The sequence below is a fragment of the Paenibacillus thalictri genome (genome assembly GCF_004307995.1).
Taxonomy (GTDB): Bacteria; Bacillota; Bacilli; order Paenibacillales; family NBRC-103111; genus Paenibacillus_AF; species Paenibacillus_AF thalictri.
Genome location: NZ_SIRE01000023.1, coordinates 115343 through 169375, shown reverse-complemented (window position 1 = coordinate 169375; position 54033 = coordinate 115343). Strand labels below are relative to the sequence as shown.

Here is a 54033-nt window from a genome sequence, read left to right as displayed (position 1 = left end):
CCTTTTAAGAATCTTCATTTATTTTTCATTTTTCAAAGATCAAATTGGAAATTTTGAAGGTGGCCGCCAGTACCCTAGGGTACTGGAAATTGGCTCAACAACAATCTTTAAGAAATACTATACGAGGGAGGAAGCAAAATGAAACGATTCAAAGTGGCGCCTTTGGCGCTTCTGCTCAGCAGCAGCTTGCTGTTTGCGGCTTGTTCGGCAGGAGGGCAGGATGGAAAACCGGCCGCGGGCGGGGGATCGGCTGCCGGAGGGAAACAGGCGACCGTGAAGTTCTGGTATCCGAGCAACGACGATCAGACGACCAATGCGGCCAAAAAGGTGATCGACGGGTTTCAGAAAGAAAATCCCAACATTAAAATCGAGCTTACGACGATCCCTTGGAAAGATTACTTCCAGAAGCTGTCCGTTGCGTATTCCGGAGGCATTGCGCCGGATGTTCACGGCTTGGGTTTCGGCCAGCTCATCTCAACTGTGGATCAAGACAAGTATATGGATTTGAACCGATTTATTAAGGCCGACAGTTGGCAGGGTAAAGACGATATGTTTCCGAGCGTCATGAAAGCCGGCGAATGGAATGGAGGACAATACGGCATTCTGATGCCGGAAGTCAGGCCGCTTGAATGGCGCAAAGATTTCTTTAAGGAAGCGGGGCTTGATCCGGATAAAGCGCCGGCCACGCTGGACGAAATATTCGATTACGCCGAGAAGCTGAAGGTCGTCAAAGACGGCAAGACAGTTCGCGCGGGTATCGATATCCAGACCGGCAATGGCGAACAGTCGTATTTTTCGCTGCTGCTTATGCTTGGTAAAGACATCTACGATGACAAAGGCAGCCCGACCTTTGATTCTCCGGAATCAATCGAGCTGGTGGAGAAAATGGTCAAGCTGTATAAAAGCGGGGCGATCATTGCGGCCAATCAGCAGCAATTGAACGGGACGCCGTTCCAGAACAGCCTGGCGGCGATGTCGTTCTCCAGCTCGCCGTCGGTATCGATTCTGCAGAAAGCCGTTGGAGCCGATAAGGTCGGCTGGTCTTTGCCGCCGAAGGGGCCGACAGGCAAGCAAACGTCGCTGATGTTAGGCACCTTCCTGTCGATGTCCAAAAGCTCAAAAGCGCCTGACGAATCGTGGAAATTCATCAAATATTGGTTTGATCAGAAGAACATTTACGACTTCTGCGTTGAAACCGGCTTTGTGCCGCCGCTGAAATCGGTGAAGGACAAATACGTCAAGGCTGCTCCTGAGAACGCCGTCGTCTTTAAAGCGATGGATGACGCCAGAGGATACGGGGCTTCGAAGTATTGGGACGTCAATATCAAATATTTGCGGATTGCGCTCGAGGAAGGCTACAACGGACTGAAACCGGTCGCACAGGCGCTGAAGGAAAATGCGCAGAAGGCCAGAGACGAGATCAAAAACGGCAAATAAGCCTGGCGGCAGGAGGAACGTATGAATATCCGCTGGAACCGAATGCTTCCGTACGTGTTCATTTTCCCGAACTTGTTTATTTATGTAGTGTTTATTCTCGTGCCGGTGGCGTGGGTGCTTTACCTCAGCTTCACCAATTTTACGATTCTCAACCCGGGGCAGTGGGTAGGGGTCAAAAACTACATGACTTTACTGAAGGACTCGATTTTTCACAAGGCGCTGCTCAACACGCTGGCATACTGGATTTGCACTGTCATTCCGACGATGCTGGCAGGTCTTATACTTGCTAACTTTCTCAACATGAAAGTCCGCGGCATTGCGCTTTTCCGCGCGTCGATTTATTTGCCGGGAGTCATCTCATCGGTCGCTGTCGCCATGACGTGGTTATGGCTGCTCGATCCGATGGCCGGACCGGTCAACACGGTGCTGAATGCGCTTGGTTTTCGCGGCGGGAATTGGCTGGTCGATACGCAGACGGCGCTAGGTTCGATCATGGTGATCGGCGTGTGGACGGGAATCGGGTATGCGATGATTATTTATTTGGCGGGACTTCAGGGCATCCCCGACCATTTATACGAGGCGGCTGAGATGGACGGCGCCTCCGGCGTACGGCAATTTGTGCAAATTACTTTCCCGCTGCTGCGTCCGATTACGTTTTTCCTGTTTATTACGATGACGATCCGCTCGTTCCAGGTATTCGATTTTGTGTATATTTTGACAAACGGCGGACCTGCTAACTCGACAACGACCATCGTCAACGAAATCGTCAAAGCAAGCTTTCAAGAATACCGCATGGGGTATGCCTCGTCGATTGCTATCGTGCTGCTGCTTATTACCTTGCTTGTGACGATCGTCAACTATACCGTCGGATCCAAAGAAAGCGATTTTGACTAAGAAGGGGTGAATCGATTGTTGACAGCAAAAGCGGGCCGTTACGTCCCCGTCTACGCCGTATTGGCCATCTTCTCCTTGGCGATGGTTCTCCCCTTTGTGGTGATGATCTTCACATCGTTTAAGGGGGATGAGGAATTCAGCCTGGGCACCAATCATTTATTGCCGATGAACTGGCACCCGGAAAATTTCATGCGGGCGATGATGATGACCGACTGGGCGACTTATTTTAAAAATTCCGTTGTTGTGACCTGCTTGGCCGTTATCGGCAGCTTGTTTTTTAACTCCTTGGCCGGGTATACGTTTGCGCGGCTGGCCTTTAAAGGCCGGGATGTTCTCTTTATCATTCTGCTTATCGGCTTGATGGTGCCTCCGCAGGTAACGATCATTCCGCAGTTTCTGATCATGAAGTCGATCCCGCTGTTCGGCGGCAACGACCTGTTTGGCCAAGGGGGAACCGGCTGGCTTGATTCTTATTACGCCTTGGTCATTCCGGAGCTGTCCGGTTCCTTCGGCATTTTCCTGGCTCGGCAGTTTTACCTGCAGTTTCCACGGGCGCTCGACGATGCGGCGCATATGGATGGAGCGGGATATTTTCGCACCTTCCTGCAAATTTATTTGCCGCAAAGCGGGCCGCTGATGGCGACGCTGGGTATTTTCAAAACGGTGTCGGTTTGGAACGACTTTTTCCACCCGCTCATCTATACGACCAGCGAAACGATGCGCACGGTGCAGCTTGGCCTGCAGGTGTTTAACGGCGAATACCGGATTCAGTACAACCTGCTGATGGCCGCCACGCTGATCGTATCGCTGCCGCTGATTGCGATGTTTTTTATCTTCCAGAAGCAGTTTATTAAAAGCTTGGTATCTAGCAGCGTCAAAGGATAACGCTTACATTTGTGGAATTGGTTATAGAGCAAACTTTACATCCAACGAATTCGCAGAGTAGAACCGAAAGGAGAACGGTGCGATGAAAGCGATTATGGTTATGTTCGACACGTTGAACCGGCGCATGCTGCCGCCCTACGGCTGCGATTGGACGCATGCCCCGAATTTCGCCAGATTGGCGGAGAGGACGGTCGTGTTCGACAACAGCTATGTCGGCAGCATGCCTTGCATGCCTGCGCGCAGAGAGCTGATGACGGGAAGGCACAACTTCCTGCACCGCAGCTGGGGGCCGCTGGAGCCGTTCGACGATGCGATGCCGGAGCTGCTGCGGCAGCAAGGCGTGTATACGCATCTGGTGACCGACCACCAGCATTATTGGGAAGACGGCGGGGCCACCTATCATACCCGGTACAATACGTTTGAGCTGATTCGCGGGCAGGAAGGCGACCCGTGGATCGGTCAGGTAAGGGACCCGAAGGCGCCGGAAACAGTCGGAGGGCACAGTTGGGGCAGCATTGTCCGCCAGGATTGGATCAACCGGCAGCAGTTGGAGCGGGAAGAGGACTTCCCGCAGGCTCAGACGTTTGCCCGCGGGCTGGAGTTTATCCGGCGCAATCGCGAGGAGGACCGCTGGTTCCTGCAGCTGGAGACGTTTGATCCGCATGAGCCGTTCCATACCCCGCAGAAATATAAAGATTTGTATCCGCATGAATACTCGGGCAAACATTTTGATTGGCCGCCTTACAAGCGGGTTTCACAAACGCCGGAGGAAGTCTCCCATGTTCGCTATGAATATGCCGCATTGCTGAGCATGTGCGACGCTTATTTGGGCAAGGTGCTCGATTTGATGGATGAGCTCGATTTGTGGAAGGATACGATGCTGATCGTCAATACGGATCACGGGTTCCTGCTCGGCGAGCACGATTGGTGGGCGAAGTGCGTGCAGCCGTTTTATAACGAGGTGGCGCATACGCCGCTGTTTATATGGGACCCGCGCTGCGGCAAAAAAGGCGAGCGGCGCGGCAGTCTGGTGCAGACGATCGATATGGCGCCAACGCTGCTGGAGTTTTTCGGCGCGGACATTCCGCAGGATATGAGGGGGCGTGCGCTCAAGGATACGATTGTTTCCGACGAGCCGGTGCGGGAGGCGGCGGTTTTCGGCATCCACGGCGGGCATATCAACTGCACCGACGGTCGTTATGTGTATATGAGAGGGCCTGTTAGCGAAGACAACAAGCCGCTGTACAACTATACGCTGATGCCGACACATATGAGAGGCCGGTTCAGCCCCGACGAACTGAGGCAGGCGGAGCTGGCGGAGCCTTTCGATTTCACGAAAGGACTGAGAACGCTGAAAATCGCCGGAACGGGCGCGCACGGACCAAGCCAGCTGGGTACGATGCTGTTTGACCTTGCCAGCGATTCGTTGCAGCTGGCGCCGATCCAAGATGCGGATGTCGAGCAGCGGATGCTGGGGCATATCGCCTCATTATTGCGCGATAATGACGCTCCGCCTGAGCAATACGTGCGAATGGGGATCGAGCGGTTATGACCGGAGGCGCTGGCGGAGAAAGGCCCAATATTGTGTTTATATTGGCGGATGACCAAGGTGCGTGGGCGATGGGCTGCGCTGGCAATCCCGAGATTCGCACGCCACATCTCGATCGGCTTGCGGCGGAAGGCATTCGCTTCGACAACTTTTTCTGTACGTCGCCGGTCTGCTCGCCGGCCCGCGCTTCACTGCTGACAGGCCGCATACCGTCGCAGCACGGCGTGCACGACTGGATTCGCGAAGGCAATACGGGGCCGGAAGCGGTGGAATATTTGCAAGGCCAGACGGCGTATACGGATATTATGGCCGAGCATGGCTACATATGCGGCTTAAGTGGCAAGTGGCATCTGGGCGACAGCTTGAAGCCGCAGAAGGGGTTCAGCCACTGGTATGCGCATCAGACGGGGGGCGGCAATTATTACGGCGCGCCGATGATTCGTGATGGTGTGCCGGTAACGGAGCCGGGATACGTAACCGAGGCAATTACAGATGATGCGCTGGAGTTTCTGGATGCTCATGCCGGTGGCGCTGCGCCGTTTTATTTAAGCGTTCACTACACGGCACCGCATAGTCCGTGGATCGATAACCATCCGCAGCATATTGTCGATTCGTACAATGACTGCGCGTTTGCCTCGTGCCCGCAGGAGCCGCCGCATCCGTGGAGCCTGCCCAGCACGGTGCCTGCAGATGTCAGGACGCGCACCCGCGATAACCTGCAAGGATATTTCGCGGCAGTGACCGCTATGGACGAGCAGATCGGGCGCATTGCGAACCGGCTTGAGCAGCTTGGCCTGCGGGAGCGGACGCTGATCGTCTTCACCAGCGACAACGGCTTCAACTGCGGACATCACGGCATCTGGGGCAAAGGCAACGGCACGTTTCCGCAGAACATGTACGATACGTCGGTCAAGGTGCCGTTTATATGGAGCCACCCGGGCCGATCGGCCGCAGGGATGGTGTGCGGCGAACTGCTCAGCGGCTACGACGTGATGCCGACGTTGCTGGAATACGCCGGCCTCCCGCAGCCGGATGCGGTATCTCTTCCGGGCCGCTCTTTCGCCGGATTGACGGCGGAAGAGGAGGCTGCTGCGCTGCGGACACAAGAGGACGCCTCCTCCGAAACGGGCCGGCCGGTCGTTGTGTACGATGAATACGGACCGGTGCGGATGGTGCGGACCAAGAGCTGGAAATACGTGCATCGTTATCCTTACGGCCCGCATGAGCTATACGACTTAAGCGGCGATCCGGGCGAGACGGACAACAAAGCCGGCCGGAAATCGTTTCAGGATATCGAAACGCAGCTTCGAGCCGAGCTGGAGGAATGGTTCGCCCGTTACGTCAATCCTCAGCTGGACGGCGTTCGCGAAGCGGTGACGGGGAAAGGGCAGCTTTATTTGGCGGGTACCGCTGCCAAAGGCCGGAGGGCATTTCACGAGCTGGAATAGCGAGCTAGTTGAGCTAGCTTGAGCAGCATCAGGTGTACACAATAAAGACCTGGCGGAGCAGGAACTGCACGCCAATGGTTAGACACGAGCTAACCATTGGAGGTGCAGTTCAATACCGCCGGGTCTTTTTTGGCATAGTAAGCCCCGTGAAGATTAGGTTAGGTCCGCGATTCGTTCCATCCCTTAAAGTGGTTGTCTTAACGGGAGTTCCTTCGAGACAGGGGGCTCATCCAACCTGTATTTAGTTGTTCAGCAAGTATAGCAGCAGCGACTTTTGTGCGTGCATCCTGTTTTCGGCTTGTTGATATATAATCGATCTGTCAGATTCGATGAGTTCTTCTTCAATCTCGTATCCGGGATGAATAGGCATATCATGCATGATATAAGGTGAGTGTCCTTTGAGGTTTTCCCTGTTCAACTGGAAAGGTGACATGATGTTAATTCTTCGATTCTTTTCATCTTGATAATGGCTCTCGTGGAAAAACTCCATATCGACCCAAGTATCGGTATAAACAAAATCAGATCTGGAAACAGCTTCGGACAAACTGGTTACATTTTCCACGCAACCGCTTTGGTATGCAGTCCGCATCAGCTCTTCATCCCATGAAGGCGTGTTAATTATAGGAGTTACTAGCAAAAGCTTGACCCCTAAAGTAATGCAGCCTGCTATCAATGAATTCGCTACATTGTTATGTATACCGACATAAGTGATGGTGACTCCCGAAAATGTTCCCGATATTTCATAAACGGTCATTAAGTCTGCTAATGCTTGACACGGGTGATAGGTATCGCAGCATCCATTGATTACGGGGACTTTCGAGTATTTAGCTAATTCAAGCAGATCCGAATGTTTCTTTAATCTCGCCATGATGACATCGCAGTTCCTTGATGCATATTGAACCTCATACTGAATCGGAGAGATACTGAAATTGCTTGAGTCCCAATCCATCGTAACAGAATATCCCCCCAGTTGATTGATTCCCGACTGAAAAGATAAGTTTGTTCTTGTTGATGTCTTTTGGAATAACATGAGAAGACCTTTTCCTTCACAAGCATGATCATGCTTTCTGGGGTTCTTTTTTATCTCAATCCCCTGAACGATGATGGACTGTAGGGTATCTTGGTCCAATTCCTTTAAAGACAAGAAATGATTCACAGCGTCACCTCGTCTATAATGTATTATTATTCAATGTAGGGAATATTAATACATTCTATTGCAGTGGGGGGCAGGTGTCAACGGTCTGTTTCCCACCTAGAACGGACTTCAGATGGTGTTTGAGGCGCAATAAAAGAGCCGCCTAGTGAAGGCGGCTCCGCTTGGTCATGGAATCAACGAATGGTGTCAACAACATGGTCATTAGCCAACTCTTGCCGTTGGATCGCCCTCAAGTAGACCCTATAAATCTTTGGGCTCAATCAATGGATTATTTGAGATTCGACGCACTAGTAGATCGATCCTGATTTAACGTTACCATTCAGATAGTTGATGGACGGTTACGCCTGATTCGCTTTAACGGAGCTCGCTCGGGGACTTTTAATTCATTGCGCATAGCCCACTGCCCCCTCTAAACGGACATGACCTGATCATTCATTGCGCACATGCCAATATGAGGTCAGCCTCCCCACCTCTCTTACGGACATGAGCGCCGCAATTTAAACAAAATCAGAGGTTTCCCAAGCGTAATGGACACCAGTGTCCTTATTTTGCTTATCAACTGTGATTGCCCTGACTTTTTGAGCGAATAAGCGCGTCTCTGTCCGTTAAAAAAGCAAAAATCGACTTTTTTGCCAAATAAGCGCGCTCCTGTCCGTCAGCATTGGGCCGTGACGGTTCGTAGGTTAATGGTCTTCAGAACTGCCGTTCGGAGGCCATCTCATCTGTCCAGATGAAATCGCAAAGTCAGAGTACTGACGGTAAGCCTTGTCCGTTAGCCATATTAACTGAAATTCCGGATCGTGCTACTAGCTGTTTTGGCGATGGCACTCTTCCATCACGGCAATTTGCTGCCGCACATGCTGAGGCGTGATTTCCAGCGCCTGGCCTTCTTTGATCGTGTTATACAGCATGGAGTAAAATCTTTGCGCCATCGCATGGAACAAGTGCTTGCCGGCTTCGTCCGGAATATCCCAGCTGTCCTCGTACCATGTGAGCTCCTCGCGGCAATAGGCCGGCTCTTCGTTCGAATTGACCAGCGGCGTCGTGATAAGCTTCAGCTCGCCGGCTTCCTCCGATTTGAAATATTTCCAGTCCAGGTGAGTCGTGCTTCCTTTAATCCCGCCGTTTGTCCCTTGGATGTTGTAAGTAAAGCTTGGATACGCGCAGCAGGACGAAATTTCCACGTCAACAACCGGACGCCCTTTGCCATGCAGCAGCAGCTTGACGAAATCCTCCGCATCGCCGGCCGTATTGGCGCGGTCCATAATGCAGGTCACCTGCGGCATCATGTCGGTGCCGAAAAACTGCAGCGCCTGATCGACCGGATGCGGGCCGGTGTTCAGCAGGTTGCCGCCGTTGTTCGCCTTCAGCGTCTGCCAGTCCCATCTGCGGGCAAAATTGTTGTATGCGATGCTGACCTGCACCACCCGGCCGATCGTTCCCGCTTCAATGATCTCGCGGATTTTTTGGAAGGCGGGAGCATAACGAGACTGCTGATAAACAGCAAGCAGCTTGCCGGTGCGTTCAGCCATTTGAATCAGCACATCGACCTCTTCAGCCGTTTTGGCCAGCGGCTTCTCGCACAATACGTTAAATCCGTTCTCCAGCAGCTCCTTCGTTACCGGAAAATGCAAATGGCTCGGCGAAGCGTTGATCACCAGATCGATATCCGTTCTGCCATAAAACTCTCTATGATCGCTGTATACGTCGCAACCCAGCTCCTTCTGCGCCCGGACGCGTCTCTCCTCCAGCTGATCGGCGATCGCAACGATTTCGTAGCGATCCTTCATTTGTCCTAAGGAAAATGCATGAATGTCGCGGCCGCTGCGGCCTTGACCGATAATGGCAACTCGAATTTTACTCATAGGCTGATACCCTCCGTTAGCGTTCTCATGTATTGAACGTATTGCGGGAAGGCGATTTCAGCCGGATCCAATTCTGGATGCCACTTCTTCTCCCATTCCAGCGTGAAGTGACCTTGATATCCTTTGCGCAGGAGAAGCTCTACAATGCTGTTCAGCGGAATATCGCCTTCGCCGTTCAGGCAATAATGGAACTCGCCCGGAGCGTCTCCAGCCCGTGAATCCTTCACGTGCGTGTACTCAATCCACTGGCCCAGCGCGTTCCATGTTTGCTCCGGCTGTTCGCCAATCACCCGGTATGGGTGATGCACGTCCCACAGCACGCCCACAGCGGCAGGATCAACCTGCTCCATAACCGCTCTCACATCGGCGCCTGCCATCCAATCATCATGGGTTTCCAGCAAAATTTTCGCACCATGCTCCTTAGCGATTTTTCCGAGGATACTAGCTTGCTTGACCGCAGTCTGCACCGCCTGCTGACGGTTCGTATCCCCGACTTTACCGCCAAATACGCGGATGTAGCGTGTTCCGAAAGCCTCGCATAGCTTCGAATACTGTGTCACTTCCTCCAAATTTTGCGCGAACTTCTCCTCGGAAATCAGGTGCACCGAGCTGGAGAAGCAGGAAACGTACAGACCGGCGTCGGAAATTTTGCTCTTCGTCTCCGATACGCGGTCGGAAAACTCAGGAAGCTTGTAAATGTTCATTTCCCCGGTCAATCCGCGAAAATCAATGGCGTCAAAGCCATATTGAAGCGAATTGTCGATAATCGTTTGCAGAGGCCAGTCCGGACAGCCTAATGTCGTGAAAGCAAGCTTTACATTTGCGCTCATCACAGCACACTCCTATCATATTTTTTATTTGTTATTTACCGCCGTTTTTCTTCACGTAAGCATCGTTCATTTCTTGAATGATTTTGTTCAAGTTAGCATCCGCCTTCAGCTGCTCAACGAATTTATCCCAGCTTGCAGGAGCCTCCTTGCCCATAATGATCTTCACTTTCATATCGATAATTTTCTTCTGGAATTCCGGCCAAAATTTAATCCACGTTTCGGAGTCGACACCGATCGACGGATCCAACACTGCAACCTTCGTTCTTTCATCCACAATCTTGGTATGCTTGTCGTAATATTCCCGCGGAATGCCCGGCTTGTAAGCCTTCATGTATTTATCGTATTTCAGGAAGATTTGCCCCAGCGCCTGCTGCGACACGTTGTCCTTCACAGCCTGCTCCGTAGGGATTTTAAAGCCGTTTTCTTCTTTGAAATGGACATCCTTAATGCCATAGTTGGCCAGGTCGGAGCCTTCGTCAGATGCGCCGTAATCCATAAACTCCAATATTTTCTTGACCTTCGCTTCGGACACCTTCTTCGGAATCATAAACATCCCGAACGAACCTGCGTCCGCCGTCGTTGTATTATTGAGCGATACTACAGGCTCCAAATAAGCGTCCGGCTTCTGCTTTCTCAGCTCTGCCGTCACTTCCCATGCCTGGTCCAGCGGTACCGAGTTTGCTCCGCCCTTGCCCGCCTTGATCATATCGAGCACTTGCGTCTGTTTCAGAATGCTGAAATCCTCCGGAATGATTTTATCGACGTACAGCTTGTTCAGATACAGCAGCGCTTCTTTCTCGGTCGGCAGGAAAACGATTGGAACGAGCTTGCCGTTCTCCAGCTTCCAGTCTCCCACCGTCTTGTTGAAGGCGACCTCAAACATGCCGTAGTTGCCAAGATCGCTCGTATTGATGTAGTTCAACAGACCGTACGTGTCCGCTTTACCGTTGCCGTCTGGGTCTTTCTGCGCGAACGCCTTTAACACTTCATACAGCTCGTCGGTAGTGGTCGGCATCTTCAGACCCAGCTTATCCAGCCAGTCTCTGCGAATGTTGAGCCCGGCTTGACCGTACACCGGCCGTACGCGCGGAATACCATACACCTTACCGTCACCGAAGGCCAGGTTTTTCCACGTCAGCTCCGGAAACTTGGACAGATTCGGATAGTTTTTGTACATGCTGGTCAAATCCCAGAATGCGCCCTGCATCGCCATGTTTTTTACAAGCGGCGACTTGAGTGGATTGTCCGACAAGATCATATCCGGCAAATCGCCCGATGCTAACGTAACATTCAGCTTGTCGGTATAATTGTTCGGCGACACCCATGTGATTTTCAGCTTCGTATTCGTCCGCTTTTCGATTTCCTTCAATATGACGTTATCTTCTCCAGGCGGCTCCTGTGAGTAAAAGATCGACATGATGCTAATTTCCGTCGGAGCTTCTTTTTTAGCTGCCGTAGTGCCGCCGCCGGGCGAGCTCCCTTTATCTCCGCATGCCGCTGAAGTCAACAGCAGCGCCGCCGCCGCTGTCATCGGAATCGCTTTCATCACTGCTTTTTTGGACAATACCATGTATAAACCCTCCTTATCGAATGGAACCACCGGACTGCCTATTCTTTTACAGAGCCAACCATGACGCCTTTGGCAAAATGCTTTTGCAGGAACGGATACACTAAGACGATCGGTACGGTCGCAATGACGACTGCCGCCATCTTTAACGTTTCCTTCGGCATCTCCCGCTCCGAGGATATTTGCTGAGCCAAATCGCCGCCCGCGCTGGTCGAAGAGTCAATGAGCATATTCTGAAGCAGCACCTGCAGCGGCCATTTTTCGAAATTGTTAATGTACAAGATCGCATGAAAGAACACATTCCAATAGCTTACCGCATAGAACAGGCCGAAGGCAGCCAGCGATGGAAGCGACAGCGGCAAAATAATTTTCACCCAAATCCCCATGTCGTTGCAGCCGTCAATACTAGCCGCTTCCTCCAATCCCGCAGGGATGCTGTCGTAAAAGCTTTTCATCAGAAACACGTACCAGCCGCTGGTTAAAGCCGGAATAATCAACGCCCAGATGCTGTTGATCAGGCCTAAGCTCTTGACGACAAGATACGGAGGAATGATCCCCGGATTAAACAGAATGGATACGAGCACGAGCACAAGCAGCACCTTGCGGCCCTTCAACCTTCTTCTGGAAAGCGAATACGCAAAGCTCGAGGTGACGGCCAGGCTGAGCAGCGTGCCGACAATGGCGAGAAAGGCGCTGTTGCCGCCCGCTCGTATAAAAGCGCCGGTGGACAGCAGGTATTGATAGTTAACCAAAGTCCATTCGGACGGAATCAGAAATGCTCCCGCTTTCCTGATGTATTCGGATGGCGAGGAGAACGAAACGAATACGACATACAGGAAAGGCAGTAAAGTGGCGATACCGGCCAGCAGAAGCAGCGCTGTGATGATTGCATCAAGTGAAGTTCCCTTTAAGTTTCGGGTCATAAGCCGCCTCCTTAATATAAGCCGTTTTCGCCGAATTTTTTAGCCAGATGGTTGGTCCCCATAACCAAAATGAGGCCGACAACCGATTTGAACAAGCCTACCGCGGTCGTAAAGCTGAACTGGCCGTTTTGGACGCCCATCCGGAACACGTAGGTTTCAAATACGTCCGATACGCTGGACACCGCGCTGTTGGTCATCAAATATACTTGTTCGAAACCTACGTCCATAACCTGTCCGAGCCGCAAAATAAGCAGTGTGATGATCACATTTTTAATCGCAGGCAGCGTGATGTGCCACATTTGCTGAAGCCGGTTGGCTCCGTCCATTTTTGCCGCTTCATATAAAGCAGGATCGGCTCCGGCGATGGCCGCGAGGAAAATGACCGTTCCCCAGCCGGCCTCCTTCCAAATCGACTGAATGGTCAGCATAACCCAGAAATAGTTCGGATTGGTGAGGAAATCGATTTTGCCAAATCCCATCTGCACGAGCAAGCTGTTGACAATCCCTCCGGTTTGGGAGAAGAGCAGGAACGTCATTCCCGCAATAATGACCCAGGAGAAGAAGTGCGGCAGGTAGACGATGCTTTGGATTGCCGATTTGAATTTCAAATTGCGCGCTTCATTGAGAAGAAGAGATAGCGCAATCGGTACCGGGAAAAAAAACACCAGATTAAGCAGACTGATCATCATCGTGTTTCTGAATAGCAGGAAGAAATCATTGCCGGTGAAAAAACGTTCAAACTGATCAAATCCAACCCACTTGCTGTGGAAAAAGCCTTGAAACGGGGAGTATTCCTGAAATGCAATCAGAATGCCGCCCATGGGGATGTACTTGAATATCAGGAAATATAAAGCGCCGGGCAAGGCCAGCAAATACAAGTATCTGTCTCTCATCAGCTCCTTCATCGATAGTTGAAACACGCTTTTTTTCACCGCTGCCGGTTTCATTTCTGACATAGATACTTGCTGTACCGATTTCATATTGGATCCCCTCCTTTGTGTCGAATTCCGCCTGTACTAAATCGGGTGCGATGAATGTCCCCACTATACGCCGCGCCATTGTTGCCTTCAATCGTACAATTTCCTGTGAGCGTTGACTGGCATTGTTCTTTTTCACCGGAGCGCCTGCGGATATAGTACAATGGCAAAAAAATAAGGCCGGAAGCCTAATGCATCCCGGACCCGGCCGATTCCCGATATTCTCCAGGCGTCATGCCCTCGGTTTTTTTGAACACTTTATTGAAATATGAAGCCTGATAGCCTACTTTGGCGGCAATATCATTGACCTTCCAATCGGTGCCGCGCAGCAGCTCTTTGGACTTCTCCAGCCGGATTTCCGTTACGTAATCGATAAAGTTTTGGCCGGTCACTTGAACGAAAACAGCGCTAAGCCGCTTCGGCAGCATGCCGATCCGGTCGGATATGATTTCCAAGGAAATATCGTTCATGTATTCCTGCTCAATGATTTCCTTAACATTGCGGATTATTTTCTTCATCTCGATACCCTGCTTTTCGGTGAGCGTCTTAATGAAGGGGCGAATCACTTTACCTATAAACCATTTGTTGATTCCATCCGTTTCTAACAGCCCAAACAGCTGATCGTACAGGTTAATGCCGGGATTGACCGAAGAAGGATTTACTCCCAGCTGCATCATTTCCCGAATGACGCTGCCCAGCAGTTGGGCGATATACTGCTTCATCAGAAAAGCTTTATCGGTGTTCATCTTCAAGGCCTGCAGAAACAGTGTCCACTGCTGGATCGCCTGTTCTTCTGTTCCCATCTGAATCGCTTGGATTAATTCTTTCTCCTGCCGGAACGGGTAATCAAGTATTTCTTTAAACTCGGGGATAAAATCCTCCACGTTTAAAATTTGTCCCTGCTCTCCAATGCTGCGGAAATGCAGGCACTGCTTCACCTCATCGAACGCTTTGGGCAGCTGCCTGATTTGATCGACCTGCTTGCTGATGCCGATGGAAACATGCACACCCATTAATTTGGCGATCATCTTGATGATTTCGCCGGAAAAAGCGTAAATTTCGCTGCGTATTTGCTCCTTGTCCTTATCCCGCTCGAACGATACGAATAAGGAAACGGTTAAGTTGTGCAGGTTAATCACCTTCATATTGCCGTTATCCGCCGCAAGCTCTTCAATGATGTTTGCAGCCGCAAACGTAACCAACTGCTCGTCCCCTTCGACAAACCGTCTCTTCGTCTCGGCAAACGGAGAAAGCTGGATCAGCAGCAGCGCAAACGTCTTATCCTCCGTATCCCAGCCATGCTCGTTCATCTGATCCCGCAGCTCCGCTTCGGAGAAAAAGTACAAATGCCCCTGGATGAGCTGAAGGAGAAATGCCTGCTTCATGCTGCTTCTGTTCTCGTCAAGCAAGGATTGGATCAGCCGGCTTTCGCGGGTAACGTTAAGCCACTTGTTTTCGATATATTGAATTTCGTCGGAGCGGTCTTCCTCCGCCGGTTTGCTGCCGCTGGCATCGCTGAACATTTGCACGAGCCGGTGGATCGGACGGTACATTCTTCTTGACGCGAACCAGGATAAAAAGGCAGCGATCACAAGCCCCATGGCACTGACCCCGAGCATCAGCTTGGACGTAAGGGAAATCGGCGCCATCAGCTGCGATAACGGTGTGGCGATCATATATCGCCAGCCTGTCCGCGAAAACGTCGCGTAAGCAACCGAATACTCCTGCCCCTCCCATTTCACGACGAAGGAATCTGAAGCGCTTTCCATTTTCACCATTTTATCGCGGATCATTTCCTTCAGTGCCTGCTTGTGGGCGGATTCGTCTTTGCTGGAGGCGATCCATTCGCCATTTGCCTTGCTAATAAACGAAATCCCGTTTTCATATGGGTTCAGCTGCGTCATTTGTTTGGCGATCATGCTTTTATTCAAATAAACAAGCAAGGCGCCAAAAGGCCGCGTGCTGATAATAGGCACTTTATGAATAAGCACTAAGGGGAATAACGCTTTCTCCTTCGTGTAATACTGCTCGGTATTCCCCCAAGAAATCATGTCCGGGCCATTCAGCAGCGTATCGTAAGCAGCGCTGTTCGGCTCTTCCTCCAAGGAAATAAGCCCTCGGTCGTTGGATACAAGCAGCTGCTGGTTTTTCAAATACAGGTCGATGCGAGCGATCATCGGACTGGAGCTTTGCAGCACGCCCAGCACCTGATAAACCTCCAGCATCGCCATATATTCATCAACAAAATTGGCATCTCTCAGTTTTTCGTCCAGGCTCGGGTTGAACGTTCCTTTGTCTATGGTCATCTCAAGCTGCGAGAATTGCTCCTCCAGCCTGCTGAATACTTGCTCGAGCTGATACTGATTTTTATGATACACTTCTTTTTCCATCTGCTGCATGCCGATAAAATAGGTGCTGATCGCAATAACCGCTGTCGGCAGGCTCGTTATGATCAATACGAAAATAAGACTCTTACGGTAATAGTTGCCTTTGGGTTTGCTTTTTGACCATGCAGCATTCAGGATGGAGCGGATATCCATAAGCTTGTCTCCCCGTAAAGTGAGTCATTTATAATATACATAATTATATTAGAACTAGGGTTTCCTGCAATTGTATTATTTCATACGCATGTCCTCACGCTTGAAAACCTTAATCGGATAGCGGCTTGCTAATAGTAAAGTTAATTCCGGAGCGATTTATTAGAACGGACTTCAGATGGCGTTTTAGGCGCAATAAAAGAGCCGCCTGATGAAGGCGGCTCCGCTTGTTTTGTCCTTATAAAATCTCTTTAAGGCTCTTGATGATTGTCCTATGCGATCTAGCTTCAATACTTCGGCGAGAGCTGAAGTAACGGATGAATGGCTGCCCGCGCGCCATCCCGCCACCTATGCGCTATCCCGCCGCAGTCCGCAGCTATCCGCCGCTCAGCGATCAACCTTCGTGATCAGCGAGCCGTACAAATGCGCGCTGGCCATGCGTGTCGACAAGCACATCGGCTTCGAAGAAGGCGCTGAGCGTCGCCGAATTCATGATGGCCGCCGTTTCGCCTTGGGCGAACACCTCGCCGCGCCGCAGCAGCAGCGCCCGATTAAACACAGGCAATATTTCCTCGGTGTGGTGCGTTACGTAAATCAGCGTTGGCATGTCCTCTTGCGCAGCGATGTCTTCGATGGCCGACAGCAGCTTTTCCCGCGAGAACAGGTCGAGCCCGTTGCAGGGTTCATCCAAGATAAGTAGGCGGGGCTTGGCCATCAGCGCCCGGGCGATCAGTATTTTTTGCTTTTCCCCTTGCGAGCACGTCCGGTATTCGCGGTCCCACAGATGCCCGCATCCGAGCAGCCCCATCAAATCGCGGGCAAACTCGTAATCTTCGTCGGTTGGCTTTTCGTACAAGCCGATCGTGGCGAATTTGCCGCTGATCACGATATATTGCGTCTTGTCGCTGGCGTACAACTTCTCTTGAAGCGAGGAACTGACCCAACCGATGGATTGCCGCAGCTCGCGCAAATCAATTTCTCCGAACTTGTTTGCGAGCACCGATATTTTACCCTCTGTCGGCCAGAGGTAACCGTTGATCATGTTCAGCAGCGTGGTTTTGCCGGAACCGTTCAGGCCCAACAGCGCCCAATGCTCGCCGCGGCGCACCGTCCAGTTGACGTTGTTGAGCAGCAGCTTTTGCTCGCGTCTCCAACTGACATTTTGCAAATCGATGATGATATCGACATTGTGTTCCAACTAGTTCCTCTCCGTTTCTGTACAAGGAATGGCGCAGTGCCGGCGTAGGTTGCGGCGATCTGCTTTATACGCCCGATTGCCGCATCAGCTTGGCGTCTTTGGGAAGTAAAAATGCAAATAATCCGAGCAGCGGCAGATAGGCGCATATATGAATGACGTAAGCCACGGTGGTCTGGTCGATCAGCCAGCCGAGCAGCACTGAACCGAGCCCTGCCATACCAAAGGAAAGCCCGAAGAACAGTCCGGCGATCGTTCCTACCTTGCCGGGCAGCATCTCTTGAGCATAAACGATGATGACGGAAAAACCGGACATCAGGATGATGCCGATCGCCAAACATAACAGCATCGAACCGACCGGGCCCGCGTAAGGCAGCCAAATCGAAAACGGCGCCGTACCGAGGATCGAAAACCAGATGATTTTTTTGCGTCCGAAACGGTCGGCCAGCGGCCCGCCCAGCAGTGTTCCGAGCATGCCGGCGAATTGCAGCGCAAACAGCGACAGCTGGGCTTTCTCCAGCGGCAGCTGGTAGCGCTCCATGAAATAAAACGCATAATAACCGGTCATGCTGGCTAAATAAACAAATTTGGAAAACAGCAGCACGAGCAGCACGCCGATTACAAAAGCGACGAACCGTTTACTTAGCGTATCATCGCTGCTCGCCGCCCGCCGCTGCGGCCTGGATTCCAGCCGGACCTGCCGGCCATACCATCTGCCGATGTAAGACTGAATGACGATGCCGGCAATGGCCAGCAGCGTAAACCAGAGAAACCCGAGCTGCCCCTGCGGTGTGATGACAAATGCCACCAGCAGCGGCGCCAGCGCCTGGCCGGTATTGCCGCCCACTTGGAAGATCGACTGTGCGAGCCCTCTGCCTTTCCCTGCGGAGAGATGAGCTACACGCGACGATTCCGGGTGCAGCACCGAGGAGCCGACGCCGATCAAGGCTGCGGAGAAGATGAGCATGGCCAGACTTGAGGCAAAAGCCAACCCGGCCATCCCTAGCAGCGTAAAGACCATGCCCAAGGGCAGCAGAATGGGCATCGGCTTGCGGTCGGTATAAGCGCCGATCAAGGGCTGCAGCACGGAAGCCGTTATGTTCAGCGTAAAGGCGACCCAGCCGATTTGGGCGAAGCTCAGTTTCATCGACTGTTGAAAAAGCGGAAATACGGCGGGTACGACCGACTGCATCGCATCGTTCAGCAAGTGAGCGAGGCTGACGCCGACGAGCATGACCGTTGCGGTTTGCTTGACGGTCGTTGCCGCGGTTGCGGTTGAAGACATGCACATCACCTTTTTCTTTTTTGTTCTTCATCATAAAGAACAACAAGGCGCGCTGTCTTCGCGATTATTGCCCTGTAAGAGAGCAATATTTGCTATAATGAATCCAGGTGATTGCATATGATCGTACAAATAACGACTCCACAGCTGGAATTATGGCGGATAGGCGGGGAGTATGTCAACCTTCCGCACGCCCATGAAAATGAGTTTCAAATTACCGTCCCGATCTGCGGGACTTGTTTCTTAACGCAAGAAGAAAAGCAATACGCGCTGGCCGAAGGCGGGGGGCTTGTACAGCACCCCCAAGAAAACCATTTTTTCAACATCGGCGCCGAAGCGGAAGTGCTTATTTTTAAAGTTGGCCAAAAAAGCTTAAAGGAGCTGGCCAAACATGAGCAGCTCGAATTTTCCCCGCGCCAGCAGTTCGATCCCGCCTCGGTGAATGCGATGTTTCGCCGTTGGATGGGCGAGCTGCTTGCATGTGACCAAGCGGACCGGCTGGCGCAAGAAGAGACGGAGACGCAAGTGCTGTATTACTTGTTCAGTTCGTTGTCGGGGAGCCATAAGCATAAGACGGGTGCGGCATCTCCTTTGACCGTGTCCTGCTCCGACCCGTTCATCCGGCAAACGCTTGAATATATTCATGCGCATTATACGGACGATATTCATATCGATGAGTTGGCCTCGATCGCCTTACAGAGCCGATTTCATTTTATCCGCTCGTTTAAGTCGGCAACCAGGGTTACTCCTTATCAATATGTATTGCGTTTGCGGATGGAAGAGGCCAGGAGACTGCTCCGACAAACGAACTCGTCTATCACGGACGTCAGCTGCAACCTGGGATTCTCCAGTCCCAGCCAATTTTACCGGGCGTTCGTCAAAGCGGTCGGCTCGACCCCGGAGCAATACCGCAGCATGCATCATTGACCGGACGGCTCGAAGAAGGCGAGAGCTGGCTGGCGTGGTCGGTCTGGGAGGCTATAAAGCGGCGAGCATCGTTTTGCGCTTAACTATTAGCCTGCGCCGGCTGCGGCCGGGCGATTTGCAGCAGCAGCGCCGCCACCAGCAGCACCAGTCCGCCAATCATCAAGATGACGCCGGACCAGCCAAGCGAGGCCAGAAACAGTCCTCCCAGCCAACCGACCAGGCTGGATCCGGTATAATAGAAGAGCAGATATAAGGAAGAAGCGTAGGCTTTGCCGCCCGGCGGGCTGATGGCGCCGATCCAGCCGCTGGCTATCGTATGCCCGGCGAAAAAACCGAGAGCAAATACGGTAATGCCCACTACCAGCAGCAATAAGTTGCCGAGCAGCGTAATGATCGCGCCGCCAAGCAGCATGATAATCGCCCAGATCATCAGCGTTACGCGCGAATATCGCTCGGTCCATTTCCCGAACATAAACGAACTCCACGATCCCACCAGTTGGAAGATGAACAACAGTCCGATCCAAGTTTGGCTCAGCTCGTAAGGCGGCTTGGACAGCGGGTAGCTGATATAGTTGAACATCGTCACATAGACGCCCAGAAGCAAGAAGCCGCAGCCGTACAGGCCCAGCAGCCGCTTATTCGTAAAGCCGATTCTAAAGCCCGACAGCCACCGCTGAAAGGAAATTTCCGACCTCCGGAAATTTCTCGACTCCGGCAAATAATACCAGAAGATGCTGCTGCACACCAAGCTTACCAGCCCGAGAACAAGAAACGCCACCTGCCAAGAGAACAGATCGGTGAATGCACTGATAATGACGCGGCCTGCAAACCCGCCGATGGCGGTACCTCCGACATAGACACCCATCACCCTGCCGATGCTGCGCGGCGAAATTTCTTCGCTCAAGTAGGTCATCGCAATGGCCGGAAAACCCGCCAAACTAATCCCTTCAAGCAGCCTGACGGCAAGCAGAATATGAAAATTCCAGCTGAATGAAGATATAATCGCCAGCACGGATGTGATAAACAGCGACAAAGCCATCATCTTTTTACGGCCCCAAGCGTTGGAGAGCATGGATACGAACAGCATGCTGACCGCGAGCGTCACCGTAGCAAACGAAATAATCAGACTTGCCGTGGACGGCGGGATTTGAAATTGCTGCGCAAAGGTAGCGATCAGCGTTTGCGGACTGTATAAGATGGCGAACGTTACCAGACTGCCGAGAAGCATACTCATGAGAATACGCCGGTATGCTGGACTTCCCGTTTCGGTAAATTGCATAAATAATGCCCCCTGTATGTTGGTGCCAAGTCGCTTCCAAATAAGTCTACTCCTTGCATATTGATAACGTCCAATTTATTATATGCATATAAATAATACCCGTTATGCATAAGTGAATAGGAGAAAACAGAAGATGGATTGGCAGCAGCTGGAATACTTTCGCGTCCTTGCGAAAATGGAGCATATGACCAAAGCAGCTAAATATTTGGCCATCTCCCAGCCTGCTTTAAGCCGCTCGATTCATAGGCTGGAGGCTGAGCTGGGCATCAGCTTATTCGACCGGGTAGGCCGGGCGATCCGTGTGAACGAAAGCGGCCGCTTGTTTCTGCACCGCGTGGAAAGGGCGCAGCAGGAAATCGACACCGGTATCGGAGAGCTCAGACAATTGAACAGCCCGCTGACCGGAACGGTATCGCTGGCGTTTTTGCTGACGTTTGGCATGAACATTTTGCCCGATATTATCGGCCAGTTTAATAAGATGTACCCGAATGTGGAATTTGTGCTGCATCAGAATACGACCATGCCGATCCTGGAACGCTTGTTGGAGCGTCAGTCCGACTTGTGTCTGGTCGGTCCGGTTAACGGTCATAAGGGAATTACGTGGCGCAAATTAATGGAAGAAGAACTGTTTATTTATGTCGCGGCGGAGCATCGGCTGGCGGGCAGATCGGAGCTGCGTCTGGAGGAACTGGCTGACGAACCGTTTATCGGTTTCAAGAAAGGATATGTCATGCGTGGGCTGAGCGATGAATATTGCCGGCAGGCGGGGTTCGTGCCCCGTATTCGATTTGAAGGGGACGACGTAGGCACGTTGGCCGGTCTAGTTTCTTCCGGTTTGGGTGCCGCCATGATTCCGGCCTTCTCCGGAGTCGATGCCTCTAAAATTAAGCAAATTCGTATTTCCGAACCGTTGTGCAAAAGGGAGATTGGACTTGCATGGCTGGAGGGCAGAACATTCCCCCCTTCGGTGGAGCTGTTTCATCGTTTTATTATGAACTGGTTTGCTTGACATCGAGTTGAGAAAGATTATCATTTATTGTAACGGCACGGCGGACCGTTCATGCGGTCTGCTTGCTTAACCGATATAAAGGGTGAGTTACATGAATTCCGGTATGTTGACATATATGGATGGGAAGTTTGGAGTGACGCAAGCTGTGCGGAGCGACCGTCTGCACACTATGGAAGGAAGTTTGCTGGCAACTGATGAAGGCATGCGGGAACTGCTTGACGTTTATGCGCCGCTGATGAAAGCGCTCGACCTAGGGGCCGCGGGAGCTTATGCAACAGGCCGCTTGTCTTCTTTGTGCGCAGCAGTGCAGTATATGGTCGCCCACGATGTGCTGATCGATCTGTCTCCGGAACGATGGCGGCTGGAGCTGAGCTGGCATGAAGAAGGATACTGCCAGTTCCGTTATGTGTTGAAAGAAATGCGGCTGCTCGAAGGACCGGATCCGGGGAAGCGGGAGGAGTGGCGTGAGCGGGTTCTGTCCGGCTTCTACCGGGAACAGGTTGGGCCATTCGTGGAGGCGGTTCATCGCGTGAGCGGTATGGATACCGGACATCTGTGGAGACTGTTTCCGAGCAGGCTCCGATATGCCGTCGACAGCTTCTGTTCCTCTGCCGAATCGAGCTTGCTGCGTGAAAAGTACGAAGACGACTGGAGTTTCCTGACGACAAAGCTGGAGCCGGAAGTGTTCGGACGGAAGCGCAATCCGTTCGACATGGAACTGCGGACCGTGATATACCCCGGCAAGCCGGGCGAGCCCGATAAAACATTATGGATGAAAACGGCCTGCTGCTGTTATTATCGTACGGAAGGCGGAAAGTTCTGTTACACGTGCCCCCGGATGTCCGATCGGGAACGCGAAGAGCGCATGGAGGCGCTTCGTGCCGAAATGGTGTAATGCAGCGGTCAACATAGAACATATAATTAAGAAATCTGTTGGTAAAGTAAGACCCCCTCTGAGCAGAGCCGGTACGGCGAGCTGCGGAGGGGGTCTTTTGCTGCTTATTTCTTGGCAGCCAGCCAGTCGGCGAGTGCGCCGATTTCGCTGTCCGAGAGTCGTCCCTTGAAGCTTGGCATAGCGCCTTTCCCGCTATTAACCAGCGTGGAGATTTGATCTTTGGAATATTTGCCGCCGATTTTTTGCAAGTTCGGTCCGACGCCGCCCTCCAAGTTGCTGCCATGACAGCTGATGCAGTTTTGCTTAAATACGGCCTGAGCGTCCACCGACGAGGAAGTACCGCCTGCCGCCGTTCCCGATCCTTGATTGGCGGGCGCCGGCGTAGGAGCCGGAGCGGTGCTTTTTCCGCATGCCGATAAGGAAACTGCGAGCAGCAGAGTGAGGCCAATAAACGATTTTTTCATAGCGATGCTTCTCCTTCAAGATAATATTTGCTTTTTCTAAAATACCCCGGCGCGCAATGGCTTATACCTTATGAAGGGCAATCCGTATACCTTTAAATTTTTTGCATAATATGTCCAGCTTTAGCTCAAAATAGGCGCAAGTTCCTATATTTAGATATCTGCTTGGCACATTTTAAGTCATCTAGGAGGTAAGCGGTAATGGCAGAGAGGCAAAATCAGCAGCCGCCCAGCGGATCACGGCGCAGTTTCCTTAAATATACGGGAACGGCCATTGGCGGAGTTGTAGTTGGCGGTGTGATCGGCGGAGCAATCGCGGGCGGATTCCGCAAGAAGACGGAAACGCCGGCCCCGGAAACACCGGCAGCTCCCGCGCCGGCTTCGGTAGATTTTAATCAGGCGCCGATGTTTATGACCCAGCAGCAGCTGCAAATCGCGGAAGCGGCGACAGAACGGATTTTTCCCAAGGATGAGCTGGGGCCGGGGGCGGCCGAGCTGGGCGTCGCCTTCTACATCGACCACCAACTGGCTAGCCCGTGGGGGGTTAACGCGCATGAATATCGAATGGGGCCTTTTGTGAAAGGGGAAGCGACGCAAGGTGACTACCAGAGCATCGCGCGGCATGAGCTGATTACGATGGGTTTTCAGGCTCTGGAAGAAGAAAGCAAGAAGAAATACCAGAACAAATCGTTTATCGAATTGGCCGATGCGGAGAAAGACGCCATTCTCACCTCCATGGAAAAAGGCGAAATCATGGTGGTGAACGGGATCACGGGAAAAACGTTTTTTAACCTGCTGCGCCAGTTGACGCTGGAAGGGGTATATTCCGATCCGCTGTACGGCGGCAACAAAAATATGCAGGGCTGGAAAATGCGCAAATACCCGGGCAACCAGATGAGCTATTCGAACATCATGGAGAAAGACGAGTTTGTCGCCATGGAGCCGCGCAGTTTGCACGATCATTTCGCACATTGATGCCAGCTTGCAACTTAAGAATATTCAAGGAAAAGAGGATCCCTTCATGGCTACCAAATTGCCAAAAGTCCCGGTTGTCATCGTCGGCGTAGGCTGGCTTGGCGGCATCATCGCCGCGGAATTAACGAAGCAGGGCGTCAAGGTTGTCGGTTTGGAACGCGGGAAACCCCGCGGCACGCAGGATTATTCGATGGTTCACGACGAGCTGCGTTACGCCTCGCGTTTCTCGTTGATGCAGGATTTATCGAAGGAAACGGTCACCTTCCGCAATACGGACAAGATGACCGCCGTTCCGATGCGCGAGTACGGTTCCTTCCTGCTGGGCGAAGGTTTGGGCGGAGCCAGTATTCACTGGAATGGGCAAACGTACCGGTTTTTGCCGTATGATTTTCAAATTTATAGCAAAACGGTCGAACGATACGGCAAAAGCAAAATTCCCGACGGCATGATGATTCAAGATTGGGGCATTACCTACGACGAGCTTGAGCCGTACTTCGACAAATTCGAGAAGATGTGCGGCATCTCCGGCGATCAAGAGCAGAACCCGATGGTCGGCAAACGCTCGAGCCCATTCCCGACCAAACCGATGATCAAGACGCCGGCGCTTAAGCTGTTTGAGGAAGCGACCAAAAGTCTGGGTTACCACCCGTACATGATGCCGTCGGCGAACCTGTCAGAGCAGTATACGAACCCGGACGGGATTACTCGTGCGCCATGCCAATATTGCGGGTATTGCGAACGGTTCGGCTGCGAATACGGAGCGAAAGCGGACGCCACGGTGACCGTGCTGCCGGTAGCGCAGAAATCCGGCAACTTTGAGCTTCGCACCTATTCCAACGTGACGCAAATTTTAAATGACGGGAAAAAAGCGAGCGGCGTCGTGTACATCAATACGGTGACCGGCGAGGAGTTCGAGCAGCCGGCTGACATCGTGGTGATGGCCAGCTACTTGTTCAGCAATGTCCGGCTGCTGCTGGCTTCCAAGCTGGGCAAGCCGTACGATCCGGCTACGGGCACGGGGGTTATCGGCAAAAATTACTGTTACCAGACCAATGGCGGTTCGGCAACCGGCTTCTATGACGATAAGGAATTTAACCTGTTTGCCGGAGCGGGGTCGCTGGGCATGGAAATCCCCGATTTCAACGGGGACAACTTCGACCACACCAACCTGAGTTTCCTGCACGGCGCGGGCATCCGCATCTCGCAGACGGGGCAGCGGCCGATTCAGAATAATTCGGTACCGAAGGGGACGCCGTCTTGGGGCAAGGATTTTAAACAGAAGTCGATCAAATACGCAAACAGCATGCTTTCCGTTTCGTGTCAGGGCAGCAGCTTGCCGTGGAAACATCATTATCTCGATTTGGACCCGACGTACAAAGATGCTTACGGGCAGCCGCTGATCCGCTTGACATTCGACTTCGAAGAGCAGGACCGGCAAATGATTAAATTCGTGGCCGGCAAAGCGGCGGATATTATGAAAGCGATGAAGCCGACAACGGTGGGCTCCAACGACCAGTTGGGCCCGTATAATATCGTCCCTTACCAATCGACACACAATACCGGCGGCGTCATTATGGGGGCCGATCCGTCCACTTCCGCAGTCAATTCCTTTATGCAAATGTGGGATGCGGAAAATGTGTTTGTTGTTGGGGCCTCGGCGTTTGCACACAACAGCGGCTACAATCCGACGGCGACCGTCGGCGCGTTGGCCTACCGGACGGCAGAAGGCATTTCCAAATATATCAAACAGGGCGGCATGCTGGTGTAAACCCTAAAGCTTGCCCTTCAATGAACGGAGAGAGTATGTGGAGCAGGAAGAGTGGATTGGACATTTATCGGAAGTAAGAAAACGTCTTGTCATAGTGGCGGGGTGGTTTCTGGGGATGCTTTGCATCGGGTTGTATGTATCCCCGGCCATTCTCCGTTTCATTAAATCGCAGCCTAATGCGCATGACATCCAATGGAACGTGTTTGCATTTACGGACGGGCTGCTGATCTACATGAAATGTGCGCTGCTGTTCTCGCTGCTGTTCACCGTTCCCGTGCTGCTGTACCAGGTATGGGTGTTCGTGCGTCCCGGATTGACCGAACACGAGGCGAAAAGCACGTTGCCGTATATTCCGGCAGCTTTCCTGCTGTTTTTAAGCGGCGTAGCTTTCAGCTATTGGGTCGTATTTCCGATGATGCTGCGGTTTATGAAGCAAATGAACAAGACGGTCGGGGCGGTGGAAACATACGGTATCGACAGATATTTCTCGTTTCTGTTCGAGCTGGTATTCCCGATGGCCATTGCTTTCGAATTGCCGGTGATTGTGTTGTTCCTGACGAAAATCGGGATCGTGACGCCGTCCAGCTTAAAAATGGCGCGAAAATACGCATACCTTACCTTGGCCATTATCGGTTCGTGCATCTCGCCGCCCGATATGGTTTCACATCTCTCCGTGACCGTTCCATTGATTCTGTTGTTTGAAATCAGCGTGTTTATTTCCGGCAGACAGTGGCGGGCCATGCAGGAGAGGTCGGCTTAAGTCCCGCCGGAGGTTGGAGGCGATGAAGGCAACGCGATAGACGTATCCGCTAGAAGTACAAATAAAGTTGCAGAGAGGAGGAAATTGGATGTTTAACAATATTGGAGTATCCGGGCTGCTGCTCATCTTGGCTATTGCTTTGATTTTGTTCGGGCCCTCGAAGCTGCCGCAATTGGGCCGGGCGTTTGGCGATACGCTCCGCGAATTCCGCAATTCCACACGTGGTATTGTGGACGAAGCTGAAGTGACGCCGGCGGAACGCACGGCGGTTGAGGAACCGAAGAAGCTGCTGTGATGCAGCGAAAGAGATAAGAAACAAAGCCAATCGGGACGCTTCCAGCGCAGGTTGGCTTTTTATTTTTTTCAAAAAGTGGAATTTATGATGGATATATAATAAACATAAATATATAATAAGTATAAATATGCCAAAGGATGGTGAACGTTATGAACATCAAGGAATCGGGACTTATTGTTTTTATGGAGAGGTTTGAAGAGGGGTTGGCATTCTACACTTCCAAGCTGGGTTTGCCCTTAAGACAACGCAAGGCCGATTTGGCTATTCTTGATTTCGGCGGCAGCTACCTGATGCTGGAAGACCGCGGAGTGGCTTCGGACCGTGAAAAGACCAAAGCTCAAAACCCCGTCATTATTCGGCTTGATGTCGATCCCTTTGAGCAAGCCGTTGAGGAGATCCGGGACCGCGGCGTTGATGTTACGGTCCGCGTGTTTGATTGGGGGACGATTGGTGTGATCGTCGATCCGGAAGGGAACCGCATTGAGTTAAAAAAAGCTTTGGCGTAATAGGCCATTCGGTAGAAGGAAAGGAGCGGGAGTGGATGATTGTTCGCGAGACGGCAAGCGAGTTCATTATGGTTGCACAGCATGATCATGCTCATTTATCGGGCGATATTGCGCAGCATATCGAGAGGCGTTTTTATGGAGGCGATACGTACGTCGAAAGTGTGCTAAGGGCTGTATATGAGCACGATCGGGGCTGGATTCGGCTGGATGAGACACCGGTGTGGAATGATCGGGATATGGCGCCGTTTTCGTTTACCGATTATCCGCTCCCGCCTAAATTGATCTTGTACCGCTATGGCATCGACGAAACCGAACGGCTCGATGAGTACGCAGGGCTTCTATGCAGCCTGCATTACAGCTCATTTCAGCATATTCGCCATTCCACACATCCGTTTTGCGTCGACTTTATGGCATACGAGACACAACGGCAAGAGCGGATCCGAAACCGCATCAGAGTGGATGAGGAGTTGGTGCGCAAGCACTTTCAGATTTTGCAATTATGTGACGAACTCTCTTTATATGTTTGCTTGAATGAACCCGGGGTGCCCAAAGAAGCGGAGTACCCTAAGTATAAGGACGGTTTTCAGTACCCTGAACTCGGCCAAACGGAAGATGAAGGAAGGTGGAGGGCCGAATGGGCCGATGCCGGCCGGATTCAAGTCACGCCGTCACTGTTTGAGCCATCATTTACTGCGGAGCTGATATTAAAAAAGGTCCCGAAAGAGCGGGTCAGCCAGTGGGGGATCGCGGAAGCTTACAAATACACGAATTGGACGCGGCAAGAAATCTCATTCGGCAAGCAGTAGGAACCGGCTCTTCCGCCGTTTTTCTTCGATGGATGCAAAAAGATCGCCGCATGGTTGTGCGGCGATCGCTTTTTTAATGTTGAACTGCTTTCATTTGCTCCGGGTAACCATAAGAGCCGTGTTCGCTGAGATCGAGGCCGATCAATTCTTCCTCTTCCGTCACGCGAATGCCCATTGTCTTTTTCATCACAAACAAGATCAGGTAGGATACCGCGAAAGCAAATGCGCCGCAAGCGACGACACCCAGCGCTTGAACGCCCAGTTGCTCGAATCCTCCGCCATAGAACAAGCCGGCTTTACCCACGCCGACCTTCTCGGCCAGCTCCGGAGTGGCGAACAATCCATTGGAGAGCGTTCCCCATACACCCGCGGTGCCATGTGCGGACAAGGCGTAGATCGGATCGTCCACACGCAGTTTCTCGAATGTTCTCATGCTGATGACAACAACGATGCCTGCCACAAGCCCGATCACGATGGCCGCCCAAGATTCAACGAAGGCGCAAGAAGCGGTAATGGCGACAAGCCCGGCCAGCGCGCCGTTGAGCATTACCGACAAGTCGGCTTTGCCGGTAAACATCCAAGCGATCAGCAATGCCGCAACGGCGCCGGCTGCTGCGCCGAGTTGGGTATTGACGGCGACAAATCCGAAGAAGCTGCCGTCGCCGACCGTAATCGTGCTGCCTGCGTTGAAACCGAACCAGCCGACCCAAAGAATCATCACGCCAAGTGTAGTGAATACTTGGTTATGGCCCGGAATCTCATTTGGAGTTCCGTTTTTGTTATATTTGCCAGTCCGCGGCTTTAAGAGCAGTGTGGCGGCAAAAGCGGCCATCGCGCCGGTCAGATGCACCACCGTAGATCCGGCGAAGTCTTGTTTGCCATGCTCGGCCAGCCAGCCCCCGCCCCAAATCCAATGTGCGATCACCGGATAAACGACAACCGAGAACAGCACTGCGAAAATCAGATATGCCGACAGCTTCGCTCTCTCAGCAAAGCCGCCCCAGGCTACCGACATCGAGATAGCGGCAAATGCCAATTGGAACAAAAACATCACCGTTGGTGCAACATTGCTGCCTTCCGGCACGGTTTTTAGATCAAATCCGAAATAGTCGCCCCAGCCGATCAACGATCCGCCTTTACTGCCGAAAATCAGTGCATAACCGACAGCCCAAAATACAAGTGACACGATGCCTACCGTAAATATCGTTTTACCGGCAACGTGGCCGGCGTTTTTCATGCGTGTCGATCCGGCCTCCAGCATAATGAATCCGCATTGCATAAATAAAACGAGTATAGCGCCTAGTATCGTCCAAATCCCATTTACACCTATTTCCATAATGATGGCCTCACTTCCGTTAGTTTTTTTATATAAAACGATCCAAGATTCCGCTCAGCATCCGGTGTGATTCCTCGCTCCGGGACGCTTGTGCCAAAATTTGTCCCGCCTTTTGAATATAGGGGGCGTCAACCAGTTCCGCCGTCCACTTCTCCAGCATTGTTTCCATACAAGCGGGTGTCGTTTCCAAATGAAACTGCAGCCCCAGCGCGTGCTTGCCGTAAGCGAAAGCCTGGGTTTGACAGGCAGCGGAATAAGCCAACGGAAGCGCGTCTGGCGGAAGATCGAAGCAATCTCCGTGCCATTGAAACGAGTGGAACTGCACCGGTATGCCGTCAAACAAGGGATGTTCGGCTTCCGTTCGATGCACGGGATGCCAGCCGATCTCTTTCTGCGTATTCCGGTACACTTTGCCGCCCAGCGCTTCAGCCATCAGTTGAGCGCCCAAGCAGATGCCAAGCACTTTTTTGCCCGCCTCCACCGCTGCTTTGATAAACTGCTTCTCTTCACGCAGCCAAGGATGTCCAGCCTCGTCATATGCGCTCATCGGTCCGCCTAACACAATCAGCATATCCAGCGTATCGAGTTCGGGAAGAGGGTCATCTTCAGCGGGGTGCAGCATCGTTTCAATGTAGTGATTCTTCCTAATCCATGATATAATAGCTGACGTATCATCGAAACGGAAGTGCCTCAGAAGCAATACTCGCAATAAAACCCCCCTTTTCTGCAACAAAATGCCATTTTAAAGCCTTGTGGAATGCTGAATTACTGCAAAAAGTACTATTGGTTGATTTTCGGCTATGTCCGTATTTTAAGGCAAGCTCTCGTATATGTCAATATATCTAACATAAATATCTATCATAAACAGATTCCAACCGGGTACATGCCAATTTACCCAAAAAAAGAACAGGAATGTTAACATTCCTGCTCAAATACGATCCGGTATTTTTTTCTGGGCCTGCCGCGCGGATGCGGCATTTCTTCCCCGATGACTTCAGCGTATCCCGACGCCTCCAACTGAATAAGAATTCGCCGCGCGCTGCGGGGTTGAATTTGCATAAATTGAGCCAACTCGTATGCATTGATCTCATCGCTTTGGCGTTTGGTTAAAATGGACTCCAGCTTGCCGAGGGTAGAGACGCTGAGCAAGGAGCGTTCGCTCATTCGCTGCAGTTTGACTGAAGCGTAAGAAAACGACAGCTGCTCGGGTTTGCCGAGCGGTCCGGATATGGTCTTGTCTTCAAAAAAGACAATCCATGATCCCTTCCCATACTCCCGCGTATGAAGCAGCGCTTTGCCCGCGAGCATTTCCGCTTCGTAGGCATTCAGCCCGATGCCGATGCCGCAGGTCATCGATGCGTCTCCGGGCGCGTGCAGTGCCTCGATGTCGGGAATCGCCGTAAAGTTATGGGTCCAGTCCCGCAAAATGCCGCGTGTCGTAAAGATTACGTACCTTCCCGGACCGACCGCCTTCAGCGAGCCATGCACCAGCTTGGCGTAGGACAGCCATTTCCGGGTGGCCGCGATTTCTATGTCAAACAACTCGTCCGATGAGTACATTTCTTTGGTCAGTCCGGCGTATAGATCCGTTTCAATCATTTGTACGGCGATTTGCGCATCTTGCATGCGGAGCGTTTCATGAGCGCGAAGCGCGGCGTTTAACGCGGACTCGATGACGGATTCCGTGGGGACGACGCGAAAAACGGGGATGCCGAGGCGTTCCAGCTTTTGCTGCACGATCCAGACGCAGGTGACTGCCGCCTTCGTGACCCCCGTTTTCCATAACGACCGATGATGCTCGATCAGATCGTCATAGGAACCATTGTACGGCATGGTGTGGATGGACCGGTTGGTCATGCCGAGCTCGGCGAACAATCGGGACAGCTCCGAGTGGGAGAACATATCGAAGCTCAGCTGCCCGACATCGGTTTGATCGCGGAGAAAAATTTGGCATAACGTCCGGTACAGGCTTGTGCCCCCGTAGGGAATATAAAACATCGGCGCGGCGGCTTGGCCCCGCCGTTTCGCTTCTTCATAAGGCAATGGGCCGGAAAACAGCCACATGTCGACTTCTTTGGCATGCTCGTCCAACAATTCCGGGATTTGCGCAAAGTCGGTATGGATCAGAGGGATGCAACGAACTTCGGGGAATGCCGCCGCAGTCCGCAGTACCAGCTCCATCGTGTCTTCCACCCCGACATATCCAATAGTGACCGTCATGGGCTTATCGCCTCCTATCGCCGTATCGGTATGTTTTAGTATAGCAGACAATCGCCTTGATGGCAGTTTATATTCCATGTATAATACATTCGATAATGATAATTATTATCATTGAGATGCAGATTACGTGATGAGAGGTGCGGCCATATGACGAATTCCGAACCGCCGGCAAGTGGGGAAGACAATAAGGACACACGGGGCCTGCTTGTTCACCTGCTGGATATCGAACTGGTCAAAGGAGATGGGGAAGAATGGTCGATGGAACGGCAGCTTGCCCATTCTTTTGTTCTGCTTGTGCCTGCCAATGGGATGGGCAGCTTGTTCATTGAGGGGAACAGCTACCCGGTGCGATTGGATGCAGTTTATATATGCGGACCGGGAGAGACTTTCGGGGCCGCGGCGCAGACTGAAGATGGCCTGCAGCTGTTCATTGTCCGCTTTGCCCTGTACTGTGCGCCTGAAGGGAACGGTTTGACGGTAGAGCCGGTGGAGCAATGCGAAAATCTGGTCGGTGCGGGAAGGAATTTTGCCCTTGAAGGCGTACGTCCCGCGCTGCGCTGCCAAACCATTCTTCAATCCTGGCATGCAGGGGAGTCGATGGACCGTTTCCGCAGTCAGATCGATTTTCAAGAGCTGCTCTACGCTGTCGTCAGACACAGCCGTACTCCCAAGATGGACTCTCAAACCGCCGTAGAATATACAAGATTGTACATGGAAAGCCATCTTCACCAGACGATTACGCTGGAGCAGCTGGCCCGGCTCGCTGACATCAGCCCTAAATATTATGTGGAATTGTTTAAAAAAACGTACGGTCAAAGCGCGGGTGAATACTTGACCGGTTTGCGTATCGCCAAAGCCAAGCAGCTGCTGCTGCAGGCGGGGTCGGGCTTGCGGGATGTCGCCCATCAGGTCGGGTACAGCGACGAGTTTTATTTCAGCCGCAAGTTCAAGAAGGAGACCGGCGTATCGCCGACATTGTACATCGCGAAGCGGCGCCGCAAAATTGCGGCGTACCGGCTGGGCACGATGGGGTATTTGCTGCCGATGGATCTTATGCCTTACGCTGCGCCGCTTCATCCGAAATGGGCAGGTTATTACTACGAGAAGCATCGGGAAGATATCCCGGTGCACCTTAGCGCTTTTCGCCGTAATGAACATTGGCAGGAGAATATCGAGGCGCTGCGGCAAATCCGCCCGGAAATCATCGTCAGCATGAGCTTGCCTGATAGCGAGGAAAAGGAACAGCTGGAGCGCGTGGCGCCCGTCTTCTATATTCCGCGCGAGCAGGAACAGTGGCGGGGAGCGCTGCGGCAGACGGCTGAATTTTTCGACGTCGCCAAAGAAGCCGAGCTGTGGCTGAAACGCTTCGAACAGAAAGCGGCCTATGCCAGAGCGCGTTTGAAACGGGAGGCGGGGGACGAGAAGGTGCTTGTGCTCAGCGTGCTGATAGACACCTGCGCCATATACTCCAACCGCAGTATTGCGGAGGTGCTGTACGGCGACCTGAACATAACGGCGGCGCACCCTATGGAGAAAGGCCGAGAAGACACAAGCATTCCGGTGTCCATTGAGCAACTTGCCGCTTATGAGGCTGACCGGATACTCGTTAACGCCAGACAGGAGTCGGCTACGTTAGCTTATTGGAAGCAGGTTCAAGGTTCTTTGGCGTGGCGGGAGCTGAAGGCGGTCCGCAACAATAAAGTCCATATGATCACATCGGATCCATGGCGCGAGTATTCGCCTCTGGCCCATGAAAGAATAGTTGGCATTGCGATGCGTCTCTTCACCAACGTCTCTTTTTTGTAAGAGACGCCTCCTGAACCGTCTTCTGATAACATATGATTGCCGAACGAGAGCCCCATTTTGCCTCAGTGGCAGGAGGGGTTCAAGTTTGCCATTCGTAAATTGTCCAAAAAAAATCCGTATATTGTCCATGGATCAACCTCTCTCCTCCATTTATAATTGCGAATGAGAATTATTATCACTTTTAGGCTGACTAACAATAAAGCAAGGGAATGTTATGAGAAAAATTTATTTGCTTGCGGCCCTCGTTATTTTATCGGTCGCCTCCCTGTTCATCGGGGTCAAGGAGCTGAGTCCGCTTGATCTTTTCCGGCTCAGCGAGGACCAAGTTCAGGTGATGGTCATCAGCCGGATTCCTCGGTTAATCAGCATTATTATCGCCGGCGTCAGCATGGGGATAGTCGGGCTCATCATGCAGCAGCTCAGCCGAAACAAGTTTGTTTCGCCGACGACTGCCGGGACGGACGATTCCGCCAAGCTGGGGATACTGGTTTCGCTTATGCTCTTCAGTTCGGCCACTCCGATGCAGAAGATGCTTGTCGCCTTTGTATTTGCGCTTGCCGGAACGTTTATTTTCATGAAGATTTTGGATCGGGTCAAGTTTAAAGATGCGGTGTTTATCCCGCTTGTCGGTTTGATGTTCGGCAACATTGTCAGCTCGGCTACGACTTTTTTTGCTTATAAGTACGATTTGATTCAGAATATTTCCGCTTGGATGCAGGGCAATTTCTCGATGAGCATGAAAGGCCGCTACGAGCTGCTGTACATCAGCATTCCGCTTGTCATCATCGCATACTTGTATGCAAACCGCTTTACCATTGCAGGCATGGGCGAAGAGTTCTCGACCAACCTGGGGTTGAAATACAGGCAGGTCGTTAACATCGGGCTTGTGATCGTGGCGCTTGTATCATCGGCGGTCATGCTGACTGTTGGGGTGATTCCGTTTCTCGGCCTTGTCATTCCCAATCTGGTCAGTTTGTATCAAGGCGACGATTTGAAAAAAAACATCCCTTTCACCGCATTGCTGGGGGCCGTGTTTGTTCTCTTCTGCGACATTCTGGGCCGCGTCGTCATCTACCCGTATGAAATACCGATCGGGACTACGATCGGCATCATCGGAAGCGGCATGTTTCTTTACTTGCTGATGAGGAGAAGGGCATATGGCTAACAAATGGAAAATCATCAGTTTGGCCGTCACGGCGCTTGTCCTGATTGCCGTCTTTATGCTGATTCGGGTGGAGGGCAATTGGAGTTACATTCTCAAGCTGCGCGGGCTTAAGGTATCGGCTATCGTGCTGACGGGAGCGTCGATCGCGCTGGCCACGGTCGTGTTCCAAACGATCACGAACAACCGGATATTGACGCCAAGCATCATCGGACTCGATTCCGTTTACATGCTGCTGCAAACCTTTATTATTTTTGTGTTTGGTTCGGGCAGCAAGTCGGTTAACGACAAGAGCTTGAATTTCTTGCTTTCGCTGGGCTTGATGGTGCTGTTTGCGATGCTGCTGTATAAAGTGTTGTTCCGCAAGGAAAACAGCAATATTTATCATTTGCTGCTGATCGGGATGGTGTTTGGCACGCTGTTTGGCACGATGACGACTTTTATGCAGGTGCTGATCGATCCGAATGAATTTCTTGTCGTACAGGGGAAGATGTTCGCCAGCTTCAACCGGATGAACACCGACATTCTGATATTGGCTGTCATCGCCATTGCGCTGATCGTCCTGTATTTTATGAAATTCGCCAAATATTTGGACGCGCTCTCGCTGGGCAAGGATCATGCCGTGAACCTGGGCATCCCTTATCAATTTACGATCAAGCGGCTGCTCATCGTAGTCAGCGTGCTGATGGCCGTCTCGACGGCGCTGGTCGGTCCGATTACGTTCCTTGGGCTGCTTGTCGCCAACGTCGCTTATCAGCTGTTCAAGACATACCGCCATAACATACTCATTCCCGGCTGCATGTTGATCAGCATTATTGCGCTTGTCGGAGGGCAGCTTGTCGTCGAGCGGGTGTTTACGTTCTCCACCACATTAAGCGTCATTATTAACTTAATTGGCGGCGTCTACTTTTTATTTCTTCTGCTGAAGGAGAACAAGTCATGGTAACGATCAAAAATGTTTCCAAAGCATACGGGAGCAAGCAAGTCGTCGATAACGTGTCGCTTTCCATCGCAAAGGGCAAAATCACGTCGTTTATCGGGCCCAACGGGGCCGGCAAGAGCACCTTATTGTCCATGATGAGCCGGCTTTTGTCCAAGGATTCAGGGGAAATCTGGATTGGCGATGAGGAAATCAGCCGCTGCAAAAGCGACGCGCTGGCCAAAAAGCTGTCCATTCTCAAGCAGTCCAACCAGATCAACGTCCGTTTGACCGTACGGGAGCTGGTGTCCTTTGGCAGGTTTCCTTACTCCAAGGGCAGGCTGACCGCCGAGGACTGGAGCTATGTCGATCAAGCGATCCGCTACATGGACCTGGAGGAGATGCAGCACAAGTTCCTGGACCAACTCAGCGGCGGGCAGAATCAACGGGCGTTTATCGCCATGGTTATCGCCCAGAACACCGAGTACATATTTCTAGATGAGCCGCTCAACAATCTGGACATGAAACATTCCGTACAGATTATGAAGGTGCTGCGGCGGCTGGTCGATGAGCTGGGCAAGACGGTGGTCATCGTCATTCACGACATCAACTTTGCTTCCTGCTACTCCGATCACATCGTAGCGTTGAAGGAAGGCAAAGTGGTCAAGGCGGGACCAACCGATGAGATTATCGACAATGCGGTGCTGCAGGAAGTGTACGGGATGGATATCCCGATCGAAACGATGGGTACAAACAAAATTTGCATATATTTTACGTAAAGAGGTTGAACGCTCACTAAAAAAAAGGGGTGGCTTACAATGAGAAAAAGTTTAATGATGTCCGTAGTATTGGTTATTTTGGCAATCATGGTTGCGGCGTGCGGATCGGCTCCGGCAGCAACTTCCGGCGGTACGACCGGGGGAGCGTCCGCAGGAACGCCTGCATCCGGTTCGGCAAATTCGCAGCCGGCGGCAGCTCCGCAAAACGAAGAATTGACGATTAAACACCAGTTGGGCGAAGCCAAAGTCAAGAAAAATCCGAAAACCGTCGTTGTATTCGACTATGGCGTGCTCGACTCGCTGGATAAGCTGGGCGTAGAAGTCACTGGCGTGCCGCAATCCAACCTGCCGCCTTATTTGGCCAAATACAAAGACGCTAAATACAAAAATATCGGTACTTTGATGGAGCCGGATTACGAGAAGCTGAGCGCTTTGAAACCTGACGTGATCTTTATTTCCGGCAGACAGCAAAACGCTTATCCGGAATTGAACAAATTGGCCCCTACCATCTTTGCCGGGGTGGACAATAAGAAATTTATGGAATCCTTCTCCGAGAACATGAAGATGCTTGGCAAAGTGTTCGGCAAGGAATCGGCCGTAGACGCCGAGCTGGCAAAAATCGAAACAACCGTCAAAGGCGTGAAGGAAAAAGCTTCGGCAAGCGGCAAAAACGCGTTGGTGCTGCTGGCCAACGACGGTGCGCTTAGCGCCTACGGTCCGGGCTCCCGATTCGGACTCATTCATGATGTTCTTGGTATTACGGCGGTAGATAAAAATATTGAAGTGTCTACGCACGGGCAATCGGTAACCTTCGAATATGTCGCTCAGAAAAATCCAGACTACCTGTTTGTCGTTGACCGCGGCGCAGCCGTTGGCGGCAGTGCGCAATCGCCTGCCAAACAGCTGATTGAAAACGAGCTGGTGAAGAAAACAAAAGCATTCACAAACAATGGCATCGTGTACCTTGATCCCGGCTATTGGTATCTTTCCGGCGGAGGCTTGGTGTCCGTTTCCGAAATGGTCAATCAGGTGGCTGCAGCATTTAAGTAATTGAACTTGTGAGAGGGCCTGCTTTCCGGCGCGTGTGCGCTTGAGGGCAGGCTTTTTTGATCGTTCTGGAAATATTCGGTTGACTTATTCTACAAGGTAGAGTACGATTGTTCATCGATGGATAGTTCTGCATTGAACTAATTTTGGTCTTGAAGGAGGCGCTTTAATTGAAAGTAAACGATCGCCGTTACAAGCAGGCTGCGGAGGTTGTCCAATCGTTTCTGGCGATAAATAGCGCAATAGGCAAGCTTGTGCAGCGCAATGCGGCAAGCCTTGGTTTAACCTTACATCAGATGGCAATTGTTAATACATTGGCTCCTGTGCCGAATCTGACTCTCAAGGAACTGGCGGAACGGCTAACCACGGCCAAAAGCACCGTCAGCGTCAATGTGGACGAGCTGGTGCAAGCGGGATTGATTGTGCGGGTAACTTCTGAGCAGGACCGCAGGGAAATCAAGCTCAGCTTGAGCGAAGCAGGCAGGGAGAAATCGCGGCAATCAACAGAAAACGCTTATTCGTACCGGGCGATGGATGCGGTTTTGACCCGAATGAGTGCGGATGAAGTAGCCCGGGTGCTGGACACGAATCGGCAAATCTTAGCGGAGCTTGAGAATCACGAAGATTTTTTGCATCATTCTTGAAATTAAATAGCATAATAGGAATCAATATGAAATATTTACTAATGGGATATGAGGGTCAGAAAAGTCGCCGAATTTCCCGTTTTGAAACCTTAATTTCAGATTAAAAAAAAGTAATTGACAGTTTGCATAGGACGCAGTAGTATTTAAACTCATATAATACCCACTAGATAAGTCGGTTATAAAGGAGTTGTCTTTTCATGAATAACAATTTGGTCTCTGCTATTGGATCGAACTGGGTCAGCTTGGTCGTCTCGGTCGTACTGCTGGGCATCCTTTACCTGCTCGCCAAAAAGAGAGTGAATTTCGGTTATCGGGTACTGATCGCCTTGGGGCTTGGCCTTGTCGCCGGTATTTTCTTCAATACGTTTAAGTTTGACGCGACCAGCGTGGGCACGATCGGATCGGTTTATGTCAACTTGGTCAAAATGCTTGTCATCCCGCTGGTTGCCGTGCTTGTCGTAACAAGCATCACCTCGATATCGAGCCTTGGGCAGCTGCGCAAAATCGGAATTAAGACGATTGTCTTATTTCTGGTGACAACCGGTATTGCAGCGCTGATCGGCTTGATTGTCGCCCTGATCTTCGATCCGGGCTCAGGGATTCATCAAGAAGTACCTAAGAGCTTTAAACCGCGTGACATTCCGACGTTCTCGCAAGTTATTTTGGACCTCGTTCCTTCGAACCCGATTAGCGACGCGGCTAATGCCAAAGTAGTTCCGGTGCTTATCTTCTTTATCTTTGTAGCGATTGCGATGGTGCACGTCGGTTCGAAGAAACCGGAAGCCGTCGCCCCGGTCAAGCGTTTCATCGAGTCGCTTGCGCAAATTATGCATCAAGTCACGAAATATGTCATTCGCCTGACGCCGTATGGGGTCTATGCATTGATCGGCACAATGGCGGCGAAGTACGGTCTTGAAACGCTGGCTCCACTGGTTAAAGTCATTTTGGCTACATATGTTGCGCTGATTGTCCACTTTATCGTAACCTTTGGCGGGCTGGTCACCTTTGTGGCCAGAGTGAATCCGTTTAAGTTTTTCCGTAAAGCGTACCCTACGATTGCCGTCGCTTTTACGACTCGCAGCAGTTATGTAACGCTTCCGGTCAACTTGGAAGTATTGACCAAGCGAATTCGTATTTCCGACCGGATCGCCAGTTTCGTCGCACCATTAGGCGCAACGATGAACATGAACGGTTGCGGCGGCGTATGGCCGGCGATTGTCGCGATCTTTGTCGCAAGGGTGTATAATGTGCCGCTTGGCATTTCCGAATACATTCTCATCGTTCTGGTTAGCATGATTTCATCCATCGGCGTAGCGGGTGTGCCGGGACCGGCATCGATCTCCACCACCGTTGTGCTGACCGCGCTTGGCTTGCCGATCGAAGGTTTGGGTTTGGTGCTGGCGATTGATGCGGTAGTCGATATGGGACGTACGGCAGTGAATGCTACGGGTACAACGGTGTGCTCGCTGATCGTAGCCAATTCGGAGGGTGAATTTGACCGCGAGGCATTCAACCGTGACGAAGAGGACCAGATGGAACTCAACTTGTCGTAAGGCAAGTGACGATAAGATATACAAAAGAGGCAGTCCGCGCGCGGACTGCCTCTTTTGCTATGTTTTCGCTACATCCGCTGCTGCAGCGTGCTTTGCAAAACGGTTAAAATTTGCGGGTAAGCGGATATCAGATGCTGGAAGGCTTCTTGTCTGACCGATAGCAGCACGGACGGACACAACGCTTTTACCGTAGCGTTGCGGGGGACATTGTTAAGCAGCGCGATTTCACCGAAGTGATCGCCGTCCTGAAGTACGGCCACGCGGACCTCGCCTTGACCCGGAAGATGTTTAAGAATTTCAAACTTGCCGCGGACAATGATATAGAACTTGTTCCCGGCTTCTCCCTCCGACACGATGGTATCCCCTTCTTTGCTGGTTTCGGTAGAGAACAGCGAAGCGATGTTATGCAGCAGGGGCAATTCCATTCCTTGAAAGAAAGGCAGTTTGGCCAGCCGTTCGCCGTCCACCGTAGCATGCAGTCCGTCGCGGGAAAGATGAAACCCGTGCTGCTTCTCCCAGAGGCGGAAGTAGAGGCCATGTTCCCTCAACAGCTCCTGATGAGTACCGGATTCGACGATCCGGCCATTTTCAAATACGTAAATGTGATCCGCGTTCATGGCCGAGGCCAGTCTATGCGTAACGGAGACAATCGTCATGCGGCTGCGAAGCCTCACGATCAGCTCGTTAATATCGGCTTCGGTTACGGGATCCAATGCGGATGTTACCTCATCAAGCAGCAGAATCCGGGGATTCCGCAAAAGCGCCCTCGCCAAGGATAACCGTTGACGTTCACCGCCCGACAAGGATCCTCCCTCGTGATAGACTGGGGTATCGTAACCTTCGGGCCAGCTTTCGATCATGCGATGGATGTTGGCTTGCTTTGCGGCTTCGACCATGTCCGCTTCCGTGGCCTGAGTGTTGTCCAGCAGCAGGTTGTCGCGAATCGTCGTATTAAACAGAAACGCCTCTTGAGTAACCAGCGCAGACGTTTGGCGCAAGGAAGCTTCGCTGACGGTACGCAGATCGCAATCATTTATGGAGACGGCGCCCTGCTTCGGGTCATAAAACCGGGAAAGCAGCTGAAGCGCGGTGCTCTTGCCCGAACCGCTTGGCCCAACGAAGGCGACATAACTTCCGGCGGCAATTTCCAAGCTTACATCGCTTAATTGGGTGGACTCCTCCGTGTAGCCGAAAGTGACCTGCTCCATACGGATGGAGCGAATGGATTTCGGGAGCTCCGCCGGGTTCGGCGGTTCGGAGACTTCGGGTTCATGATCCAAGATTTCACCGATGCGGTTGAAGCTGACCCTGGATTCGACAAAATGCGGAAGGAGCGCCGTCAAATGGCTGCCCGATTGACCGACAAACATAAATAACGTGAGGAACGCCATGAAGTCGCCTACCGTCATCTCATCGTGAAAGATCAAATATCCGCCGAATCCGATCATCGTCCCGTTCAGAACAAGCAATGCCGCTAGCGGCAGGCGCTCCATCAGCGAACCTGTCATGTGCAGTTTGAGACCGAAGGAAAACAAATCTTGAATTTGCTTTCCCGCCCGTTCCCGGAACCGGGATTGTTGATGAAGGCCTCTTATGGTTTTGTACCCTTTTACCATCTCGTCAATCGTGTTGGAGAATTGTTCCTGTGCTTGCTTGTAGGCGGTTTGTTCCTTTTCCGCACGGGATTGAAGCCATTTCGGACCGACAAACATCAGCACAGTGCCGGCCAGCACAGCCAGTGTCAGCTTCCATTCGATGAGGGCCAGCATGACAAGCCCAAGCACGATATTTAACGTTTCCTTCAACAGGAGCGGGCTGGAATGCCGTATAACACTTTCCAAAGAGCTCATATCCGCCGAGAAACGGGTTACCAAATCCCCTAATTTATAGTGCTGGAAGAAGGAAAACGATTGCCGCTGCACATGGGTAAACAGCTTTGTCCTCAATGTACGGATCACATCGCCGCTCAGCCGGCCTAACGCGTAATCTCCGAATGTGCCTGCACAAATATAAATCAATCCGCTGACGAACAGCACGCCCAGAATCATCAGGAACATCTGGAAATCCTTTGGCATAAAAGCTTTGTCGACCAAATATTTCAGGCTGAGAGGGGCGGCTACGAAATAAGCGACTTCAATAAAAATGCTAAGCAAGAATCCGGTCAGCAGCAGTTTGTTGTGAGCCGTATGGCGCAGCAAGGTTCGGATAAAACTCAATGCAGATCCCCGCCCTTCGTACGTTGGTATATGGCCGCAGGCGCGTCAAGCAGGCTTGCAGATCAGCGCGGCGCGCTTGACGATTGGCGGATCAGATCCGGGAGAACCCTTCCTCATGCAAATATTGAACCGCCTCAGCGCGCGTTTCAAAAGCCATTTCCATATTTAACCCCGAGTACACATACCACAGGTCGTCTTCGTGAATCAGCAGCAGCGTTTGTTTGTCCGGGCCTTTCCATCTTTCCTCCGGGGCATTGCCGGTGATAGCCTGTTCCTTGGCTGTCTTCGGAGACAGCGAACGGATGGAAGCTTGGATGAGCGAATGCAGCGCGTCGGCCGAGTATTCGCGAATATTGATCATCCCCTTGTCATCGGTTTCTTCACCGTGCAGATGGCCGCCGTATACAAAGCCGTTACCGTTCGGATGTAAGTGATAAACGACATTTTTTTTATCGTATATGCTGTCGTTGTACTGAAAGTTAATTCGCCCGAGCGAGACGTCTTTGCGCTGCAGCTCGGGGAATGATTCGATAATGGCCAATTTTTCTTGGAAAGAAAGCATGTAGGTTCCGCCTTTGCAGTTGATGATTGGAATTATACCACAGGCGAATGGCGCCAACAAAAACATTCCATATTTTTGAAAAAGGGGAATTGACAGGACGTGGGTAAGCGGTTACAATAAAAACACAAGTTAATAGTCGTGGTGGAGAATTAGAGATGCACACAGGTTGACTTATCAATAACGATAAGGACAATTTGTGTGCTTTTTTATCTCTTATTTCATAAAAAGCGAGTGCCGGGCTTCTCAAATCGTCGTGAGTACAGCCCACTTGCGTATTATGAAATCGCTTACAAAAAGTAAGCGCTTAACTTCAGACTGAATGAATAGGATGGTGCATGTTATTTGGACTCCAACGCAAAAGCCGTGACACAACAAACCGCTATCGGCGCGAAGGCCGCCAAATCTAATTGGAGGGAGCACACGCTGGGTTATTTTTTTCTCGCGCCCTCACTGATTCTTTTTATTATGTTTTTATTTTATCCGATGCTGCGATCCGTTTACTTGAGTATGACGCTGACCGATCCCCGCGGGCGTGTCGCCGAATTTGTCTGGTTTGATAATTTCATCGATTTGTTCTCATCAAGCCAATTTTATTCCAATTTAAAGGTCACTCTGCTGTTTATTTTATTTACGGTGCCGACATGCATCATCTGGTCGCTTCTACTGGCCGCGCTGACTCATAACAAGCTGAAAGGGATGAAGATCTTTCAGTTCGTGTTCTCCATTCCGATCGTCCTTTCCGTCGGTACGGGGTCGATTATCTGGTTTCTGCTGTTCCACCCTACGGCGGGGATGCTCAATTACTTTTTGAGTTTTGTCGGCGTAGACAACATTAAATGGCTGGCCGACCCGAATTGGGCGCTTCCCTCCATATCGATGATGACGATCTGGATGAACATGGGGTTCATGTATATCGTGCTGCTGAGCGGCTTGCAGGGAGTACCCGACGAGTTGTATGAAAGCGCCAAAATCGATGGAGCGGGGCCGGCACGCACCTTCGTGCAGATCGTGCTGCCGCTGCTGTCGCCGACCATCTTTTTCGTACTGATTGTTTCGGTCATCAGCGCTTTCCAAGCATTCGGCCAAATCCACATATTGACCAAGGGCGGGCCGATGAATTTAACGAATGTGGTAGTGTATTCCATTTATCAAGACGCCTTTATCAACTTCCGCTTCGGCAGCGGCAGCGCGCAGGCGCTGGTGTTGTTCCTGATTATTCTCGCCTTGACCATCTTTCAGTTTAAAGTTCTGGAGAAGAAGGTGCACTACCAATGATCCTTCGCAGATTAAACATCACGCTGCTTTATATCGTGCTTGCCGTGCTTGCTCTGATCGTCATGTACCCGCTGATTTTCACCGTCTTCTCATCGTTTATGACGGAGAAGGAAGTGTCTAATTTTCCGCCTCCGCTTTTTCCGCATCAGCTGTATCTGGGCAATTTCCAGAAGGCGATCGATACGATGCCGGTCATCCGGTTTATTGTGAACAGCTTTATCGTTTCCGGTTCGATTACCGTCTGCCAGATCATGACGTCAAGTTTGGCGGCATACGCTTTTGCGTTTCTGCACTTTCGCGGGAAGACTGCGCTGTTTGTGCTCTATTTGTCCACCATGATGATTCCGTGGGAAGTGACGGTTATCCCCAACTATTTGACGATCAAATCGTGGGGCTGGATGGACAGCTATCCCGGACTCATCGTACCGTTTATGGCCGGAGCCTTCGGCGTGTTTTTGCTGAGACAGTTTTTTCTGCAGCTTCCGCATGAGTTGTTTGACGCCGCGAAGATTGACGGCTGCGGTCATGTCCGCGCCTTTTTCTCCATCGTGCTGCCCTTATCCCGGCCGGCGATAGCGACGTTGGGCGTTTATGTATTCCTGAACCATTGGAACAGTTATTTATGGCCTCTGCTCATTACGAATAAACCGACGATGCGTACCGTGCAGATCGGAGTCGCCATGCTGCAGCATGAGGAAGTCAATTCATGGAACCTGGTGCTTGCCGGGGTGACATTAGTGCTGCTGCCCTCGTTTATCCTGCTGGCATTGGGCGTTAAACAGCTGATCCGGGGGATTACCGCCGGAGCTGTAAAAGGCTGACGCAGCCGTATTTGCCGGGAGACGCTTCAACTGCACCGGTCAGTGCCGAGCAACGAAGAACTGCTTCTGTTTCAGAAGCTTTCTTAATAAAAAAAACATTTTTTTGAGGGGAGATTACGATATGCCAGGTAAAAAGAAGCATGCTATAATCGCTTTGATGCTGAGTGCGGTGATGCTCACAGGAGCCGCTTGCGGAGGCGGCGGAGGCAGTGATGCCAAGGGGGCAACAGGAGCCGATAAGGGAGGTTCTTCCTCAGGGGCACCGAAAAAAGTGACGTTTTGGCACGCGATGGGCGGTACGAACCAGAAAATCGTCGAACAAATAGCTGCCGATTTTAATGCGTCCCAGAACAAAGTTCAAGTCGAGGCGATTTATCAAGGCGCTTACGATGATTTGCTCAGCAAGCTGAAAGCGTCGATGGGCTCCAAGGACAGCCCGACGCTGGTGCAGATGTACGAAATCGGCAGCCGGTTTATGATGGACTCCAAGACAACAACACAGATGCAGAAATTTATCGATATGGACAAATACGATTTGTCGAAGCTCGAACCCAACATTGTCAGCTATTATACGCATAACGGCAAGCTTGATTCCATGCCGTTTAATACGTCCAATGCGATTCTTTACTACAACAAGGACTTGTTCAAGGCGGCCGGCCTTGATCCGGAGAAACCGCCGAAAACATTCGAGGAATTGCAGAAAGCGGCCGACGCCATTACGAAGACAGGTAAAGCCAGCGGCGCCAGCTTCGCCATATACGGCTGGTTTATGGAGCAGCTCATGGCCAATCAAGGCGCAGAGTTTGTCAATAACAGCAACGGCCGCAGCGCGCTGGCCACCGAGTCGACCGTGAATAATGAAGCGGCGGTGAAAACCCTCACTTGGTGGAAAAATCTTGTTGATTCCAAAGCGGCTACCAATCTTGGCCGGAAAACCGACGATACGAAGAAGGCATTCTCGGCTGGGCAAATCGGCATGACGCTGGAATCAACCGCTTCCCTCAAAAGCCTTGTCGACAGTGCCCAAGGCAAGTTTGAAGTGGGCACCGGGTTCCTGCCGAAGCCGGCTGACGGCAAGGAAGGCGGGGTCATTGTAGGCGGTGCGAGCCTGTGGATTATGAACGACCGTCCCGATGACGAGCAGAAGGCCGCATGGGAATTCGTCAAATATTTGGCTTCTCCCAAAGTACAGGCGTCCTGGCACATCAATACGGGGTATTTCCCGATTACGGTGGCAGCGTACGATGAGCAGTCCGTGAAGGATAACCTGAAGAAATTCCCGCAATTCCAAACAGCTATCGATCAGCTGCACCAGACCAAATCGAATACGGCTACGCAAGGCGCGGTGATCGGGGTGTTCCCGGAGGCGCGGCAAATTGTCGAAGGCGCGGTCGAAGAAGTCATCAACAACAAGAAGTCGCCGAAGGAAGCATTGGATGGAGCGGCGAAGGAAATAACGTCGAAAATCCAGCAGTATAACAAGACGGTCAAACAATAGAGGGAACTGAGGCTGCCCGGGAAGGACACAATATGACTGCACAAAAACCGATGAACATCGCCCATCGCGGCGCAAAAGGATTGGCTCCGGAGAACACGTTGGCGGCTTTCCGGCTTGGCATGGAGCATGGCTGCGAGGGCATCGAGCTGGATATTCATTTATCGGCTGACGGGGAAATCATCGTCTGCCACGATGAATCGTTGGATCGCACGACAAACGGAACAGGGGCCATTCGGGGGCTGACATTGTCCGAAATCAAAAGTTATGATGCGGGTGAATGGTTCGGCGAGCAGTACCGAGGAGAAACGGTGCCCACACTCGGCGAGGTGTTCGATCTGGTTCCTGCCTCCATCATGATCAACGTAGAGGTCAAAGATCATGTGGACGAACAAATCGAGCGCAAGCTTGTTGATTTTCTGCGCGAACGCGGGCGTTTGGACAATGTGGTTGTCTCCTCTTTTGACCACCAATGTGTCAGACGTATCAAGCAGTTGGAGCCCAACGTCAAAATCGGCCTGCTGTACGCGCTGAATCTCGTGGAGCCTGCCGCTTACGCCCATGCCTTCGATGTGGACGTATATTCGCTGCATCCCCACTTTACACTGGTGGATTCGGAGCTGATGCAGAAGGCGGCGGAGTACGGCCTTGTCGTCTTCCCTTGGACAGTGAACGACGAAAAAGATTTGCTGCATGTTACCGAATTGGGCGTCTCCGGAATCATTACCGATTTCCCCGGGCGATACAGAGATTTGCTTGCAGGTAAATAGATGTAATATAGGAGGATATCTCCGATATGCACAAGAAGGGCTCCGGCAAATCAAATGCCAGGAGCCTTTTTTTGCGCATCATTACATGCCGGTGTTTCCTTGAATGGCTTCGATAGAAGGTGCACTTATGATATAATATTAAGAAATTGTAAATTAGCGAAATGGAGGGGTTAAAAGGTGTCGTATTTTTATTTCGAGAAGCTGGGCATCGCTATGCTGCTTGGCCTCTTGATCGGGTTAGACAGACAGCTCAGGCATAAGCCGCTGGGAATGAAAACAAGCATGGTCATTTCCGTAGCCAGCTGCCTGATCACCATGGTATCGATCGAATCGGTGGGGAGATACTCCGTGCCGGGCCACACGAACATGGATCCGATGCGGCTTGCCGCGCAAATCGTCAGCGGTGTCGGTTTTATCGGAGCCGGCGTTATTCTAAGACGAAGCAATGAAATAATATCGGGATTGACCACCGCCGCTATGGTATGGGCCGCGTCTGCGCTTGGCATTGCGGTTGGCGCAGGGTATTATAAGGAAGCGTTTCTTACGGTCCTATTGATTATTACGGCAATCAACATATTTCCTATTGTGTTCAAACTGCTCGGTCCAAAAAGGCTGCGCGAGCGTAATCTGTCCGTGCAGATTACGGTCGACGAGGACAGCGACATGACCGCTATTATCGACAATATCGCGAACGAAAAAATGCGCGTTAAACATATCAAAATTAAAGATTTGAGCGGAAGCCATAAACAAATCCAGATGGTGGTGTCCGCTTCGGAACAAATGAGAACGACCATGGTATACACCAAAATCAAAGGGCTGGAGCACGTGCTTACGGTAGAAGTGGAAACGATCAGCACCTAGATGGAATGAATGGTATACTCATTGTCATGGAGGCGATAGATCATGTTAATAGAAATATTTCAGGATACCGTTTGTCCGTGGTGCCGCATCGGCAAGGCCAATTTGTTCAAGGCGCTTGGCCAATGGCAAGGGGAAGACGTTCAAATACGGTGGCGGACGTTTTTGCTGGACGATACGCTGCCTGCCGAGGGAGTTCCGTTTCGTGAGCATATGGCGGACAAATTCGGCGGCCGTGTCGATCTGGATCAAATGTTCGGTTCGGTAACGAATGCAGGAGCGGCGGCCGGCGTGCATTTTGACTTTTCCAAAGTGACAAGAATGCCGAATACCCGGCTGTCCAACCAGTTGATAGTGATCGCCTCGGACGCGCTGAAGGAACCTGTCATCGAACGGGTGAACAAAGCTTATTTCGAGGAGGGCCTGGATACCGCAAAGCTGGATGTGCTGCTGGATGTAGCCGAGAAGGCCGGTATGGACAGAGAAGATACGCGACGTCAGCTGGAGGCGGGGGCCGGGATTCAGCAAATCGAGCAGGATATCGCTTTCGCACGTCAGGCGGGCATTACCGGTGTGCCTTTTGTCGTATTAAACGGAAAGTTCGCCGTATCGGGCGCACAGCCGCCGGAGCAGTTCGTAAGAGCGCTTGAGCATGCCGCAGCAAACAGCTGAGCAGCCGTCCATGAACAAATACCCCTTTGGAAGCCGTTTGAACATTGCGGCTGCTGAAGGGGTGTTTTTGCCTATGAAACATTCTTCGCTATTTGCCGTTATATAATATAAAGCGATGATCGGAGGGGCAAAATGGCGGATATTCACATCGGACTGGCGGGTTGGGGAGACCACCCTGATCTGTATGCGGGACTTTCCAGCGGCATACACAAACTGAAAGCTTACAGCGGACATTTTCCGCTGGTAGAGGTGGACAGTTCGTTTTATGCAATCCCTGCTGTGAAAAATATGGAGGCTTGGGTGGGGGAAACGCCGCCCGGGTTTCGTTTTATCGTTAAGGCGTATCAAGGAATGACGGGCCATAAACGGGGGGAGGGTGCCGACCAGCCGGATGCCGACGGGCTGATGAAGATGTTCTGCGAATTTAAAGAAGCGTTGGCCCCGATGGTTCAGACAGGGAAATTGAAGGCGGTATTGTTTCAGTACCCGCCGTGGTTTGCCTGTACTAAAGAGAATGTGGACATCCTTCGCCGGGCGAGGGAGGCGATGGGCGATCTGCCTGTGGCGCTGGAACTGCGCAACCGGACATGGTTTACGCCTGAGCTTGCGGCAAGGACACTTGTCTTTATGGAGAAGGAAGGATGGATTCACAGCATTTGCGATGAACCCCAGGCAGGCATCGGATCCATTCCGATTGTGCTGAAAGCCACCCACCCGGAGCTGACGGTCATTCGTTTTCATGGACGCAATGCCGAGCATTGGAATCAAGGGGGAGGCCCCAATTGGCGCGATGTCCGGTATTTGTACCGGTACAGTGAGGAGGAGCTGCTGGAGTGGAAGCTGAGGCTGGCGCAACTGCAGCATGAAACGAAGGAGATTTGTATCATCTTCAACAACAATTCGGGTGGGGATGCCGCGGCCAATGCGAAGCAACTGGCCAAGCTGCTGGGTATTGGAGACGGGGGACTTGCTCCCAGGCAGCTCGAACTGTTCTAAATGGCATGACGGCGGGGCGACCCCGTATACAAGAAGTGCCTTGTGTTGAATTGGCGAGAAAACAACGATGATGAAACGGAAGTCCGCGACCGGCTGTTGCGGGCTTTTTAGGCATGCTGCTGAATATACTGGGAAGGAAAGTTCCATCAGGAAAGAGGTGGCTGGCTGTGGTAACGGCTGAGCAAGCGAACGCGGAAATCAACCGGCTGGCATCAAGCGTTTCCTCCCGTCAGGAGGCCGATGGCGCATGGCGGTTCTGTCTGGATGCCGGGCCGCTTACGAATTCATTTTTCATTATTGCTCTGCGCGCTTTGGAGATGGAGGAGGAGAGGCTGATCGGCCAGCTCGCGGATGCGATTCGAGCAAGACAGGAGCCCGGCGGGGCGTGGAAGCTGTACCATGACGAGCCGGAAGGGAATATATCGGCTACGGTGCAATCTTATTGTGCGCTGCTGTTATCCGGCAAGCATAAAGCGGATGAGCCGCACATGGCTGCGGCTAAACGGTTTATCGACGCCCAAGGCGGAACGGCCCGGACCGATCTGATAACCAAAGTGATATTGGCGATGATCGGCCAGTACCGCTGGAGAAATCATTTTATGGTGCCGATTGAGCTGCTGCTGCTTCCTCCGGAAGCGCCGGTCAGCTTTTACGATTTTGCAGGTTATGCGCGGGTACATATCGCTCCGGTGCTGCTGGCGGCAGACCGCCGCTTCATATCGGGGTTGCCGGTTTTTCAAACGTTGCCTTTCGCGGGAGGAACGGCGCCGCTAGAAGGAGAGCAGACTGCCGGCGGATCGCCGCCCCCTGAGCTAGAGCCGCAGCTGACCGAAGCGCAGCGCTCCATTAAGGAGCTTGCGGCCAAACTGATCGGTTTGCCCGAGAAGCTGCACGAGCGGGCCCGGGCCGCCGGGGTGCGTTTTATACTGGAGCGCTTGGAGCCGAACGGTACGCTGTACGGCTATACCACCAGCACGCTGCTGATGGTATTTGCGCTGCTTGCCGTAGGGTACGATAAGCGGGATCCGGTGATTGTCCGCGCCGTAGCCGGTCTGAAGACGTTGATGTGCAAGCTGGACGGACATTCATATTTGCAAAACTTTACGTCCACTGTCTGGGATACGGCGCTGCTGACTCATGCGCTGCAGCAAGCAAGGATGGCCGAAGAAGCGGTAATCGGCAAAGCCGGGCGTTATTTGCTTTCGCGCCAGCAAACAGCCTATGGGGACTGGCGTATTCACAATCCCCGCGTCGCACCTGGCGGCTGGGGTTTTTCCGATGTGAACACGATCAATCCCGACGTGGACGATACAACGGCGGTGCTGCGGGCGATCCGCAGATTGCGTAAAGCCGATGCGAAATATTCTCATGCTTGGGGACGCGGTCTGAACTGGGTATTGTCCATGCAGAATGCGGACGGAGGCTGGCCGGCTTTCGAGAAAAATACCGATAACAAGCTGCTTACCCTGCTGCCGATTGAAAACGTGCGTGCCGCCGGCATTGATCCATCGACGGCCGATCTGACCGGCCGGACGTTGGAGTTTCTCGGCAGCGACGCCGGGCTGACGGCCAAACTGCCGGCAGTGGAGCGAGCGGTCCGCTGGCTGATGAACCATCAGGATGAAGACGGTTCCTGGATCGGGCGGTGGGGCATTTGCCGGATTTACGGCACATGGGCCGCATTGACCGGACTGATGGCGGTCGGCTGCCCACCGGGACACACGGCTGTTCGGCGTGCCGTGCGCTGGCTCGAAAACGTGCAGAATACCGATGGCGGCTGGGGCGAATCGTGCGCCAGCGATGTCGCCGGCATCTATGTGCCGCTAGGCTACAGCACACCGTCCCAGACCGCCTGGGCGACCGAAGCGCTGCTCGCGGCCGAACGGCGTCCAACCGCCGCTGCGCAGCGCGGAGTCCGATTTTTGCTGGAGGCGGGTCATTGGCAGACCGGCGATTGGCGTCTCCGTTACCCGACGGGCGCCGGGTTGCCGGGCAGCATGTATATGGCATACCACAGCTACAATATCATCTGGCCGCTGCTGGCCTTGTCGCGATACCGGGAAGCCGCGAAATAATTTTTTTCGCCTATCGATAAAGACCGCGTCCGGAAGCGCCCGCAGCCGAACGAGGCTGATTGCCGCTCGTGGGACCATCCAGGCTCCAAGATCTGCATAAAAAACAAGCCGCATCCTCACATTATAAAGTGCAGCTAACCTGCATACCCCATTCGAGGAGGATCAGAGCACATGCCAAGATATGATTCCAGCTTGCAGTCGCAAAATCCGATTTCACAAGCGCAAAATTCGGTTGAGTCGGTTCACAACGCGGTCACTCAGGCACAGAGCCATCCGACGCAAGTGACGGTGGAGCAAGCTCGCCACTCGATCGAACATGCGGAAGCCGCAATCGCACAAGCAGCAGACAGCGAATATCAGGAGCCGCTGCAGCAAGCGGCCGAGTCGCTGGAGCAAGACAAGCAGGCGCTTCAGGAAGCGGAGCAGAACCTCCAAAGCTAACCTGAACGCCGCGCCACGGCCTAAGGCCCGTACCCGGTGACATGACCGGTACGGGTCTTTTTTGTTGATTTTGTTTCGACGGCAGATTTATATAGATGATAAAGTTGAGTGATTATCATAATAATGATAAAATAATGTTAGGAGGTGGGTGCCATGCCACATATTAGACCTGTATCCGATTTGCGAAATCATTTTGCCGAAATATCAAAGATTGTTCATGAAGCTCAGGAGCCCGTGTTTCTTACAAAAAACGGACATGGTGATATGGTTGTCATGAGTATTGAGCAATATGAGAATATGCAGTACAACAACGAGATATTTGCAAAGCTGCAAGAGGCTGAAATCGAAGCAAATAACTCTGACATCCGTTATAGCCACGACGAGGTGTTTAAGCAATTAAGACAACGTCTGCGTAAGGAAGAAAAAAGATAATGGATTACATTAAACTGGGGGTTGCTGACCTCCAGTTTGTTTGACTTTCTTGACGACCAATTTGCTCCATGATACAATCCGAATATGCGCATACCTTTTTTTGGATAAAATTATAAGGTATGCGCATACCTGAAAGGATGGCTGCGTAGTGAGAGATATAGATGCCGAATTGGATAAATTGATTTTGGTCTGTCTTAATGAGTTAAGAGGGTTGTACACTAATGAACAATCTATTCGTATTTTACTGGTTGTAGCGTCAATCTATTATTTAAATGCTCTTGAACCAGGCTTTGAGAAAAATGTGCAATGGGCCCGGATTTTTCAAGAACGGGCGACTGTGAAATGGTTAGATGGCAGAATGAAGCATTTGGAGAATGAGTTTGGACAGCTTCAAGGTATTTTCACAGGTCTTATCTCTTCATTCCTTCATTTTTCAAATAACTCTACTCATCGGGCATTGGAGACTGTAATAAAACAATTGCACCATTTTCCATTCATGAATCATGATGAAATGGTACGGTTTATCAACTTGCTGGCTTTTAAATTTGGCGGCAATGAAGCGACCCATGGAACTCCGGCATCCATAATCAACCTGTCACTTGGCTTGGTCCGCTTTGAACATATTCGATCATTTGCCGATTATTGTTCTGGGATTTCGAGCGTTTATCTTGAGATTTATCATCGATTGAAAACTTCAGGAAAAGATAATTTCATATCCTACTATGGAGAAGAAGTTAACGTATCGTCCTATTTAATTTCCAAACTGTTAATGCTTGTAAATCGAGTCCCTGACTTTGAGATCGTTAATAGAGATGTACTGGACCCTCTAGATGGGGACGGCTCGGGCCGCACTTATGATTTTATTTTTTCAGATGCTCCTCTTGGCATTGTTTGGGATCAAGAGATTGCATGGGACGATCCAAGGTACGGGTATGGTATTCCTCCGAAATCGTCGGCCGATTGGGCTTTTTATCAGAATGTATTGTACCATCTGAGTCAGAAAGGCAAAGCCATTGTTGTCGGCACAAAGGGCACGTTAGTTAGAAGAACGGAAGTTCATATCAGGGAATCAATCCTCGGTAAGGATTTAATTGAAGCGATTATCACATTGCCGGAAAATCTTTACTTTACAAGGGGTACCAGTACAGAACTGATCATTTTTAATAAAAGGAAACCTGAAAATAGACAGGGCAAAATATTGTTTATAAATGCTGAAAGTTATTCGTACAGAATAAACCGAAATCAACATGCAATTACCGAGGAAGGTCTTTCAAAAATCATTGACTCTTATTGGAATGGAATTGAAGAGGGGCGATTTTGCAGACTAGTAGACATTGAGAAAATTGAATCCTATAACTTTAGCCTTAATTCAAAAGAATATTTAGACTTTGATGTTTTGAAGAATTCATTTCAGGATACAGTGAAACTTGGTGAAATTGCAGAAATCAAACGGGGGGTTCAATTGTCGAAAGATGAATATGAAGATCTCAGGGTGTTGGCAACACATTATTTTCTCAACATTAAAGATATTGAAAATGGAAGAATTCATTACGACGAAGTGTCGAGAATTACCTATAAAAAACAAGATTGGCTTAAGAAGTTTGCCATTCAACCGATGGATATCCTCATCACTTCGAAAGGGTCTGCAATCAAATTTGCCATGGTAGAAGATCCTTTTCATGAGGCCTTTATAAGCGGCAATTTATCCATTATTCGAGTAAATCCTGA

The 54033-nt window shown here is 51.6% G+C and carries 48 protein-coding genes (1 of these 48 running past the window's edge); 32 read left to right on the top strand and 16 right to left on the bottom strand.

Annotated elements, in window-relative coordinates; genetic code table 11:
• Positions 1–138: 138 nt before the first annotated feature.
• The 5 genes from EYB31_RS28775 (at position 139) to EYB31_RS28755 (ending at position 6213) form a co-directional block, all read left to right on the top strand.
• Positions 139–1437 carry an extracellular solute-binding protein gene (locus tag EYB31_RS28775; protein WP_131016918.1) on the top strand — a complete coding sequence of 433 codons (1299 nt, stop codon included), beginning with the start codon at positions 139–141 and terminating at the stop codon, positions 1435–1437.
• 21 nt (positions 1438–1458) lie between these two features.
• Positions 1459–2331 (top strand): carbohydrate ABC transporter permease, encoded by an 873-nt coding sequence (locus EYB31_RS28770; RefSeq protein ID WP_131016917.1) that lies wholly within the window; start codon positions 1459–1461, stop codon positions 2329–2331.
• A gap of 6 nt (positions 2332–2337) precedes the next feature.
• A complete protein-coding gene (locus EYB31_RS28765; protein WP_420819481.1) occupies positions 2338–3216 on the top strand; it encodes a carbohydrate ABC transporter permease in 879 nt (292 codons plus the stop codon).
• Positions 3217–3298: 82 nt separating this feature from the next.
• Entirely contained in the window at positions 3299–4768 is a 1470-nt protein-coding gene (locus EYB31_RS28760; RefSeq protein ID WP_131016916.1) for a sulfatase, read from the top strand.
• On the top strand, positions 4765–6213 hold the full coding sequence (locus EYB31_RS28755; RefSeq protein ID WP_131016915.1) for a sulfatase family protein: 1449 nt from the start codon (positions 4765–4767) through the stop codon (positions 6211–6213). The genes EYB31_RS28760 and EYB31_RS28755 overlap by 4 nt, the downstream gene beginning before the upstream one ends.
• Before the next feature lie 241 nt (positions 6214–6454).
• Here EYB31_RS28755 and EYB31_RS28750 read toward each other — a convergent pair whose 3' ends face one another.
• The 9 genes from EYB31_RS28750 to EYB31_RS28710 all read right to left on the bottom strand — a co-directional run bounded on the left by EYB31_RS28750 (position 6455) and on the right by EYB31_RS28710 (position 18548).
• Complete coding sequence (locus EYB31_RS28750) at positions 6455–7369, bottom strand: ornithine carbamoyltransferase (RefSeq protein ID WP_131016914.1); 915 nt, start codon at positions 7367–7369, stop codon at positions 6455–6457.
• Positions 7370–8175: 806 nt separating this feature from the next.
• Positions 8176–9234: a Gfo/Idh/MocA family protein gene (locus EYB31_RS28745; protein ID WP_131016913.1), complete on the bottom strand. Its 1059-nt coding sequence runs from the start codon at positions 9232–9234 to the stop codon at positions 8176–8178.
• On the bottom strand, positions 9231–10064 hold the full coding sequence (locus EYB31_RS28740) for a sugar phosphate isomerase/epimerase family protein (protein ID WP_131016912.1): 834 nt from the start codon (positions 10062–10064) through the stop codon (positions 9231–9233). Before EYB31_RS28740 ends, EYB31_RS28745 begins: the two co-directional genes overlap by 4 nt.
• A 31-nt stretch (positions 10065–10095) precedes the next feature.
• Positions 10096–11634, bottom strand: a complete 1539-nt coding sequence (locus EYB31_RS28735; protein ID WP_131016911.1) for an extracellular solute-binding protein — start codon at positions 11632–11634, stop codon at positions 10096–10098.
• A gap of 38 nt (positions 11635–11672) precedes the next feature.
• On the bottom strand, positions 11673–12554 hold the full coding sequence (locus EYB31_RS28730) for a carbohydrate ABC transporter permease (protein WP_131016910.1): 882 nt from the start codon (positions 12552–12554) through the stop codon (positions 11673–11675).
• An 11-nt stretch (positions 12555–12565) separates the two neighbouring features.
• On the bottom strand, positions 12566–13534 hold the full coding sequence (locus EYB31_RS28725) for an ABC transporter permease (protein ID WP_131016909.1): 969 nt from the start codon (positions 13532–13534) through the stop codon (positions 12566–12568).
• Positions 13535–13719: 185 nt separating this feature from the next.
• Positions 13720–16071: a helix-turn-helix domain-containing protein gene (locus tag EYB31_RS28720; RefSeq protein WP_131016908.1), complete on the bottom strand. Its 2352-nt coding sequence runs from the start codon at positions 16069–16071 to the stop codon at positions 13720–13722.
• A gap of 391 nt (positions 16072–16462) precedes the next feature.
• Positions 16463–17266, bottom strand: a complete 804-nt coding sequence (locus tag EYB31_RS28715) for an ABC transporter ATP-binding protein (protein WP_240762953.1) — start codon at positions 17264–17266, stop codon at positions 16463–16465.
• Positions 17267–17330: 64 nt separating this feature from the next.
• On the bottom strand, positions 17331–18548 hold the full coding sequence (locus EYB31_RS28710) for an MFS transporter (RefSeq protein ID WP_131016907.1): 1218 nt from the start codon (positions 18546–18548) through the stop codon (positions 17331–17333).
• Positions 18549–18665: 117 nt separating this feature from the next.
• Between EYB31_RS28710 and EYB31_RS28705 the strand changes: the two genes are divergently transcribed.
• Positions 18666–19472, top strand: coding sequence for a helix-turn-helix domain-containing protein (locus EYB31_RS28705; RefSeq protein ID WP_131016906.1), 807 nt, complete (start codon positions 18666–18668; stop codon positions 19470–19472).
• A 79-nt stretch (positions 19473–19551) separates the two neighbouring features.
• On the opposite strand, the gene EYB31_RS28700 is transcribed toward EYB31_RS28705, so the two are convergent.
• The gene (locus tag EYB31_RS28700; protein ID WP_131016905.1) at positions 19552–20751 is read right to left on the bottom strand and encodes an MFS transporter; all 1200 of its coding nucleotides are present in this window, start codon (positions 20749–20751) and stop codon (positions 19552–19554) included.
• 133 nt (positions 20752–20884) lie between these two features.
• Between EYB31_RS28700 and EYB31_RS28695 the strand changes: the two genes are divergently transcribed.
• Positions 20885–21760 carry a LysR family transcriptional regulator gene (locus EYB31_RS28695; RefSeq protein WP_131016904.1) on the top strand — a complete coding sequence of 292 codons (876 nt, stop codon included), beginning with the start codon at positions 20885–20887 and terminating at the stop codon, positions 21758–21760.
• Positions 21761–21875: 115 nt separating this feature from the next.
• Positions 21876–22655: a hypothetical protein gene (locus tag EYB31_RS28690; protein ID WP_131016903.1), complete on the top strand. Its 780-nt coding sequence runs from the start codon at positions 21876–21878 to the stop codon at positions 22653–22655.
• Positions 22656–22759: 104 nt separating this feature from the next.
• On the opposite strand, the gene EYB31_RS41320 is transcribed toward EYB31_RS28690, so the two are convergent.
• Positions 22760–23119, bottom strand: a complete 360-nt coding sequence (locus tag EYB31_RS41320; protein WP_131016902.1) for a c-type cytochrome — start codon at positions 23117–23119, stop codon at positions 22760–22762.
• Positions 23120–23317: 198 nt separating this feature from the next.
• On the opposite strand from EYB31_RS41320, the gene EYB31_RS28680 reads away from it, so the two are divergent.
• From EYB31_RS28680 to EYB31_RS28655, 6 genes are all read left to right on the top strand, one after another.
• On the top strand, positions 23318–24091 hold the full coding sequence (locus tag EYB31_RS28680; protein WP_131016901.1) for a gluconate 2-dehydrogenase subunit 3 family protein: 774 nt from the start codon (positions 23318–23320) through the stop codon (positions 24089–24091).
• 46 nt (positions 24092–24137) lie between these two features.
• Entirely contained in the window at positions 24138–25859 is a 1722-nt protein-coding gene (locus EYB31_RS28675) for a GMC family oxidoreductase (protein WP_131016900.1), read from the top strand.
• Between the two features lie 10 nt (positions 25860–25869).
• Complete coding sequence (gene tatC / locus EYB31_RS28670; protein ID WP_240762951.1) at positions 25870–26619, top strand: twin-arginine translocase subunit TatC; 750 nt, start codon at positions 25870–25872, stop codon at positions 26617–26619.
• An 88-nt stretch (positions 26620–26707) separates the two neighbouring features.
• Positions 26708–26914 carry a twin-arginine translocase TatA/TatE family subunit gene (gene tatA / locus EYB31_RS28665; protein ID WP_131016899.1) on the top strand — a complete coding sequence of 69 codons (207 nt, stop codon included), beginning with the start codon at positions 26708–26710 and terminating at the stop codon, positions 26912–26914.
• 149 nt (positions 26915–27063) lie between these two features.
• A complete protein-coding gene (locus tag EYB31_RS28660) occupies positions 27064–27420 on the top strand; it encodes a VOC family protein (protein WP_165452667.1) in 357 nt (118 codons plus the stop codon).
• A gap of 35 nt (positions 27421–27455) precedes the next feature.
• Entirely contained in the window at positions 27456–28226 is a 771-nt protein-coding gene (locus EYB31_RS28655; protein ID WP_131016897.1) for a DUF3891 family protein, read from the top strand.
• Positions 28227–28299: 73 nt separating this feature from the next.
• Here the strand turns inward: EYB31_RS28655 and EYB31_RS28650 are convergent, their stop codons facing one another.
• The 3 genes from EYB31_RS28650 to EYB31_RS28640 all read right to left on the bottom strand — a co-directional run bounded on the left by EYB31_RS28650 (position 28300) and on the right by EYB31_RS28640 (position 31782).
• Positions 28300–29562, bottom strand: coding sequence for an ammonium transporter (locus EYB31_RS28650; RefSeq protein WP_131016896.1), 1263 nt, complete (start codon positions 29560–29562; stop codon positions 28300–28302).
• Positions 29563–29590: 28 nt separating this feature from the next.
• On the bottom strand, positions 29591–30271 hold the full coding sequence (locus EYB31_RS28645; RefSeq protein WP_131016895.1) for a type 1 glutamine amidotransferase: 681 nt from the start codon (positions 30269–30271) through the stop codon (positions 29591–29593).
• A gap of 206 nt (positions 30272–30477) precedes the next feature.
• Positions 30478–31782, bottom strand: coding sequence for a helix-turn-helix domain-containing protein (locus EYB31_RS28640; RefSeq protein WP_131016894.1), 1305 nt, complete (start codon positions 31780–31782; stop codon positions 30478–30480).
• 147 nt (positions 31783–31929) lie between these two features.
• Between EYB31_RS28640 and EYB31_RS28635 the strand changes: the two genes are divergently transcribed.
• The 7 genes from EYB31_RS28635 (at position 31930) to EYB31_RS28605 (ending at position 39692) form a co-directional block, all read left to right on the top strand.
• Positions 31930–33588, top strand: a complete 1659-nt coding sequence (locus EYB31_RS28635) for an AraC family transcriptional regulator (protein ID WP_131016893.1) — start codon at positions 31930–31932, stop codon at positions 33586–33588.
• 214 nt (positions 33589–33802) lie between these two features.
• Entirely contained in the window at positions 33803–34753 is a 951-nt protein-coding gene (locus tag EYB31_RS28630; protein WP_131016892.1) for an ABC transporter permease, read from the top strand.
• The gene (locus EYB31_RS28625; protein WP_131016891.1) at positions 34746–35696 is read left to right on the top strand and encodes an iron chelate uptake ABC transporter family permease subunit; all 951 of its coding nucleotides are present in this window, start codon (positions 34746–34748) and stop codon (positions 35694–35696) included. Before EYB31_RS28630 ends, EYB31_RS28625 begins: the two co-directional genes overlap by 8 nt.
• A complete protein-coding gene (locus EYB31_RS28620; protein WP_131016890.1) occupies positions 35690–36448 on the top strand; it encodes an iron ABC transporter ATP-binding protein in 759 nt (252 codons plus the stop codon). Before EYB31_RS28625 ends, EYB31_RS28620 begins: the two co-directional genes overlap by 7 nt.
• A gap of 39 nt (positions 36449–36487) precedes the next feature.
• The gene (locus EYB31_RS28615; RefSeq protein ID WP_131016889.1) at positions 36488–37498 is read left to right on the top strand and encodes a siderophore ABC transporter substrate-binding protein; all 1011 of its coding nucleotides are present in this window, start codon (positions 36488–36490) and stop codon (positions 37496–37498) included.
• 167 nt (positions 37499–37665) lie between these two features.
• Positions 37666–38139, top strand: coding sequence for a MarR family winged helix-turn-helix transcriptional regulator (locus EYB31_RS28610; protein ID WP_131016888.1), 474 nt, complete (start codon positions 37666–37668; stop codon positions 38137–38139).
• Positions 38140–38336: 197 nt separating this feature from the next.
• Positions 38337–39692: a dicarboxylate/amino acid:cation symporter gene (locus EYB31_RS28605; RefSeq protein WP_131016887.1), complete on the top strand. Its 1356-nt coding sequence runs from the start codon at positions 38337–38339 to the stop codon at positions 39690–39692.
• A gap of 68 nt (positions 39693–39760) precedes the next feature.
• Here the strand turns inward: EYB31_RS28605 and EYB31_RS28600 are convergent, their stop codons facing one another.
• Both EYB31_RS28600 and EYB31_RS28595 read right to left on the bottom strand, forming a co-directional pair.
• On the bottom strand, positions 39761–41908 hold the full coding sequence (locus EYB31_RS28600) for an ABC transporter transmembrane domain-containing protein (protein ID WP_131016886.1): 2148 nt from the start codon (positions 41906–41908) through the stop codon (positions 39761–39763).
• Positions 41909–41999: 91 nt separating this feature from the next.
• On the bottom strand, positions 42000–42470 hold the full coding sequence (locus tag EYB31_RS28595) for a hypothetical protein (protein WP_131016885.1): 471 nt from the start codon (positions 42468–42470) through the stop codon (positions 42000–42002).
• Between the two features lie 363 nt (positions 42471–42833).
• Between EYB31_RS28595 and EYB31_RS28590 the strand changes: the two genes are divergently transcribed.
• The 11 genes from EYB31_RS28590 to EYB31_RS28540 form a co-directional block, all read left to right on the top strand.
• The gene (locus EYB31_RS28590; protein ID WP_240762949.1) at positions 42834–43745 is read left to right on the top strand and encodes a carbohydrate ABC transporter permease; all 912 of its coding nucleotides are present in this window, start codon (positions 42834–42836) and stop codon (positions 43743–43745) included.
• Positions 43742–44566: a carbohydrate ABC transporter permease gene (locus EYB31_RS28585; RefSeq protein ID WP_131016884.1), complete on the top strand. Its 825-nt coding sequence runs from the start codon at positions 43742–43744 to the stop codon at positions 44564–44566. Before EYB31_RS28590 ends, EYB31_RS28585 begins: the two co-directional genes overlap by 4 nt.
• Before the next feature lie 172 nt (positions 44567–44738).
• Complete coding sequence (locus EYB31_RS28580; protein WP_338119995.1) at positions 44739–46064, top strand: ABC transporter substrate-binding protein; 1326 nt, start codon at positions 44739–44741, stop codon at positions 46062–46064.
• Between the two features lie 32 nt (positions 46065–46096).
• A complete protein-coding gene (locus tag EYB31_RS28575; RefSeq protein ID WP_131016882.1) occupies positions 46097–46831 on the top strand; it encodes a glycerophosphodiester phosphodiesterase in 735 nt (244 codons plus the stop codon).
• A 177-nt stretch (positions 46832–47008) separates the two neighbouring features.
• Positions 47009–47692 (top strand): MgtC/SapB family protein, encoded by a 684-nt coding sequence (locus EYB31_RS28570; RefSeq protein WP_131016881.1) that lies wholly within the window; start codon positions 47009–47011, stop codon positions 47690–47692.
• 42 nt (positions 47693–47734) lie between these two features.
• Positions 47735–48361, top strand: coding sequence for a DsbA family oxidoreductase (locus EYB31_RS28565; protein ID WP_131016880.1), 627 nt, complete (start codon positions 47735–47737; stop codon positions 48359–48361).
• Between the two features lie 132 nt (positions 48362–48493).
• The gene (locus EYB31_RS28560; protein WP_131016879.1) at positions 48494–49357 is read left to right on the top strand and encodes a DUF72 domain-containing protein; all 864 of its coding nucleotides are present in this window, start codon (positions 48494–48496) and stop codon (positions 49355–49357) included.
• A gap of 167 nt (positions 49358–49524) precedes the next feature.
• Positions 49525–51432, top strand: a complete 1908-nt coding sequence (gene shc / locus EYB31_RS28555; RefSeq protein WP_240762947.1) for a squalene--hopene cyclase — start codon at positions 49525–49527, stop codon at positions 51430–51432.
• Positions 51433–51603: 171 nt separating this feature from the next.
• Positions 51604–51873 carry a hypothetical protein gene (locus tag EYB31_RS28550; RefSeq protein ID WP_131016877.1) on the top strand — a complete coding sequence of 90 codons (270 nt, stop codon included), beginning with the start codon at positions 51604–51606 and terminating at the stop codon, positions 51871–51873.
• Positions 51874–52026: 153 nt separating this feature from the next.
• Positions 52027–52305 (top strand): type II toxin-antitoxin system Phd/YefM family antitoxin, encoded by a 279-nt coding sequence (locus EYB31_RS28545; RefSeq protein ID WP_131016876.1) that lies wholly within the window; start codon positions 52027–52029, stop codon positions 52303–52305.
• Between the two features lie 148 nt (positions 52306–52453).
• On the top strand, positions 52454–54033 hold the 5' portion of the coding sequence (locus tag EYB31_RS28540) for an N-6 DNA methylase (protein WP_131016875.1). It continues 271 nt past the right edge of the window; 1580 of the gene's 1851 nt are visible here — the first part of the coding sequence; its start codon is at positions 52454–52456; its stop codon lies off the right edge, out of view.

Bases quoted from the DNA above. Each gene is read 5' to 3' on its own strand.
- EYB31_RS28585 (WP_131016884.1), top strand. From the start codon at position 43,742: ATGATCCTTCGCAGATTAAACATCACGCTGCTTTATATCGTGCTTGCC.
- EYB31_RS28595 (WP_131016885.1), bottom strand. From the start codon at position 42,470: ATGCTTTCTTTCCAAGAAAAATTGGCCATTATCGAATCATTCCCCGAG.
- EYB31_RS28640 (WP_131016894.1), bottom strand. From the start codon at position 31,782: ATGACGGTCACTATTGGATATGTCGGGGTGGAAGACACGATGGAGCTG.
- EYB31_RS28775 (WP_131016918.1), top strand. From the start codon at position 139: ATGAAACGATTCAAAGTGGCGCCTTTGGCGCTTCTGCTCAGCAGCAGC.
- EYB31_RS28650 (WP_131016896.1), bottom strand. From the start codon at position 29,562: ATGGAAATAGGTGTAAATGGGATTTGGACGATACTAGGCGCTATACTC.
- tatA (WP_131016899.1), top strand. From the start codon at position 26,708: ATGTTTAACAATATTGGAGTATCCGGGCTGCTGCTCATCTTGGCTATT.
- EYB31_RS28655 (WP_131016897.1), top strand. From the start codon at position 27,456: ATGATTGTTCGCGAGACGGCAAGCGAGTTCATTATGGTTGCACAGCAT.
- EYB31_RS28560 (WP_131016879.1), top strand. From the start codon at position 48,494: ATGGCGGATATTCACATCGGACTGGCGGGTTGGGGAGACCACCCTGAT.
- EYB31_RS28770 (WP_131016917.1), top strand. From the start codon at position 1,459: ATGAATATCCGCTGGAACCGAATGCTTCCGTACGTGTTCATTTTCCCG.
- EYB31_RS41320 (WP_131016902.1), bottom strand. From the start codon at position 23,119: ATGAAAAAATCGTTTATTGGCCTCACTCTGCTGCTCGCAGTTTCCTTA.
- EYB31_RS28635 (WP_131016893.1), top strand. From the start codon at position 31,930: ATGACGAATTCCGAACCGCCGGCAAGTGGGGAAGACAATAAGGACACA.
- EYB31_RS28575 (WP_131016882.1), top strand. From the start codon at position 46,097: ATGACTGCACAAAAACCGATGAACATCGCCCATCGCGGCGCAAAAGGA.
- EYB31_RS28675 (WP_131016900.1), top strand. From the start codon at position 24,138: ATGGCTACCAAATTGCCAAAAGTCCCGGTTGTCATCGTCGGCGTAGGC.
- EYB31_RS28680 (WP_131016901.1), top strand. From the start codon at position 23,318: ATGGCAGAGAGGCAAAATCAGCAGCCGCCCAGCGGATCACGGCGCAGT.
- EYB31_RS28740 (WP_131016912.1), bottom strand. From the start codon at position 10,064: ATGAGCGCAAATGTAAAGCTTGCTTTCACGACATTAGGCTGTCCGGAC.
- EYB31_RS28730 (WP_131016910.1), bottom strand. From the start codon at position 12,554: ATGACCCGAAACTTAAAGGGAACTTCACTTGATGCAATCATCACAGCG.
- EYB31_RS28630 (WP_131016892.1), top strand. From the start codon at position 33,803: ATGAGAAAAATTTATTTGCTTGCGGCCCTCGTTATTTTATCGGTCGCC.
- EYB31_RS28615 (WP_131016889.1), top strand. From the start codon at position 36,488: ATGAGAAAAAGTTTAATGATGTCCGTAGTATTGGTTATTTTGGCAATC.
- EYB31_RS28760 (WP_131016916.1), top strand. From the start codon at position 3,299: ATGAAAGCGATTATGGTTATGTTCGACACGTTGAACCGGCGCATGCTG.
- EYB31_RS28725 (WP_131016909.1), bottom strand. From the start codon at position 13,534: ATGAAATCGGTACAGCAAGTATCTATGTCAGAAATGAAACCGGCAGCG.
- EYB31_RS28705 (WP_131016906.1), top strand. From the start codon at position 18,666: ATGATCGTACAAATAACGACTCCACAGCTGGAATTATGGCGGATAGGC.
- EYB31_RS28695 (WP_131016904.1), top strand. From the start codon at position 20,885: ATGGATTGGCAGCAGCTGGAATACTTTCGCGTCCTTGCGAAAATGGAG.
- EYB31_RS28580 (WP_338119995.1), top strand. From the start codon at position 44,739: ATGCTCACAGGAGCCGCTTGCGGAGGCGGCGGAGGCAGTGATGCCAAG.
- EYB31_RS28545 (WP_131016876.1), top strand. From the start codon at position 52,027: ATGCCACATATTAGACCTGTATCCGATTTGCGAAATCATTTTGCCGAA.
- EYB31_RS28625 (WP_131016891.1), top strand. From the start codon at position 34,746: ATGGCTAACAAATGGAAAATCATCAGTTTGGCCGTCACGGCGCTTGTC.
- EYB31_RS28565 (WP_131016880.1), top strand. From the start codon at position 47,735: ATGTTAATAGAAATATTTCAGGATACCGTTTGTCCGTGGTGCCGCATC.
- EYB31_RS28700 (WP_131016905.1), bottom strand. From the start codon at position 20,751: ATGCAATTTACCGAAACGGGAAGTCCAGCATACCGGCGTATTCTCATG.
- EYB31_RS28690 (WP_131016903.1), top strand. From the start codon at position 21,876: ATGGATGGGAAGTTTGGAGTGACGCAAGCTGTGCGGAGCGACCGTCTG.
- EYB31_RS28745 (WP_131016913.1), bottom strand. From the start codon at position 9,234: ATGAGTAAAATTCGAGTTGCCATTATCGGTCAAGGCCGCAGCGGCCGC.
- EYB31_RS28735 (WP_131016911.1), bottom strand. From the start codon at position 11,634: ATGGTATTGTCCAAAAAAGCAGTGATGAAAGCGATTCCGATGACAGCG.
- EYB31_RS28550 (WP_131016877.1), top strand. From the start codon at position 51,604: ATGCCAAGATATGATTCCAGCTTGCAGTCGCAAAATCCGATTTCACAA.
- EYB31_RS28620 (WP_131016890.1), top strand. From the start codon at position 35,690: ATGGTAACGATCAAAAATGTTTCCAAAGCATACGGGAGCAAGCAAGTC.
- EYB31_RS28720 (WP_131016908.1), bottom strand. From the start codon at position 16,071: ATGGATATCCGCTCCATCCTGAATGCTGCATGGTCAAAAAGCAAACCC.
- EYB31_RS28710 (WP_131016907.1), bottom strand. From the start codon at position 18,548: ATGTCTTCAACCGCAACCGCGGCAACGACCGTCAAGCAAACCGCAACG.
- EYB31_RS28755 (WP_131016915.1), top strand. From the start codon at position 4,765: ATGACCGGAGGCGCTGGCGGAGAAAGGCCCAATATTGTGTTTATATTG.
- EYB31_RS28660 (WP_165452667.1), top strand. From the start codon at position 27,064: ATGAACATCAAGGAATCGGGACTTATTGTTTTTATGGAGAGGTTTGAA.
- EYB31_RS28605 (WP_131016887.1), top strand. From the start codon at position 38,337: ATGAATAACAATTTGGTCTCTGCTATTGGATCGAACTGGGTCAGCTTG.